This is a genomic window from Paenibacillus cineris (assembly GCF_018333335.1).
Classification (GTDB): domain Bacteria; phylum Bacillota; class Bacilli; order Paenibacillales; family Paenibacillaceae; genus Paenibacillus_AQ; species Paenibacillus_AQ favisporus.
In genome coordinates this window covers 1610364-1668034 of sequence record NZ_BORU01000001.1, presented here as the reverse complement: position 1 = coordinate 1668034, position 57671 = coordinate 1610364, and the positions used below count along the sequence as shown (strand labels likewise).

The following is a 57671-nucleotide window of genomic DNA, read 5'->3' as shown; positions in this document are numbered from 1 at the left end:
CCTTTTGGCAATTCGTTTGCTTCCGCTTTTGTCATCACGCCTTCAGTGTAGAGAACGGCCGTTTTCCCGGCAATGACACTTTCTTGGCGGGCCCGATGCGGCAGCATTGCACGTTTTCACCCGGCTTGCACATTCTTGCAGGAGGGCGGGCAACCGGGGGAATGCATCCTGAAATAGTGTGCTTGGCGGGGTTCCGCGAACTGGCAGCAGCATAAAAAGCCGGCAGCGGTTTCCTGTTGAACCGCTGCCGGCTTCTTCCCGTACTGCATCGCTGATGCCTATTCCGCCCGGCTCAGCTCACGGTAGCGGGTTGGCGTCATCCCTTCTAGCTTTTTAAAGATCCGATTAAAATAGCTGTGCTGGTAGCCGACCTGCTCGGCGACGGTGTTGATCTTCAGCTCCGATTCCCGCAGCAGCTCCTTCGCTTTTTCCAGGCGCAGCTCGGTCAAATAATCGATAAAGTTTTTGCCGGTAACCCGCTTAAACGACTTGCTCAGAAAAAAAGGATTCGTGCCGATATGGTCGGCGCAGTTATCGAGCGAAATATCGAGCATGTAGTTCTGCTGCATGTAGATCATCGCCTGCTCCATCAGCTGTTTGACCTGGCAGTCCGACCGGTTCGTCAGCTCCTGCATGAACGGAGCGATGACCTTCGCCTCGAACCAGTCCCGGAAGGCGGCCGGCTCTTTCATCTGCGAGAGCTGCTCATACAAGTTGGCGCCTTTGAACAGCCGGTTCGGCTGGATGCCGGATACAAGGATCGCGTGCTGTACGGATCCAAGCAGATGGAGCATTCCCTGCTGGACATCGATCGCCTTCGCTCCTTGTACGGACAGCGCATCCTGAAAATCGGCGAGCAGAGCCCGTGCATCCGCTTCCTGTCCGGTGCGAAGCGCCTGCAGGAACTCCCGCTCCAGCGTAAACGGATACGGAGGCTCGGCCCCGTCTTCGTAGTTCAGCTGTTCCATCTCGATGATCTGATTGTCATGCTCGAAGTTGCGGAAGCTTGCGGCATGCTTCACCCCTTCAAAGGCGAGCGGGATGTCGCTGATGCGGTTCATGGTCCGGCTGACGGCGATGGTGACGCGCATGTTGAGCAGCCGGTTGACCGCTTGCGTCAGTTCCTCGCTGAACACCTTGATCGGCTCTGTACACGGCTCGCCTTCCGGCAGGATCAGCAGCACGCCCGATCCGAGATCGTGGAAATTGATCGTACTGCTCTGCTCGAAATGCGCGGCTGCCAGCTCTTCAATCATGTTGACTGACGCAAAAGTGACCAGTCCCTCGTCCCCGAACTTGAATTTCCCCTCCATGGCAGCAATGCCCGTCAAATGAACGTACAGCACGACGAACTGCTTGCCGTGCACCTGCCATCTGTATCGTTCCATACGCGAGCGCAGATCCTCCTCCGAGTAGGCGTACAAATACCCCTGCAGCAGCTGATGGAGAAAGCTTTCCTTCACGTGGGACAGCTGCTCCAGCAGCTTGGCGTTCAGCTCCCGGCTCTCCCGGCTTAAGTGCTGCCACTGCCGCTCGATGATGGCAAATTCGTCGACGCCGCCCATTCCCGCTAAGGAAGCGTGCGGCTGCAAATTCGCCATCAGCCGTTTGACCGGCGAATACATCCGCTTCGAGGCGAGCCACGCCAGCAGCACCGCCAACAGGAGAGCACTTGCGCTGACGGCCAGAATGACTTTGGATATCAGCACGACCGGGGCCGTAATGTTCGTAATCGGCGAGGCCGACACATACAGCCAGTTGTCCATGATGCGTGCGAAATAACCGTACGTGACCGCATAGGTTTTGCCGTTCCATTCAAAGAGAAAGGACCCTCGGGCCTTCCCCTCGGATTCCACTTCACCGCGGACCGCCTTGACAAAAGGCGAATCCATCCGGTTGCCGTTAGCGGAAACGTAGAGGCCGCCGCCCGCTTCCATCAGAAAGTTCTCCCCGTCAGCATAAGGAGTCAACGTCCTCAGCACCTCCGCCACTTGATCGTTGTCCAGCCTGACGATCAAAGCCCCGAGCGGATTTGAGCTGCCCCCCGGGATGAGATGCACAAACGTCAATTCCCGCTTTTCCTGCTGATCAGGGTCAAGCGCCTGCTGTGTCCAATACGTCGTCTTTCCTGCGTCCATCAGACGTTCGTACCGGGAGATGAGCTTCCGGTCATTCAAGGCGGAGTATTCCGGATAAAACAATATCGGCTGGTCTCCGCGCAAATAAAGGCTGACGTTATGGATCATCGTATTGGAGCCCTGCATCACCAGCAGCGTGTTCGTGATGTCCCGCGTTTTTTCAAAGTCTCGCACGAAGTCGTGGCCCCTCAGCGATTCATCAAAGCGCGAGTCGAACGCCCAGTGCGCCAGCATCATTTCCAGGTTGGACAGCTGCTTATCCATGTTCAGCGACCGCTGTTCGATCTGGTCATTATGGAGCTTCAGCAGTTCCTTCTCCAGCCTTCCGCCAGCCATGGAGTACACAAGAATCCCGGTGATGATCCCGGGGATGCCAGCCACAACCAAGAACATAATCAGGCTCCTTCTGTAAAAGCTGCCCGATCCGCCGCCAGATAAGCGGGCCATTAGCGACTTCCATCCAATCATCGTCAGCTCACCAACCATATCCAAAATTTGTCGTCCCCGCCTTTATGGCGAGCCTTATGCCCTTCAAATATGTAAGCGTATACAATTAACCATACATAAAAACCCTTTAGAAAACAGTACCCTCTGCACCACGGGTATGTCCAGCATGAAATCCGAGAAATTCGTTCAAATAACCGGGGATACGGAAATAACCCCACGACGTGGGGCTTTCTGCTTGTTGCTGTGAAATCAGCCTCCGCCGACCACTGCTCGACCTATGTATCCCAGGCGGCCGTCTCTTGGGACAGCCGCACTGGTCTCTTACGCTGGGGCCGGTCAGGACTTCGAGGCGGCGTACAGCTCGTTGATTTCCTTCACATAATCGTCGCCGCCCGATTTTTTCCACAGCTCGATCGCATCGCGCCAGCCCTTCTCGTCGATCTGGCCGACGATAAATTTGATCCGGGCATCGTTAATGATGTTGCCAAGCTGCTGCCCTTTTTGCGCGTACACTTCGGAAATGAACGGCTCCGCCGGATTGGCGACGATCGTGTCCCGGTTTTTCAATTGAACCTCCGTCTGCTTTAAGCGAAGCGGCGTTTGGGCCACCTGGAGCCCTTTGCCTTCCGGAATGTACGGCACCATCTGATTCAGCCCTTCGACTTCCGACTCGAGCAGCACCGAGTCCGAGCTTCTCTCCAGCGTCTTGTCGTCGATCTTCTTGTAATGTTTGCCTTCAAGCCCGAAGCTGGTCAGCGTCTGCAGGTCCGGTTCGTTCAGCTGGTCGAGAAACTTCAGGATGCGGTCGACCTCTTCTTCGCTCTTAACGCTCGATTTCGGGATGGCCAGCAGGCCGGCAAAACCGGAAGTCGGCAGCGTATGAATTTGTCCGTCCGGACCGGTGACGGCCCCGAACACATCCACGTACTGCTCCCTGGAATCCTCTTTGCCCGCGTCTTTAAGCGTGGCATGAATCTTGTCGTCGGCGCGGGCCGCTCCGTCCACGACGTCGATAATGGCGCCGGCTTGGCCATTCACCAGCGGATCCGTCCACTTGGCCGAATCCATCACGGCGAAATCCTGATTGACGAGCTTCTCGTCATACAGCTTCTTCATAAACTTGAGCGCTTCGAAATATTCGTCGTATTCGAATTCCGGCACCAGCTTGCCGTCCTTTTCGCCCCACACGTTCGGCGCGCCGAACCACAGCTTGATCTGGTCGAAACCGGCTCCCCAGCCTGCCGTCCATTTGACCATCACCAGACCGTACGTGTCGTCCTTACCGTTGCCGTCCGGATCTTTCTCCTTAAACGCCTTCAGCATGTTATAGAAATCGTCGATCGTTTTCGGCTGCTGCAGGCCCACCTTCTCCAGCCAATCCTGGCGGTAATATACGCCGTTGCGGCCAAGCTCGCGCCCGCGGTAAATACCGTACGTTTTGCCGTTAATCGAGGAGTTGTTCAGAATGACTTCATTGGCCTGACTGAGGTTTGGATAATTTTTCAGCTTGTCGGTCAGGTCCCAAAAAGCCCCTGATTTTACGGCGCTCACGAAGCTCGGACCCTTCGAATCGGGCACGTAAATGATTTTCGGCAGATTTCCGGAAGCAAGCGTAATGTTGAATTTATCGCCGTATGAAGCGTTCGGCACCCATTCAAAATGGATGTCCGTGTTCGTCAGCTTCTCGAGCTCAGCGGCGACGGGGCTGTCATCCTTCGGATAATTCGTTTTAAAAATCGGGAGCATAATGTTCAGCTTAAGCGGCTTCTCCGCCTCCGCGGAAGCGTTTGCAGAAGGAGCTGCGGACGAGCCGCCCGAGGCGCCTTCGCTGCTGCTGCCGCTGCCGGATGAGCAGCCTGCGAGCGCTGCGGCGCAAACCGTGCTTAAAATGAGAAATGTGGACACGCGTTTCGTTTGCTTTTTCTTTTTCTTCACGAAAATAGCCTCCCTTTAACGTTAGATCATATTGCAAAACCGCCCGGGCTCCAAGCGAAAAATCAGTGCTGATGTGTATAAATTCCGGAGCATTTCGGCGGGATCACACGGTGGACAGCCTGACTTTTACCTTCAACCTTTGACCGAGCCCAACAGAACCCCTTTGGCGAAGTGCTTTTGCAGGAACGGATACACGCACAGAATCGGAATCGTGCCAACAACGATGACGGCCATTTTGATCGATTGGTCCGGCGGTTTCACAAAATTCGGGTCCATCGAGTTCAAATCGCCCGCAGCCGCCTGTGACAGCAGGACGATCTGGCGCAGCATGACCTGCAGCGGCCATTTTTCCGGATCGTTAATATACAGCAGCGCTGCAAAGAAATCGTTCCAATGCCCCACGGCGTAAAAGAGGGTGAAGGTGGCGAGAACGGGCATCGAAAGCGGCAGTACGATCCGCCATAACAGGCCCAGCTCGGAGCAGCCGTCGATGCGGCCCGCTTCCTCAATTTCCTTCGGAATTTCCTGAAAAAAGTTTTTGACGATGATCAGGTTAAACGCGCTGATTGCACCAGGCAGCATGAGCGCCCACAGCGAATCGAGCAGGTGCAGCTCCTTGACGACCAGGTACGTCGGAATCATCCCTCCGCCGAACAGCATGGAGAAGATGACGAGATTCAGCACCAGATTGCGGCCGTAAAGTCCTCTCTTGGCCAAGGAATAGGCCATCGTGACCGTAAAAAACAGATTGACGAGCGTACCGATGACGGTGACGTAAATGGAAACGCCGATGCTTTTGACGATCGTGCCCGTCGAAAAGATAAACTCATACGCCGCTAAGGTGAAGGTTTTCGGGATAAAAAACACCGCCCTCTGCGTCAGCTCCGCGTCCGAGGCGAAGGAACCCGCGATGACATAAACGAAAGGAAGCACGGCGGCCAGCCCGAACAGCGTCAGGACGATATAGTTAGCCACGTCGAACGTGACGCCGGCCGCGGTCCTGTATTGCTTGGCCATGGATGGATTTCCCCTTTCTGAATGGTTAGTACAGCCCGGACTCGCCGAATTTTTTTGCCAGCCAGTTCGTGCCGAGTACGAGCGTGACGCCGACGATCGATTTAAACAGCCCGACGGCCGTACTGTAGCTGAACGCGCCCTGCGTAATGCCCATCGCGTACACGTAAGTGTCGAACACTTCGCCCACCGTGCGGTTGAGCGGATTCAGCATCAAATAGATTTGCTCAAAGCCGTTATCCAGCACGCTGCCCATCCGCAGGATCAACAGGATCACGATCGTGCTGCGGATCGCCGGCAGCGTAACATGCCAAATTTGCCGCCAGCGGTTCGCTCCGTCGATCGTCGCGGCCTCATACTGCTCCACGTCGACGGCCGCCAGCGCCGCCAGGAAAATAATCGTTCCCCAGCCGCATTCCTTCCAGATCGTTTGCAGGATGATCATCGGCCTGAACCATGACGGATCGGACAGAAACTGGATTTTGTTGCCCGTATATTGGAAGAGCAGCTCATTGACGGTGCCGCCCTCCGTCGTCAGAAACACGTAAGTCAAGCTCGCCACGATAACCATCGAAATAAAATGCGGAACGTAGATCATCGTTTGAATGGTCCGCTTGAAGAACGCAAGCCTGACTTCGTTCAGCAGGAGCGCCAATATGATCGGAGCCGGGAAGAAGAAAACCAGATTGTAAAACGACAGCAGCAGTGTATTGCGCAGCAGCATAAAAAACTCGGGGTTTTCAAAGAAAAGGCGGAAATGCTCGAAGCCCACCCATTCGCTTTTCCAGAACCCGGTGAATGGCTGATAGTTTTGAAAGGCCAGCAGCACGCCCCACATGGGCACATATTTGAAAATCAAAAAATAAAGCAAGCCGGGGAGCATTAACAGGTATAACCATTTGTCCCTGCGCAGCCTGGCCGCGATGCTCGTGCGGTAAACCGCCGGCTTGGACGCTTGCGGAAGATTCCCTTGGGCCGTCGCCTGCTCCATCGCTTTCCACCTCCATAAGTGTTCATCGCCTCGCGAGCGTTGTGGCCTAATTATGAGTCGGCACTTTCTTTTCCGGCAATGAGACATTTTTGAAGACTCCCGGAGCGCGGGTTTACGGCATGTTTTAAAAAAGTGCAAAGCCGGCAAAAGAGTGTTATACCGCCATATTCGCGCATGCAAAAATATCCGATTGCCTTCACCGCGGCCCCCTTCTATGTGGAGCTCCGTATATGCGCCGGCGGAGGCGAAAAGCGTCGGCACGCTCATCGGCGGTCCATCGCCGGGCTTGTCCTTCCTGACGGAAATGAAGCGGGGGCAAGGCAGAATCGTGCTGCTCGGCACGCTGCCTGCAGGAGACGAAGGCAGCGAGATGCTGGAGCGGATGCTGATCCATTACGGGAAAGAAGCGGAATAATGCGGATGGCGGAAGTGACGACCGGCACGATGTGGCACCGCGCGAATCGGAGACGGGGGAGTTATGGGTCATCGTCAACATGAACGGAGAAGGCGGGAGCGTGACGCTGCCTCGCGAAGGATTCGATAAGCTGAGCGGCGAGCGTGTCACCGCAGGCCGGATGGAAGTGGGCTGCTATGAATACCGCATGATCGCCTTCCCCTCCGGCTCCTCCAAGAAGTGACGTGAATGGCCCCATGCATTGTAGCCTGCAATAAAAAAAGCCGCATTCGCTTGGTTTAGCGGATGCGGCCGGTTCAGCATCATTATGAAGTGGCGGAAGTGTTATGTTCCCGCTCCGCTTCATATACATATTCAATGTCATCGTAAGCTGCCAAATAATTGACGACCAGATCGTATCCTTGCAGATACCAGGTGTCCTGTTCCTCTATAAAAAAGGCGACGCCCTCAAGCTCTTCCTTCAGCACCGGATTCTCCGGGTTCTCCACGGAAATGCCGAGCGAAAATCCGGGATGCAGTCCGCCGCCCGAGCTGTAGCGGGGAAAAAAGCGAAGCGAAGCGCCCTCTGCCAAATTCAATTCTCGTTTGTACCAGCGTGCAGCGTCTGGGCTGATCCGCAGTTCCATCTGGTTTCACTCCCTCTCTCTAATCTGTAAGTTCATAAGTACATCATAACATTTTTTTGCGGATTCCTGAAAATATAAATTGACAGCTCTCTTGACGCGATGATAAAATTTTCTGCATACGAGATCCGTTTTCAATTTATTCCCAAATGAACCCGGCAAGGTCGTGTCCTTGATACGCAAGTGCTCCCTGTTCGGGCTCAAGACCAACATCAACAAGAAAGGGTGAGTTCTGTGTTCAATATGATAAATTTTCATCCACGCAACCATCATCAAGATCTTTATCAATTGAATACTGGAGCAGCCCTGCTGGTGAGGCCTTCTTAAGGAGCGCGATGAAGTCGTGCCTCTTGGAGCCATTGAATATTAACCTTCCGCGGTACGGCTGCTCACACTCAACCGTACGCATGATAAATGTAGGATTGCAAGGCATATCGTCCGTTTACGGATGGTATGCCTTTTTTAATTTTCCATGAACTCCGCAAGCAAGAACTGCCGGCATTTTAGACATGAGAGGAAGTGAAAGTTTTGTTTTCCGTACTTAAAAACCTGGGCTGGTTTTTCCGCCAGGAAAAGAAGCGTTACCTGATCGGTTTGATCATGCTGATCCTCTGCGGAATCGGCGAGCTGTTTCCCCCGCGTTTTCTCGGAAACGCCATCGACGAAATCGTCCGCGGCTCGATTACCTGGACTTCGCTGACACGGTATATTGTGCTGATTCTCGGTACGCTCACCGTGATTTACATCATCACCTACATATGGATGCACAAGCTGTTCGGCGGCGCTAACCTCGTGGAGCGCATCCTGCGTTCCCGTTACATGAACCAGCTGCTGCGCATGGTCCCTCCGTTCTTCGAACGGAACCGGACGGGTGATTTGATGGCCAGAGCCACCAACGACCTTCGTTCCGTCGCCAACACGGCGGGCTTCGGCATGCTTGTGATGACAGACTCGACGGTGTACCTTAGCGTCGTGCTGCTGGCGATGGGCTTTCTCATCAGCTGGAAGCTGACGCTCGCCGCCATCCTGCCGCTGCCGTTTATCGCCTTGGCCATGAAAATTTACGGCAAGGTCATCCACGAGCGGTATACGGCCGCTCAAGACGCATTCGGCGATATGAATGACCAGGTGCTGGAGTCGGTCGCCGGAGTGCGTGTCATCCGGGCGTACGTTCAGGAGCGTGAGGACCAGCGCCGATTCAAGGAAATTACGGACGATGTGTACCGCAAAAATATGCGGGTCGCCAAGCTGGACGCCCTGTTCGAGCCGACCATCCGCTTATGCGTAGGCGCAAGCTACGTGATCGGCCTGGCTTTCGGCATTTATCTCGTTTTTAAAAATCAAATTACCCTGGGGGATCTCGTATCGTTCAATATGTACCTTGGGATGATGATCTGGCCGATGTTTGCGATCGGTGAGCTGATCAATGTCATGCAGCGGGGCAGCGCCTCCCTCGACCGGGTCAATGAGACGTTATCGGTCGTGCCGGATGTTCAGGATGCGCCCGATCCGGTACGGGTAGAGCGTCCCGACACGATTGAGCTGCGGGATGTCACGTTCCGGTATCCGACCTCATCGGTCGACAATCTGAAGCACATTAACCTGACCTTGCATAAAGGTCAGACGCTCGGCGTCGTGGGACGCACCGGCAGCGGTAAGTCGACGCTCTTGAAGCAGCTGCTGCACGAGTATCCGACGGGAACAGGCGATATTCTGATCTCGGAGGTTCCGATCGAGCGCATTACCCAAAACCAGCTTCACAGCTGGATCGGCTATGTTCCGCAGGAACAAATTCTGTTCTCTAAATCGGTCCGGCAAAATATCCAGTTCGGCAAATTCCAGGCCGAAGACGACATCATTATGGAAGCAATCGCGACAGCTGCGTTTGACAACGACCTGCACACGCTTGCAGCCGGACTTGACACCCTCGTCGGCGAGAAAGGCGTATCCCTTTCCGGCGGCCAGAAGCAGCGCGTATCGCTGGCCCGAGCGTTCATCTCCGATCCGGAGATCCTGATTCTCGATGACGCCCTCTCCGCGGTCGACGCCCGGACCGAGGCGCGGATCATCGAAAATATCCGCAAGCAGCGCTCCGGCAAAACGACGCTGATCTCCACGCACCGCCTGTCCGCCATCGAACATGCGGACTGGATCGTGGTGCTGGATGAAGGAGCCATCGTCGAACAAGGAACCCACGCGCAGCTGCTCTCCAAAGGCGGCTGGTACCGCGAGCAGTTTGAACGGCAGCAGGTCGAAAACAATTTGTCCACTTAAAAATGAGGTGTAAACCTATGAATTCCAAAGCTAGCGTAGGCAAGCGGCTGTTCCAGTACGCCCTATGCGCCAAAGGCATCTTTATCGCGGCCATCATCGCTCTTGCGATCGGCGTCGGCGCCGAGCTTGCCGGCCCATTCATCGCCAAGACGATGATCGACGATCATATGCTGGGTATTGAAAAGCCATATTTTGAAACGACATCATCTGAAAACGCCGTATCCTACAACGGCCATTATTACAAGCGCGGCGATCGGTTCGGGGAAGGAGAGGCCAAAGGCCAGGAAGTCCGGCTGCTGCAAACCGGACGGGACTTTTATTTTGTCAACCAGCCCGTAGCCAATCCGGACGGAGAGCGCAAATTCGAGAACGGACAGCTGACGATCAGCCGCGGCGGCGCTGTGGAAACCTATCCGGCCGCCAAGCTGTCCGCGAGTGAGCTGTATTCCTTCTACAAGCTGGAAATTCCGGGTATTTTGAAGCTCGTCGGACTGTACTGCATTTTCCTGGTGATCAGCATCTTTACGGAATTCGGCAAAACGTACTGGCTGCAGTCTTCCGCCAACAAAGTCATCCAGAAGCTGCGGACCGACGTCTATGCGCACATGCAGCGGCTTCCGGTGTATTTCTTCGATACACTGCCGGCCGGCAAGGTAGTCTCCCGCATCACCAATGACACCGAAGCGGTCAAGGACCTGTTTGTGGCGGTGCTGTCGAACTTCAGCTCGGGGATCATCTACATTACCGGGGTGTATATCGCCTTGTTCCTGCTGGACGTCCGGCTCGGCCTCGTCTGCTTGTTCGTCGTCCCGCTGCTGATCGTATGGATCGTGCTCTACCGGAAATTCGCGACCAAGTACAACACGATCATCCGATCGCGCTTAAGCGAAATTAACGCCATCATCAATGAGTCCATTCAAGGGATGTCCATTATCCGCGTATTCCGCCGGCAAAAGCAGACGTCCGAAGAGTTTGAAGCCTTGAACGATGACTATATGAAGCATCAGAACAAAATGCTCAATTTGAACGCATTAACGACACACAATCTGGTCAACGTGCTGCGCAGCTTTTCCTTTGCCGTGATCCTCTGGTACTTCGGCTTTGGCACGCTGACCGGGGGCAGCGCCGTGTCGCTCGGCGTGCTGTACGCCTTCGTCGACGTGCTGGGGCGCCTGTTCCAGCCAATCACCGGGATGGTCAATCAGCTCGCCGCCCTGGACTCTTCCATGGTCTCGGCCGGCCGCGTATTTACGCTGATGGATGAGCCGGGCGAAGACGTGACAGACGGAAGTATGCCGCGGTACAAAGGCAACGTCGAGTTCAAAAACGTCTCCTTTGCCTACAAGGAAGACCATTACGTCTTGAAAAACATCAATTTTGAAGCGAAGCAGGGGCAGACGGTCGCTTTGGTCGGCCATACCGGTTCCGGCAAAAGCTCGATTATCAACCTGCTGTTCCGGTTCTATGATCCGCAAAAAGGGACGATCACCATCGACGGCCAGGATGTGACCGCACTGCCGAAGCAGTGGCTGCGCCATCATATGGGCATCGTCCTCCAGGATCCGTACCTCTTCACAGGTACGATCGCCTCAAACGTCAGCCTGGGCGACGCCAAAATTTCGCGCGAGCAAATTGAAAAGGCGCTGCGCGACGTCGGCGCCGAGCGGATCCTTGCGCATCTGCCGCAGGGCTTCGATGAGCCTGTCGTCGAGAAGGGCAGCACGCTCTCGGCGGGGCAGCGCCAGCTGATCTCGTTTGCGCGCGCGCTCGCCTTCGATCCGGCGATCCTCATCCTCGATGAGGCCACGGCCAACATCGATACCGAGACGGAGAGCCTGATCCAATCCGCGCTGGAGGTGCTGAAGAAGGGCCGTACGACGTTCATCATCGCGCACCGTCTCTCGACCATCCGCAGCGCCGATCAGATTCTGGTGCTGCACCGGGGCGAGATTGTCGAGAAGGGCAGCCATGACGAGCTGATGAAGCTCGGCGGCAGATACTATCAAATGTATCAGCTCCAGCAGGGCTCGGGTGCAGCCGCACCTGGCCCGGACAGCGGAATCCAGGCACAGCCGGCGGTTCAGGCGCCTTCACCGGTGTAATTCGCCGGGGGATGCCACACAGACTGCATTCTCATTCTGCGATTCTCGACCGTGGTCATCCTGCCGCCATGTGACCAGCATGGGGTTGCCGTGAAAAGAACGTAAACGAAAAACACTAAAAGGGAGCGAATCCGTGATCGGATCGCTCCCTTTTTAATGCCATGAGCCTACACCAAGTAACCAGTCTATTACGACTTCCTGTTCGGCGGATTACGGACGCATATGATGCGGTCGTTTCGACGCTGCGCTTATCCGGCTCCGCCATCATCCCCATAGGGCTTACGGCTGCTCTGCAAGACTATTACAGCTTCGGCTTCCTCAGCTGCATCTCCCGTTTCTCTCCTGCTCATCCAGTCCTCCCGATGTGGTCATGACCGTTCTGCCGTTGTTCTCCCCGGCTTCGCGGCTTCACCGGAATCCGGATCGTCACGCAGGTTCCGATCCCCGGCCGGCTGTACAGGGAGACGCCGTAATCGCTGCCGAAATACAGCTTGATCCGGTCGTTTACGTTCCGGATGCCGTAACCTTTGCGCTGCTGCGAGGTGCCTGACCCTGCCGCGGCTGCACCCGGGCCTGACCCTGAGCCGGACAGCTCCTCCACCCGCTCCCTTGTCATCCCGCTGCCGTCGTCGATGATCTGGAAAACAATCGAGCCGGTCCCGGCGTCCATCCGCCCGACAACCCGGATATAAATCCGGTCCCCGCGCCAGGCATGCTGCAGCGCGTTCTCGATGAACGGCTGAAGAATCAGCTTTACCGTCATAAACTTGACGATCTGCGGATCGATGTCAAAATGAACCTCCATCCGCTCACCGTACTTGACCTGCTGGATATCGATGTATGCCTGCGCCTGCTCGATTTCGTGATAAATCGAAATGACGGTCTGCCCTTCATTCAGCGACAGCCGGTAAAACTTCGCCAGATTCATCACCATCTGGTGCTGCTTATCCACTTGCCCGAACTTGGCCAGCCGGCTGATCGATGAGAGCGTATTGTACAGGAAGTGCGGGTTGATCTGGGCCTGCAGCGTCTCAAGCTCCGCTTCCTTTTTCTTTAAATTCGTGACGTACACTTCCTGGATCAAATGCTCCGTCTGCTCGCCCAGCTTGTTCAGCGAGCCGGCGATGATCGTAAACTCGTCGTTCCCCCGGTAATGGATCCGCTTGTGGAAATCGCCCTGCTGAAACCGCTGCAGCACCGATACGACCTTGGACACCCGCCTGGAAAAGAAGCGGGACACCCCGTAGGCGACGATCGAGATCAGACCGACGCTGAGCAGACAGATAATTAGCGTCAGTAGATTCACCTTGCGCGTGTCCTTCTCTATCACGCTGTTCGGTACGTAGGCAGCCAAGTTCCAGCCGAGCTCCGGCAGCGTTTCCTCCAGCATCGTATAGCGGCCTATTTCGAATTCCGCCTTGCTCCCGGGTTCGGAAGCCAGCAGCAGACCGCTCTCGCCGGAAGCGAACATTCGCCGGCCGCCCTCCCCGCTGACCGACAGCATGCTGCCGCTGCCGATTTTGCCCGCATCGACACTCCGGAAAATTTCGGACAAATAAACGCTGATCCGGATAAACCCGATCGTCTCCAGCTTCATTGGATCGCGGGTATCGACCAGCCGCCGCAGCAGCGAGATCCGCCCAAACATGCCGTCGTCTTCCACCTGACGCCATACGACGGTTTTGCCGTATTCCTCCGGAGGAAAGTCAGCGTACCACGGTTTGTTCTGAATCCGGTTCAAGTGGTACAAATCCCAATGATTCCCCCTGGTCAATGGGTCCGTCCCCTGCGGGTCGGCGTTATAGATTTCGGGCAGCGTTTCGTTTTTTAAATAAATGCTCATCCAGATCCGCAGGTTGCTCGAATCCGTGACCTGGCGGAACTTTGGAATCAGGAGCTTTTTTGTCGTCTGGTAGCTGACCCAGCCCTCCTCGTATCGCATCAGCTCCAAGGGCAGGCTTTCGTCAAAGTACAGCAAGTCCGACAGCCGCTGCGTGTCCTCCATTTTATAGGCGATGTTGTCGCGGATCTGCTTCAGCGTCCCGGTCAAATTCGTGTTCATTTGCTCGCGGTAGGAGTTGACGAGGATTGTATTGGCGATATAACCGAACATAAAAATCGGCACGATGATCAGCACCAAATAGGAGATAAACAGTTTGACGCCAAAAGGCAGGAACAGCTTCCCGCCTGGCGGCCTCATTGCCGCGCGCCTCATTATACGTTTCTCCGGAACTGGCCCGGCGTCATGCCGAACACTTCTTTAAATTGCCGGCTGAAATAGGGCATATACCGGTACCCGACCCGGTCGGCCACTTCGTAGACCTTCACTCTGGGATCCCTGAGGAGCTCGCCCGCTTTCTCCATCCGCAGGTGAATGACGTATTCACTGAAATTCGTGCCCATCACTTCCTTGAAGAGCGTTCCCAAATAGTTTGGGGAAAAGCACAGGTGATCGGCGACCTCCTTCAGCGTCACATTTTCGTGCAGCTGCTCTTTTACGTACCGGATCATTTCGTCAACGAGCTTCGAGCTTTTCTTCTGCTTACGGCGCTGAATAACCTCTGCGGCGGCAAAGAGCCGTTTTCGCAGCCAGGAACGGATATCGTCGATCGTCTCGAGCTGGAGCATCACATCCGGACTGCCTCCCGTTTCCTCTTGAAGGGCGTTCGCAAGGCTCTCGTTGATCGCCCGGAGGTGATGCTCGAGCCCAAGCAGGATGTGCATGACGAAATATTGGATTTTCAGCTTCGACCTCATCCCGACCGCAGCGGCAAACAGCCGATCGATTTCGTCGCTGACCGTGACGAGATCGAAGTTCACTACAGCGGTATACAGCGGTTCCAGCGGCAGAGCGGTTTGGGAAGGCTGCTCAAGGGCATCGTCCCATTTCAGTTCCCCATGGCGGATGACCCGGCCCTTGCCGGCAATCAGCTTGCACGACAGCGCCTCCAGAGCCTCACCGTAAGAACGGCGCAGCCCGGTCAGATTTACCGCTTCTTCTCCTACACCAACCGTGACGGAGAAGGGATGCAGCTCTTGAATCCGATCCGCCAGAGCCGACAGCGCTTGTAAATCCACCCCGTCCTCGATCAGCACGAAAATCCGCCGTCGCGAAGTTTTGCACACATGCCGGATCCCGGCCTCGGTGAGCAGCGGAACCAGCGAATCGTAAAATCGGTTGAACCATTCCTGCTGGCGGTGTTCCGGCATCGGGTCGAGCTTCCAGCTGAGGTCGTCCAGCTCGACGGCGGCCGCACGCACAGGCCATCCTAAACGGTCAAACCCGTAGCTTTCCTGCAGCACCCCGGCAGCCTCTTCGGCTTCCGCGCCTTCGAGAAGCTTCAATAGATAGTCGTTTTTGGCGATTTCCCGGTAAGCCTGTTCGTTCTGCTGCCGCCGTTTCTCCTGATCAAGCTGCTGCACGACGGTGCGCAGCGCATCGGTCAGCTCCTTATCGTCCATCGGCTTCAGCACGTAGCTGAACGCATTCAGGGCAATCGCCTCTTTAACATAGTGAAAATCCTGGTAACCGCTCACGAAAATAACCCGAAGCCGGCCCGCGAACTCCCGTGCCTTTCTGGCCAGCTCCAGGCCTGTCATGCTAGGCATATGTACGTCTGTTACTAAAATATCGACCGGCTGGCGTTCCAGCAGTGCCAAGGCGTCAAACCCATTGTTCACCGCGCCTGTCACTTCCAGCCCCAGTTCTGCCCAAGGAATAAAAGAGCGCATACCCTCCAGATCAAGAATCTCGTCATCCACGATCAACACCTTGTACATGAGCTCATCTCCTGATCATTAAAATGAATACTTTGGTCAGATCCCGGCTTCAGACAAACAGCCGTTCATCCGTCCCACACGATCATGCCGTCTACCCTGAATACGCCCCGGACGCTGGAGAAGCGAGCAGCCGCCCCGGGTCGGGACGGCATCCTCGCGAATAGAAGAATTAGTATCATTATACTAGAACATGCTAGATTTGGATTATTGACCGCCGATTTTTTTCAGGTTCTCCTGCCATTTCTGCGTCTTGTATTCGAGCAGTTTGTCGTATCCGACCGCCACTGCGTCCTTCTGCGCCTGGTCCAGAATCGCCAGCACCTCGTCGTCGCTCTTCGCGTACAAAGCCTTGGCGCGGGATTCGGAGAAGATTTCGTCCACGCTCTGCTGAATGATACCTTCCTCGGTATCCGGCATCGGGCTCAGGTTGACGAAGGCGGTGGCGTTATACTGCGTTTTCCACGTAATTTCGGATTGGTAGCGGCTCTCCCAATTCTGTTTTTCCGGCGGGAGCGTCTTCTCGAATTTCATCTTCGACTTGTCGATATAGACGGTATTGCCGTTCCACTGGAGATTCACCGTCGCATCCATAATATCGCTGCGCTTTTGGATGTCGTTAGTGTATGTGTCGGTAAAGACCGGATATCCTTCTTCATCCGTGCCCTGCCACAGCGTTCCCTCAGGTCCCCACATGATGACCCGGCTTCCTTCCTCACCAGTCAGCCAGTCAAGGAACGCAAAGATCTTCTCAGGATCCTTGGCGGACTTCGTAATGACGGCCACGTTCCAGCCCAGCTGATTGTAAGTTCCCGTCCATATCTTGTTTTTGTCCAGCCCTTCCTTATGCACAGGCCAGATCATTTCGTAGCCGGAGGCCGGGTCCTTTTTCTTGAGCTCCACGTCGCCCTTGCTGCCGTATTCCGTCGGGCTCGCTCCTGCTGCGATGGCAAAACGGCCGTTGTACGCTTTTTCAAGAATCTGGTCTTTCGTTTGGGTTAATGCGTCCTGGGCCATCAGCTTTTCGCGGAACAGCTTGGAAGCAAACTGCATGGACTCGCGGTAGACTGGATCCTGGAAAATGGACGTCAGCTTATTGTCCACCGGTACGGCTCTCTCTTTCAAATACACCGGCGGATGGTCTTCCCCGAACGCCCCGTACAGAATATCAAGCCCCTGCCCGTCCTTGGCCAAATCCGGCTCGAACGGCACCATGTTCGGATACTTGGCCTTCACACTCTTCAGGTAGTTATACAGATCGTCAGTTGTCTCCAGCTTTGGCGAGCCAAGCTCTTTGTACACCTTGCTGTTCATCAGGTATCCGGCATTGCCCGCAGGCTGCGAGGTATACCAGTTCGGGAATTGGTACAGCTTGCCGTCACTTGAGCGGAGCATGTTGAGCGTCGAGTCACCGGCCCATTTTTTCAAATTCGGATATTTGTCCAGATAGTCGTCATAAGGCACCAGCATGCCTGCCGCGCGCAGCCGCTCCACATCGGCGCCGCGCTCCATCCAGATCACGTCAGGCAGCTCTTTGGACGCGATCATCGTATTGAGCTTTTGGGCCGCATTGCCGCCGGAGTTGATGGCCGTGACATTGACCTTTTTGTTATCCTGAATCCATTTGCTCGCAACGTCCCCGCCCCAAGTCGGCATCGTATACCAGTCATAGTGGCCGTAGAACGTAAAGTCAACGGGCGCGCTGCCGAGCTGGAAGGGCTCCGAGGCGCTTCCGCTTCCTTCTTTCGTTTCGGTTTTGTTCTCCGCCTTCGGTGCAGCGCTGTCGGCCGTTTTCTCTCCGCCGCCGCCTGAACAGCCCGCCAGTGCCGTGGCTGTCGTGCACAGGAACACCAAGGCCACGAGCAGCGATCTTCTCCAACTTTTCATGCGTGATAACCCCTTTTCGCTATTGTCAAATTTATGTTCAAAGCAGCAATCGCTCCAAACCCTACTCCTTCAGCGATCCCACCATGACGCCCTTCACGAAATACTTCTGCACAAACGGGTACACGGCAATAATCGGCAGCGTCGCCACCATCATCGTCGCCATTGAAAGCGACTTGGTCGTCACGCTTTTCATCGTTTCGAGCCTGCTCTGGGCAGCCGAGTCCAGCTTGGACATCTGCTCGGTCATAATATTCGTGCTCAAGATCTGCTGAAGCATGGATTGGATCGGCAGCAGCTTCTCGTTGGTGATGTAAATGCTGGGCAGAAACCACTCATTCCAATGAGCGACCGCGGTGAACAGCCCGAGCGTGGCGATGACCGGACCCGACAGCGGCAGGATAATCCGGAAAAAAGTAGCCCAGTTGCCGCAGCCGTCGATTTTGGCCGATTCCTCCAGTCCTCCGGGAAGCCCCATGAAAAACGTCCGGAAGATGATCATGTTCCATACGCTGATCAGACCCGGGATGATAAACACCCAGAACGAATTCATCAAGCCCAGACCGCGGACGACGAGAAACGTCGGAATGAGCCCGCCGCCGAAATACATCGTCACGACGCACATCAGCATGTAAAACTTGCGGCCGATCAGCTCCTTCTTCGTCATGCCGTAGGCGAAGATGGCGGTGCACAGCACCGACAGAATGGTGCCGACGACCGTCCGGAGCACGCTGATCAAAAACGCGTTGGCAATCCGGTCATCCTGAAAGACGACCCGGTAATTTTCCAGCGACCATACCCGCGGCCAGAACGTGATTCCGCCGAGTGCCGTGTCCATGCCGTTGTTCAGCGAAATGACCAGTCCGTTCCAGAACGGGTAGAATGTGCTGAATCCCAGTAAAATAAGCAGCAAATAAATGAAGAACATCATGATCCGGTCACCGGTACTTGTATATTTCACAATACTGCAGCCTCCCTGTTTCCTGCGGTGTCTCCGCGCTTACCACAAGCTGTTTCCCGACCTGCGGGCAAAGTAGTTGGCAAAGGTCAGCAGGCCGACGCTGATCACAGCCTTGAACAAGCCAACCGCCGTGGCGTACGAGTAGCGCTGGTTCGTGATGCCCACCCGGTACACATAGGTATCGATGACGCTGGCCACATCCCGCAGCACCGGATTTGCCCCGAGCAGGAGAATGTCTTCAAAGCCGGCGCTCAGCAGATTGCCAATCGCCAGGATCATAAAGATGACGACCACCGGCATGATGGACGGGATTGTGATCATAAACACCTGCTTGACCCTTCCCGCTCCGTCGATGGACGCCGCCTCATACAGGCTGGGGTTGATCCCTGCGATCGCCGCCAGATACACGATCGAATTGAATCCGATCTCCTTCCAAACGCTGGTCGAGACGATAATGCCCCAGAAATATTCCGCCCGTCCCAAAAAGCCGATCGGCTCCTTAATCAAATGCAGCTTCTGCAGCAGGATGTTCAGGCTGCCGTTATCCGTGGACAGGATCGACATGGCAAACCCGGCTACGATCACCCAGGACAGAAAGTGCGGCAGGTAGCTGATCGTCTGAACCACCCTTTTGAAGAACATTTGCCTGACTTCGTTCAGCATCAGGGCCAGAATGATCGGCGCGGGAAACCCGATACCAAATTTCAGCAGGCTGATGATGATCGTATTGCGCAGAATCGTCCAAAACTCGGGTGCGTGAAAAAACATGCTGAAATGCTTGAATCCCACCCACGGACTGTTCCAAAACCCGTTAAAAATGTTATAGTCCTGAAAAGCCATCAGTACGCCGTACATCGGTATGTATGAAAAAATAAAAATCAAAATGAGCGCCGGTATGACCATCAGCTGAATATCCCACTGCCTGAGCATCCGGTAAGCCAATCCCCGCTTTTTCCTCCTCTCGGTGATGGGCACGCTGTTCGCAAGCTGCGACATTCTCTTCCCCCCTTGCCAACATTGTAAACGGGATGGGTGCCGCGATACTATTTGCCTCGTCAACGAAAAATGATACTTTTAACCGGAATATTCCTGTTCTTGATTCAGCCGCAAAAAAATCCCCCTGTCTCCGGTAGTCCGGAAAGCAGGGGGATCCAGCGTATCACCGCGATGTGCGGATGATACGATTCGTTGTTTATTGGGTAACGGAAGGCATCTCTTCGAGCGATCCCTTCAGGGAAATGCCTGTACCGAGGCCGCCGCCGGTTTGTTTGACGCTGACCTGAATTTTGCTGTCCATGTAAAAGGAAGCCTTGGCCGTGGAAATGACCTGCGGATACATCATGCCGGGGGCGGGTTTCGTGACGGTGTAATAGGCGACCGCCTTTCCTTCCGAGACGAATTCGATCCGGTCGATCTTGAGGCCGTATCCCGGATTCGGCATGTCCTCTTTGGTAAGGACGATCCGGTTCACCTGGTCGTTCACCTTCTCTACACTGACAGCGACCTGGTCATCGTTCTCCGGCTGATTTACCGGCTGATGCGAAGCAACGAAATTCATGGCGTGATAGACCATCTCCGCCGCCTCCATCCGGGTGATGTTGTCCCTTGGATGGAATTTCTGCTGCGCATCTAGTTCGGCTATGTGGGTAAGGAGCAGAAACTGGACGGCTTCCCGCGATCCGGAAGCCATGTCGTTCTCGTCCTGGACCGTGACGTACATTTTGATCAGCGGGTAGTCACCAGTAGCGGTGACGGCTTTGTAGAGCATCTGCGCAAACTCTTCCTTTGTGACCTTGTCGTTCCAGCTGCCGATGGTCGATGCCACAAGCCCGTGATCCAGCGCCGTTTCGGCTGCTTGAGCATACCAGGCTGTGGATGGAACCGTCAGCGTCCCGGCGTTCGCTGCACCTGCATCCGGCTGAAGCTTCATCGCTTTCACCAGCATCTGCACGCTTTGGGCTGCCGTCAACGGTTCGGCCGGACCGAACCGGTCCGCGGAAATGCCGTGAATGACCCCTTTCGTTTGCAGCGCTTCGGCGATACCCTCCTGCTGCTTATTCGGCAGATCCGAGAACGCATACGCGGAAGACGCCGACACCAGACAGCCTGCCGCCACCATGAACGCAGCCCATTTCTTTGTGATTTTCATCCAAATCACACCTCCTCAGCCTCTCTGACGGGGAACCTCCCGCAAATGTTTCAATATGCCCGTAGGCCGGAATGCCTATTTTATGACGTGTCAGTGCGGATTGGAAACCCCCGGCTGATCATTCTCCAGCCCCAGCTTGACGTATAATTCATTCGTATACCCCTGCAGCTTCTGCTCGAGCTCCTGGGCTTGATCCCGAAAAGCGGTCAGCTCGCGGATCATCCGTGCGCGCCCGTTCGGCGTGAACGTCTCCTTGATCCGTTCCTTGAAATAATCGTGAACGATATAATTCCGCTGCTTCCATACCTCTTTTAATAGAAGCGTCTCTTCTTCCGTAAAAGGAAAGTGATGCCGGATTTCGTTGACGAGCTGGCCCAGGGAACTGCTGAGCTTGCGGCGGTACAGCTCGGTCAGTTCCTCTTCGGAGGGAACCTCCCCCTTCGACAGCTTCATCAGCATCAGCAGATTGGTCAGCTGCTGCTCCAATGCCTGCGAATAGTATACGGCCAAGCCGAAATACGCGAACAGTTCCTTCGATTGCTGCTCGATACCTTGTAGACCGACTGATTTCATGCTTTTCCTCCTGACTCCTGCTGCCGAGGTTCAACCTCTTATGTAAAAATTCCTGATCGGACAGACCTATCTCCATGTTACCGTGCTTACGGTCCAATCACAACCCGGGGGTAGAAGGAAATCAACAGTTCCAATGTTCTGAGAAAAGCCCATTGTATCAGTCTAGGTTCTAGCATCACGGTATGCAGAGAATATCCAATAGGCTGCGGCCAGAGCAAAAGCATACAGGTACGTATACCCGATTACTCCCCAGACGCCTGTAAGAAGAGCGGTATCACTTCGCATCAGGGTGTCGATCATTTCAGCCACCGGAGGGAAGGCCCAGCGGATCCAGGATAACCCTTCGGGCAGCTTAGCCGCAATCTGCCTCGCCCCAATCGATAAAATGACGATGATCAGCAGAATCGCCGTCGCGCGGCTGATATTGCGGATGTAAGCGGCTTGAAAGAAATAGCTGACGCCTGCGCCCAGCATGCCCAATGCCAAATGCCCGGAAGAAGCGATAAGCCACTGCCGTGCGCTGACCGTTTCGGCGAACATGTTCATCACCACAGGATACAGCAGGAAAAAGGCGCTTAAAAAGACGATGACGGCGAGCAGAGCCAGCATTTGGCTTGCGGCATATTTTCGCATGCTCCCTGCGTGAATCACGCTGAGCTGTTCCAATACGGCGCCCGCATGATTCAGGAAGCTGAACGACAACCATGCCCCGCCGACAAAAAGAAATGCGGAAGTGACCGCATAGCTGTCCATCACCGGGTTCGGCTTGTAGGAGTACAAAAGCATCATCGCAATCAGCATGCTCCCCACAGGAGCAAAGTATCGGTAAGACCGGATGTAACTGGCAAGTAAAAAAGTAGCGAGACGGATCATAGCGCTCCTCCTTCTGAGGCAGCCGCCGAAGTTTTGAGCAGCTCGCCTAGATCCACTTCGGACGGTTCGTGCTGCGAAACAGATACGATATGACCGCCGCCGTTAAGGATCCGCTGCAGCACATGATCGCTTAAGTCCGTTCTTACATGAATCACGGATTCCGCCCCCTCTTTTACCCAAGCCACTTCCCTATCGCCGATCCCCTCTAAAGACTGGCGGACGCGCAGCGGATCACCATGAAAAAGAATCGTCGCATACCGGACCGTTTCTATGCGGAACCCGCGTTCCTCCTTCACGATCTTTCCGTTCTCAAGCAGTACGATGCGATCGGCTATTTGGTTGATCAGCTCCGGCTCATGGACGGACATGACCATCGCGGTCCCCATCCCCTTGATGTCCATCAGCAGGCGGACCACCTCTTTCTGCGAGGGGGTGTCGATCCCGGACAAAGGCTCATCCAGCAGCAGAAACCTTGGCTTCCCCATCACCGCCTGAACCAGATTGATCTTCTGCAGCATGCCTTTCGAAAAATGGCTCATTCGAACATCCCTGTACGAATCCATCCCCAGTCTCTTGAGCCATTCGGATATTTCCGACTGGACGGTCCGCTTGTCCATCCCTCGCGTAATGCCCATGCTCATCAAAAACTCGCCCGGCGTAAACGGCAGCGCCGGAAACTTCTCGGCGACAAGTCCAATCGTGGGGCTTCGGACGTCCTCCACCCGCCGTCTTCCCTCGGTAGGACGGGATAATCCGGCCAGCAAGCGCAGCAGCGTGCTTTTGCCCGAGCCGTTTTTCCCGACCAGCGCCGTGCACTCCCCTTTGGCGATCTCGAGTGTCATATGCTCAATCACTACCCGGCGGTCGTAGCGTTTGCTGACATCCTCCAGCCGGAGGATGATCTCCGCCGGCGTGTTCCGCCGGCCGGTTCCTTGCTGATGTACAGCCAACCAACTCTCCTCCCGTTCAACAAATGGCGTCACATCCGCTGCGGCGTTTTTAATCCGAGCAGATGCATCGTTCTCGCTAATGAAGCGCCCGTCAGCTCCGTCAGCTTCAGTCTCGCTTCCCTCAGGCTGCTGTCCTCGGTGACAATTCGTTCCTTGTTGTAAAAATGGTTGAACGCTTGAGCTACATCCAGCGCATACCGCGCCATCACCGACGGCTCGTTGTTCTGGATCCCGCGCTTCAGCTGGTCCGGGAAGCGGGTCAGCAGCTTCAGCAGCTCCCATCCGGAATCTCCGAGCTGGCCGTTTACCGCTTGGTCAGGCCCGGCCGTGCCACTCTCCGGTTCCCCGGCCGCGCGTCCTTTGGACAGCACGCTTTGGGTACGCGCATACGTGTACTGAAGATACGGCCCTGTCTCCCCGTCGAAATTCAGCGCTTCCTCCAGGGAAAAATCCACTTCGTTCAGGCGGTTGTTTTTCAAATCCCCGAAAATAATCGCCCCGATGCCGACCGCCTCCGCGACCTCCTCCTTATGTTCGAGGCTGCTGTTTTTCTCTTCGATGATTTGCAATGCCCGGGCAACCGCCTCATCCAGCACTTCCTCAAGATAAACGATCTTGCCGCGGCGGGTCGACATTTTCTTTCCTTCAAAGCGCATCAGGCCAAATGGCACATGCTCACATTGATCCACCCAGTCTGCTCCCATGCGGCGCAGCACGGCAAATACCTGCTGGAAGTGCAGCCTCTGCTCGCCGCCCACGACATACAGCAGCTTGTCGCCTTTCAAGACATCGTGCCGGTAAAGGGCGGTTGCCAGGTCACGCGTCGGGTAGATGGTCGTTCCGTCCGTTTTGATGATCAGGCAAGGCGGCATCCCCTCTTCATCCAGGCGCACGACCAGCGCGCCCTCGCTCTCTTCGAGCAGATGCTGGTCGCGCAGCTGATCCACGACGGCATCCATCTTGTCGTTGTAAAAGCTTTCCCCGAGCGTATAGTCGAAGCTGACGCCCAAGCGGTCATACATCCGCTGAAACTCCTTCAAGCTGACGTCCACGAAATATTTCCAGAGCCGGTAAGCTTCCTCATCCCCGGACTCCAACTTCCGGAACCAGTCCCTGGCCTCCGGCTCCAGCGTCTCATCATGGGGTGCTTCCTCATGAAACTGAACGTAGAGCTTCAGCGATTCTTTGATCGGATTGGCCGCAATGGCTTCATCGTTCCCCCAGCGTTTGTATGCGGCGATTTGCTTGCCGAACTGCGTGCCCCAGTCTCCCAGATGGTTGATGCTGGCCACGTCGTACCCCGCCAGTTTGTACATGTTGTACAGGGCGGCACCGATCATGGTGGAGCGCAGATGCCCGATGCCCATCGGCTTCGCGATGTTCGGCGAGGACATGTCGATGAGCACTTTTTCTCCTTTTCCCAGGTTCGGTCTCTGATCCGACACTGTTAACTCGTCCATGATTTGCTGCTCGTAGCGCTTACGGTCCAGCCTGAAGTTGACATAAGGGCCGGCGGCCTCCGCCTGTATTCCGTCTCGCCCGTCAAATTGGGCAGCCAGCTCTTTGGCGATGTCCGCAGGCGATTTTTTAAACGTTTTGGCCAGCGTAAAGCATGGGAAAGCGACATCCCCCATCTGCGGCTGCGGCGGGATTTCCAGCAGGTCTACCATTTGCTGCTTCGTCCACGGCACGTGCGGCACGAGCGCCGACGCGATCCATTCCTGTAACATAACAATCATCCTTTCCATATCGTAACGACTATCAAAAATTAAAAAGCCCCCGTCTCTAATATAGAGACGAGAGCTGAATTCCCGCGGTACCACTCTAAGTAAACGGTTCATGCGCCAGCACGGCATCCGTTTCCCTTGAAGCCTATAACGGCGGCTAACCGGACCTCTCTACTCCGCACCCATCTTGCGGTTATCGTTCAAAAGGCCGTCTCCCGGGTGCGCTTCATGAAGGCGCGGCATACCGGCTTCCACCATCCCCGGCTCGCTTGATGCCCTGACGCTTCACTACTCTCCCGTTCCATGACGTTCAATTTTCAATAGTATACACGGGGGACAGCAAAGAAAGCAACACCCCAATTTCCTTCTGCAGGATTGCCTGTTCATGTTACCTCTTATGCATCCTGTGCCCGTTGGCAGGAATCACCGGGACGGCATACGGCCAAATCGTTCATTTCCAGCAGCTCGATAAACTTGGCCAGCCTTGGCAGCAGCGGCTCCGCCTGCTCGCCGAACCGGGCATGGAGCTTGCCTGCGATATCCGCCACCGAGTGGGAACCGTCGCAGCAGGCGGCCACTTCACTGCCCAGCGCATCCAGCCGGATTTGGACGACCGCCGGCTGTTTCAGCCATTTGACTGACTGGCGGGCCAGCCACCCCTCCCGCGGCACGAACAACGTCACGATCCCTTCGTTCTTTTCCGCCTTCACCTTCGAATGCAGCACCGGAACTAAGTCCAGCAAGTTGATCGGTATTTCCGCGGCATCCTTCCGCTTTTTCCGGTAGCCCAGCATGTTGCTACACCTCCCGCTTCGTCACGACGGACTCTTTCTTTTGCCGGAGAGAGATCCAGGCCAGCATCACGACGACAAGCAGGAAAACGACCAGCGGAAGCACATTGCTGGAGACCAGAACGTCTTCCGGAATCGGAACGCCGAGCCAGATCAGGATCGCAATGATCACCCCGATCAGCGATTCGCCGGCGATCAGGCCCGAAGCCAGCAGCGTCCCCGTTTCCACCCTGGCTTTGAGCAATCCGGCGTCCTTCCGTGATCGCCATTCCACAAACCAGCGAACGATACCGCCGACCATGATCGGGGTGCTGACATGAATCGGCAGGTAGATGCCGACCGCTACGGTCAGCGAGTTGAGACCTAAGAACTCGAACACAATCGCCGAAGCCGCACCGATAAAAATCAGCTCCCACGGCAAATTGTTCGACATGATCCCCTCCACGATCAGCCGCATCAAAACGGCCTTTGGCGCTGGGAGCTGCTCCGATCCGAGTCCGTAGCTTTCGTTCAGTACGGATAGAATGAAGCCGATCACCAGGCCGGATACGAGTACCCCGATCATCATGGCCACCTGCTGCTTCCAAGGCGTCCCGCCCACCAGGTAACCTGTTTTCAAATCCTGGGAAATGTCCCCGGCCACAGCCAACGCGACGCAGACGATCGCTCCAACCGTCAGTGCGGCGATCATTCCGCCCATGCCTGATAACCCGGTCATTTTAAAAATAAACGTTACGATGAGCAGTGTCGCAATCGTCATGCCGGACACGGGTGATGAGGAGCTCCCCACCAGGCCAACAATCCGGGAAGCGACCGTAACGAACAAAAAGCCGAAAATGGCGATGGCGATCGCGCCAATGATCCCCACGTCGGTCAGCGGGGCAAACGCGATGATAATGACGAGAAGCGCAATCATGATCGTCACCCAAAAGCCGGGAATATCAAACTGGGTGCGGTCAAGCGTCACCTTCTGCTCGTTTCGTTTGCTCAAGCCGGACAAAGTCGCCGCCAGCGAGCTGAACAGCATGGGCAGGGTTTTGACCAGGGTAATCAATCCCCCTGCCGCCACTGCGCCCGCGCCAATGTAGCGGATGTAGCCTTCCCAGATGCCCCAGGCGTCCAGCTGCGGGATCGGCGCTTCGGCCGGTGACAGCACAGCCTGTGCGCCTCCGCCGAAAAAGCCGATCATCGGAATCATCACGAGCCAGGCCATGATCCCGCCGGCAAGCATCTGCCCCGAAATCGCCGGACCGATAATGTAGCCTACGCCAAGCAGCGCAGGGTATGTATCCATGCCGATGACCGCGTTTTTAAACCGATAAATGCCGGTTTCGATCTCGGTCTTGAACCACTTGAAGCCATCACCCAGCGCTTTCACCAGCCCGCCGGCGATAAATCCGTACAGCACCATTTTTGCGCTCTTGCCGCCGGTTTCTCCCGATATGAGCACTTCGGCACAGGCGGTGCCTTCCGGGTAAGGCAGCGTCTGATGCTCGTTGACGATCAGCAGCCGACGCAGCGGGATCATCATCGCAACGCCCAAAAATCCCCCGACGAGCACGATGAAGCTGACGGTTCCGATGCCCGGGACTTGATTCCACATGTAAAGGGCGGGCAGGGTAAAGATCGCCCCGGCTGCCACCGCCTCGCCCGCTGTCGTCATCGTTTGCACGATATTGTTTTCCAGAATCGATTTTCGTTTAAACAATCCTCGCAGGACACCGAGCGATATGACGGCGGCTGGAATGGATGCGCTGACCGTCAGCCCGATTTTAAGTCCCAGGTAGGCGTTGGCAGCCGCAAATACAACCGCCAGGATGATGCCCAGAATGACGGCCAGCACCGTAAGTTCCGGCAGTGTTCTGGATGCAGGTATGTAGGGGATGAAACTTGAAGATTCCTTAGTCTTTTGCTTGTCCATGTTGTTCTCCCTTCTGCCGATACAGGTTGTAGTAACCATCCATATGTTACCCGGATCCATGGAAAAACAATCGCATAGACGGATGTGGAACCCTGAAACGAAAAAAGCCTGACCGCCGGGTCATCCCCCGGCAATCAGGCAGTCGTTCAATGCTGTATAATGATCGGTCAGGCCGCGACGAGCATTTGCCGGCAGGCTTCGGCGCAGCGGCGGCAGGCCTCGGCGCATGCTTGGCAGTGATCGTGCTCGTGCTTGCTGCATTCTTCGGCGCACGCTTCGCAGGCCGTGATGCACAGCTCGCAGATCTGCGTCACAAACGGGCTATGGCGAAGCATCGATTGCGCCGCCAAATCGCAAATATCCGCGCATTCCCGGTCCAGACGGATGCATTCACGCAGCATGGCGAGCTCATATTCCTTCAGACTGGACACATAACACACATTACAGGCATTCATGCACTGCAAACAGGCTTCGATACAATCCTTGTACTGTTGTTCCTGATTCATCATGATCGATCTACCTCCCGTGATTGATTGCTCTGCACATCTATTAACCGTTTGGGAGGCGGTTTAACCAGGAAAATTCAGTCTGTCTCCCGCAGCCCGCCTTGTTCGAGGCTGAGCAGAGCCTGTTCGAGCTCACTCCGCGAAAAGTGCTCACCGATGAAAACCGCAACATCCGGAACATTTCCCTGCGGGGTGATTTTCATAAAATCGGACTCCCGGAAGGCATATTGGAATAGGAAGCGGCTGGCCGTATCGCTGAAGGTCAGCACACCTTTGGCCCGGTACACGTCCCGCGGAAGATTGGCGATCAACCGTTCAAAGGCCATGCTCTCAACGGGACCTTTAAAATAATGGGTGTAAACCATAACATGATCATGCGATTCATGGGCATGTGATTCATGGTGGTGCGATTTATGGGCATGACGCGGGTGGTGCAAAGGTTGCGATTCCCCGCCATGATCCGAAGCCGATTCACCGTGCGGTTCGGCGTTCTGCTCCCGGCCATTTTGCGGGAAGAGCTCTTCCGAAGCCTGCTTGCTCTCATTGTCCGCCGCGCGAGTCCAGTCTGCCTTGACTCCTCCCAGAGTATCAAGCAGCGCCGGGATGTCCACCCGGCACCGAACCGCCTTCCACACCCCAGCGTATCCGTTCCACCGTTCAACAATGCTCTGCAGCAGGCCTTCCTCCTCTTCTGTGACCCTGTCCATTTTGTTTAGGATCAATGCCGATGCACAGCGGATCTGTTCCTGCATGAGCCGGTAGGTTTTGCCCTTCTGAACGTTGTAAAGCTCCAGCAAGTGAGCGGAGTCCACGACCGTCATGATGCCCCTCAGGTCAATCGGCAAATAGAGAGCTGCCTCGGACACCCCCTCCAAAATTTCCATCGGATTGGCGATGCCCGTCGCTTCGACCACGATGACATCCGGTGCCTCGCGCTGGATCAGACCCGCGATTTCCCCGCTTAAGTCACCGCGGATCGAGCAGCAGATGCAGCCGCTCAGCATTTCCGTCATCGGGACCTGCTCCTGCACCTGCAGCCCGTCGAGGTTCACGTCACCGACCTCGTTCATGATGACGGCCGGCAGCAATCCCTCGCCTTGCCAATGGTCTATCAGCTGCTGCAGTAATGTCGTTTTTCCGCTACCGAGAAATCCGGACAATATGTAAATTGGCGTCGTTTGGCTCATATGATATCTCCTCCGTTATCCTTCCTTGCATGACTAGCACAGTGTACTACAGCACCCAGCACTGCTGCAAGGCACTCCGTTTCCCCCTCCCCTGCAGCTTACCACTGCTCAGTCACTGCCGTTGTCACCTTCAGCTTGCAAGGCATTCTGGAAAAGACTATCCTAGTGAAATAGCGAGAAAAGATCGTAGGAGTTGATAACGTATGAACATGAAGTCAGTGGACGAGCATCGAAGCCAGGCACCCGCGACCGTGTCCTGCATGGTCGTGACCGTCTCGGATACCCGTACCAAAGAAACCGATACCGGCGGGCAGCTGATGATCTCCCTGCTGGAGAAAGCGGGCTACCGGATTGCCGATTATACTATCGTGGCCGACGATTACGAGGGAATCCGCGAGCTGGTGCACGCAGCGTCAGCGCGGCCGGATGTCGAGGCTCTGCTGCTCACCGGGGGAACCGGCATTTCGCCGAGAGACACGACGTACGAGGCGGTCTCTTCCCTGCTGGACAAGGAAATGCCCGGCTTTGGAGAAATATTCCGGTACCTGAGTTATACGGAGGATATCGGGGCGGCAGCGATTCTGAGCCGGGCCATCGCCGGTACGGTCGGTAAGACCGCCGTCTTTTCCATGCCGGGGTCCAGAGGGGCCGTCAAGCTGGCGTTGGAAAAGATCATCGTGCCGGAGCTCCGGCATGTCATGCGGGAAATTTACAAGAAGGAATAGACTGCGGGTAAACGAAACGCAAACACAAAAATGCCGGACTCATCGCGGATGAGCCGGCATTTCGTTTTTTTCCCTGAATTATTTCATCCGCTCGATCAAGGAATTAAACACCTTTTTCACTTCCGGGTCGTATTTGCCCTTCTCTTTGCCGGAGGACGTGTAAATCAGCGAAGCGGTAGAATAGTTATAGATGACCGTCCGGGACCGCGGCGTATCGATCAATTTTTGGTCACCGTACCAGTTATGAATCCGCTCGATCCGCTCCGCTTCGTTTGAAAAGACATGCAGCGTAATATACTGCAGCGGATTGCCGGCGATCATGTACATATAACTGATATTGCCTCTTCCGTCCTCCGCGTACATCTCATGGGTCAGAGGGACCCCTTCATGCCCGAACTGAATTTGCATCTCCTTCAGAAACTTGCCGTTCAGCCCTTTGCCTTGGGATTGCGCCCGAAGGTTTCCCTCCGAATAAGACTGCATATTATATAGTTTGGTCTCTTTTTTGACGACTTCATGCGAATCGCATCCGGCCATGGCGGCTGTAACCAGCACACCGGCCAGAACTCCCGCTACCCGTTTCTTCATGATGGTTCATCCCTTCCAGATTCCTGTTGCCGATTGTAGCGGCACTAAGCTGATATAGGGTTAGAATGCCATCAAAGCATACGGTTTATGCAGCACGGTTCACTCGGACAAAGATTCCAAGCGGAGCAGCGTCCGCCCCACAGCTTTCCCGCGCAGAATAGCCTCCAGGACGTCCGGAAGGTCGCGCAATCCGCATTCGGTTAATCCCTGGGACAAAGCCGTCTCCGGCTTCCACGCCGATCCGAGCAGCTTCCAGACCCGGCTCCGGGTTTCCATCGGACAGAAGACGGAATCGATCCCGAACAGGTTGATACCGCGCAGGATAAAAGGATGAACCGTACTGTCGAACGCCGTTCCTCCGGTCAATCCGGAAAGGGCGATGCCGCCGCCGTATTTCACGCTTTTCAGCAGCGTCCCCAGCTGTGGACCCCCGACAGGGTCGACCACGCCGGCCCAGCGGCTCTTGGACAGCACGCCTTGAACCGGGGCGGAAATCTCTTCCCTCCCGACTACAGCGCTCGCTCCGAGCCCGGTGAGCCATTCCTTCTGGGCTTCCAGCTTGCCTGTGCTGGCAGTCACTTGATATCCGAGCCGCGACAATATGCTGACGGCAAAGCTGCCGACACCGCCCGTCGCTCCGGTCACCAGCACCTCCCCGCTGTCCGGCGTGAGGCCGCTCCGGATCAACGCGTCCACCGATAAGGCGGCGGTAAACCCGGCCGTCCCGATTCCCATAACCTCACGCATGCTGAGTCCCTCCGGAAGGTGTACGAGCCAATCACCTTTAAGACGGGCGTATTCGCTGAATCCTCCAAAGTGGTCGGTCCCTACACCGTACCCCGTGCACAGCACCTGGTCCCCAGGCTTAAACGCCGGGTGCTCCGAATGCGTGACTTCGCCAGCCAGATCAATCCCCGGCACCATCGGATACCTGGAAACGACCTTCCCATCAGGCAAGTTTGCCAATCCGTCCTTGTAATTCACCCCCGAATAATGAACACGGATCGTTACATCCCCCGGCGGCAGCTGGCCCTCGGTCAGCGTTTCGATCCCGCTCCGGAATCCGCCATTCTCGTCTTTTCGGACCATAAAAGCCTGAAACTTTTCCATATGCGTCGTCCCTCCTTAAGATCGTCCATATTATACCTCTCAGCAGAGCCCCTTTCAAAATACAAGGACGCAACCCGATGCTCTGTCCTCCCAGTATCAAATAGTTCATGGCATGAAATGTTGGGAGCTTGGCATGGTCAAGCCAGTCATCAACCTATCGCGTGATTGACAACTGTCGAATAATCGGGAAGTGCATCGGAGTATGCCTGATTGTGCGCTTTCCCGAGAAATAATGCCCTGCTTCCCACCTTAAATTTCCGCACGAGAAGAACCCGTCTCGATATTATTATTGGTTAAGCGGTAAGACTGACGGTCTCCAGATACTAATACAGTCTAATATATAAAAAAAGGGGCGACCCTTGGTCCCCCCTCATCGGCTCGTTCCGCAGCTACTCATCCTGCTGCATATATTCGGCCACCATCTTTTGCTTCAAGTCCCATACTTTCTCGCTGATATTGATGCGGTAAATTTCCGGGTTCAGCTTGCGTAAGTATTCCGGCCAAAATAAATCCATCTGCTCCCGGTGGTATTCCCGGATTTCATCCAGCGATGGCAGTTTGTACACCAGCAGGCCGTTCTCGAAAACCGGTGTGAGCATTTCAATGGCATCATAGTTTTTTACGTATTTCTGCAAGTACGGATGCTGCGGATTAAACAGCTTCAGACGGAGGCCGTCATGCGGCTTCTCCTCGCCAGGGAAGGCGATGTAATCCGCCGTTGCTTTCCCGCTGACCCGGTCCACGATCCGGTAGACGTCCTTTTTGCCCGGCGTCGATACTTTTTCGGGATTGCCCGATATTTTGATCGTCGGAACCATCTCGCCTTTAATCTCGCGCTCCACCAGCTTATATACACCGCCCAACGCCGGTTGGTCGGCTGCCGTGATCAGCTGGGTGCCTACGCCCCACGTATCGATCCGCGCCCCCTGCGCCTTCAGGTTAAAAATGGTGTTCTCGTCGAGGTCATTGGAGGCCACGATCTTCACATAGTTCAATCCAGCCAGATCGAGCATCTCGCGCGCTTTGATCGACAGGTACGCCAAGTCACCGCTGTCCAGGCGGATGGCGTTCATCTTCTTGCCCATTGCCTCCAGCTTCTTGGCCGTTTCGATCGCATGCGGCACACCGCTCTTGAGCGTGTCGTACGTGTCCACGAGGAGCGTCACTTGATCCGGCATAACCTTGGCATAGACGTCGAACGCTGCCTGTTCGCTTTCGAAGGTCTGCACCCATGAATGGGCGTGCGTTCCTTTTGTCGGGATGCCGAACTTCTCTCCAGCGAGCATATTGGAGGTTGCGTGAAAACCGGCCACATAAGCGGCCCGTGCCCCCCATACCGCCGCATCGGCTTCCTGCGCACGGCGCGTGCCGAATTCGAGCAAAATATCGTCGCCGGCGACCTGCTTAATCCGTGACGCCTTCGTGGCAATCAGCGTCTGGAAGTTCATGAAATTGAGCAGCGCCGTTTCCACCAGCTGGGCTTCCATAATGGTGCCTTCCACGCGGACCAACGGTTCGTTCGGAAAGACGAGCGCGCCTTCCTTCATCGAGTGCAGTGTGCCGCAAAACCGGAACTGCTTTAATTCCTCCAAAAACGCCGAATCGTAATTCTCTTCCTGCTCGGATAAATACTTAATATCCTCATCGGTAAACCGGAGATTGGCTATGTAATGCACGATACGCTCCAGGCCGGCAAAAACCGCATACCCGTTTCCGAAGGGAAGCTTGCGGAAGTACGCCTCGAACACCGCTTTTTGCCGATGCGAGCCATTCACCCAATGCGCGTACATCATGTTGATTTGGTATTTATCCGTGTGTAAGGCCAGACCCATCGTCTGCATCCCGAGTTCCTCCTTGCTGATACGCCTGTCATATCAGGCAGGCCCGGTGTCCCGGGCCATCGTCTTTACTGCTCTGCTCCTTTGACAACCTGCGCACCCAAACTGTTTTTAAAATGCTGCAATGCCCACGTATGCCCATCCGGGTTGAAGCTGGCTACAGCGTCTTCGTACACCGTAATGCCGAAGCCCTTATTGTACGCCTCTACAGCGGTGTGCAGCACGCAAATATCGGTACATACCCCGATCAGATGCACTTCGGTGATGCCGCGCTCCCTCAATTTGAGTTCGAGATCCGTTCCGCAAAAAGCGCTGTACCGCGTTTTGTCCATCCAGTAAATCGCATCGCGATGGTCGTTGTATACCTTCTCCAGCGGGCCGTACAGTTCTCTTCCCCGCGTGCCGCGAAGGTTGTGGGGAGGAAACAGCTTCGTCTCCGGATGATGAGGATCGTCCTTCTCATGCAGATCCACAGCCATGACGACCCAGTCGCCGCGATCGATGAAGTCTTTAGTGATGGCGGCTACCGCCGGCGCGATATCTACCGCAGGCTGGCCTACTGGCAGGCTTCCGTCGACAAAATCATTCGTAAAATCGATAACGATCAGTGCTTTCATCTACCTTCACTCCCTTAGGTATAAATGGACAGCAGCGGCACGTAATCGGTGAACCGGTACAGCTGTGCCGGTCGCTGGGAATACTGGTTGGAGCTCAGCGGCTTTCCGTTCTCGTCGCGTACTTCTTCGAGGATCCCCTGCCGGCTGCGCGTAGACGTAATTTTACGGATAAAATTCGGCTCGCTGAATTCCGGAACGACGGTCTGGATGACCTGGTACAGCTCGCTTAACGTAAACTGCTCGGGCAAAAATTGGCGCGCAATCGTGGAATGCAGCATCTGCTGCTGAATCCGGTGGTACGCATCCTGGATGATTTCCCGGTGGTCAAAGGCCAGCTCCAGCTCGTTCAGCACCTCATCGATGCCGAACAGGCCAACCTCGCCGGCATCGTCCGCCGCCTGTCTGCTCTCCAGCATCCATTCTTCCACCAGGGCGAAGAAAGCGTTGCTGATAATCCAGCCGCGCGGGTCTCTTCCCGGCTTGCTGTATACGCCTAAATACTCGAGGTGTCCGCCGTCGACGCCGGTTTCTTCCTTGAGCTCACGCTTCGCCGCGTCGTAAATCGATTCGCTTTCCTGGCAGAATCCTCCGGGCAGCGCCCACATCCCTGCGAACGGCCACGACTTCCGGCGGATCAGCATGACCTTGAGCTCCCGGATCGGCAGCGTTTTGGTCACGGTCTTGCGCTCGCGCTTGGTCAGCGTAAACATCACAATGTCCGCGGGAACACCGTCAGGCGTGCGGTACTTCTTCGGGGAGTACCCCATCTCCTCGGCGGTCTTCTCTTTCGGTCTGCCGCTTGCTTTCTCATTATCTGTCATCTTATCACCACATAACATCTTTTTGATACTTTCATTATGAACTATAGATAAAAAAAGTCAAGTCATTCTGTCTATGTTGTGTAAGCCGCGTTCTGTTTGTTTGGTCCTGCACAAGAAAGCAAGGATCCCCCTTAAATCGCTACTAGCGGTTTACTACCCGAAACGTAGCCGTCGCCATACAAGCCAAAGTGCCTTCACTGTCGTTAATTTTTGCTTCGGTGACGAGAGACCGGCCCGCTTCGTGAAGCACCTTGGCCGTGACCGTCAGCCTTCCGGGAACCATCGCATTCATAAAGTGTACGTTAATGTCGGTGGTAACGCAGCTGTCGATATTTTTAGCCGCCGTTGCTACCATCCCCATCGCCTGGTCCATCAAGGATGTCAGCACGCCCCCATGGATGATGCCCATGGAATTGGTGTGGTGCTGCTTGGCATCGAGCGCAATGACCACTTCTTCCTTACTTGCGGATACCAGCTCGCAGCCGAGATACGCCCAGAAGGAATCCTGTCCCCGGGCCACCATTTGTTCCAATGCGTTCATTGTCGTCTCCCCCATGCTGTCATTTTCGCGTACTTCCCCCAGCATCCTTTGCCGGAGGAGCCTTCGTTTCTATGTTTTCAGCGATAACTGTTTACGTTCATGTTTAACCAAATTCGTCTGCTCTATCCCACAAGTCGGCTGGATAGCCTACCGACTGGCTTGATTCCCCTCGTTTCCCGATGACGAAAAATAACCCCACAGCGGCGTGGGGCCTTCGCTCCGATGTTATTCTGGTACTCAGCGAAACCACGAAAGCCATGCGATCTGCATTTGAAAAAAAGGCGCGGACGTCTCGTCCGCAGCCTTGTAAAGGTTAGCCGCAGCTGGAAGGAGGCGCTTCCGTTCCCGCTTCCACGTTGACCTTTTCCGATACCGTATCATGGATGACGGAAATGACCAGCTGCAGCAAATAGTTAATATCGCTTTGGCTTTGCTGAAATTCGTTCACGAGAGGAATCGCATCGATCTCATCCTGCAGCGCTTCGATTTCTTTCTCGATTTTGGCAACCATTTCCTGATTTTGGAAGGATTCGAAGGCCACGATCTCTTTCTGCTTCTTCTTGATTGTGGCAATAAGGCTTTGTACGCGCTCATGATTGCGGATTTTCTCCTCCGCCTTCTGGAATTGCTGCACTTCTTCACTTCCGGAAATCAGTTCGGCCAATTCCTTGGCCTTGGACATAATATCGTCGCGGATCACAAGATCCTTCGTATCATAGGACATCATGCCGTATTTATTGATATGACCCTTCTCCATCTCGGTTCAATACCCCTATTCTGTTATGGAATTTACTGAGTTATCGCTGCTTCGGCCTGTGGTACATCCACGACTTCGCCTTTGATGTACCAAGTCATCGCATCCGTAATTTTGACGTTTACGAAGCTGCCGATCAATTCCTTGCTGCCTTCAAAATGGACAAGCTTGCTGGTGCGCGTTCTTCCTGCCAGGATGGAGGCGTTGTTTTTGCTCTCGCCTTCCACCAGCACCTCGACGATCTGCCCGCGAAGATTTTCGTGGCTCTTGCGGCTGTACTCCTCAATCGTCCGGTTCAGGCGCTGCAGCCGCTCGCTCTTCACTTCCATGGACACATTGTCTTCCATGACGGCCGCCGGCGTACCTTCCCGAGGGGAATAAATAAAGGTGTACGCCGAGTCAAAGCCGACTTCGCGCACCAGGCTCAGCGTATCCTCAAACTGCTCTTCGGTTTCGCCCGGGAAGCCGACGATGATGTCGGTCGTCAGCACCAATCCTGGCACGGTTTCCTTCAGCTTGCGAACCAGCTCCAGGTAAATTTCGCGGGTGTACTTCCGGCCCATGATTTTGAGAATTTCGTTGTTGCCCGACTGCACCGGCAAATGGATATGCTCAACGAGGTTGCCCCCTTTGCCGAGGACCTCCACCAGATGATCGTCGAAGTCGCGCGGATGCGATGTTGTAAACCGGACGCGCGGGATATCGATTTTGCGGATATCGTCCATCAGGTCGGCAAACGTGTACCGGATATCGTCAAAATCCTTTCCGTAAGCGTTCACGTTCTGGCCGAGAAGGGTAACCTCCTTGAAGCCCTGGCGCGCCAAATCACGAACCTCGGCGATCACGTCTTCCGGCCGGCGGGAGCGCTCTTTCCCCCGGGTAAACGGAACGATGCAGTATGTACAGAACTTGTCGCAGCCGTACATAATGTTGACCCACGCCCGCAGTCCTTCACGCTTCTTCGGCAGGTTCTCAATGATGTCGCCTTCCTTGGACCACACTTCCACGACCATCTCTTTGCTGAACAGCGCTTCCTTGATGAGCATCGGCAGCCGGTGAATATTGTGCGTACCGAAGATCATGTCCACGAAGCCATGCTTCTGCATAATCCGGTTGACGACGCCTTCTTCCTGAGACATACAGCCGCAAACGCCAAGCAGCATATCGGGCTTCCCCGTCTTCAGGTGCTTGAGATGGCCGAGCTCGCCGAACACTTTGTCCTCTGCATTCTCACGGATGGCGCATGTGTTCAGCAGAATGATGTCAGCTTCCTTGCGGTCTTCGGTAGCGGTGTAGCCCATCATCTCCAGCATGCCCTTGATCGTCTCGGAGTCATGCTCGTTCATCTGGCAGCCGAACGTGTATACGATATAATGCTTGCCTGCTCCAATCCCTTGAAGCTCTTCCGGCACCGCGTTCTCATACAGCACTTGAACGTCTTCCTTGCGCCGTTTCTTGCTTTGTCTATGGTTAGGCTCCGAAATAATATGAATCTCACGGCCCTTGATCCGGATCTTCTTTCCGAATTCGTCCTCTGACAGAACTTTGGCATCGGAGAAATCAAAATATTTGGAGTAATCCTTCGTTTCCTTCGCCATGCTGTTGACCACTCCTTTAATCCAGGGATCCCCTGTTAAACGACATTCTAATAAATTATAGCATGAACCTAATGGCATATCTACTGATTGCCGGGACTTCCATCTATGTATAAGCATAGCCGAATCGTTGCATCGAAAGACATCTTACGTGCATCACACCACTGATTGAACAACAAAAAAACGGAGGATCGCTCCCCCGTTCTACAGGCCTGCCGGCCTGGTCAGTCGTTGTTAGTCAATGATTTCAGCCGTATCTCCGGTTTTGGCGCCAGCTGCGTTGGCCTCGTCCGTGTCGATATGCATGTCGAGCGCAAACGAATCGGATACGCGCGCAATGACGTTTTCAAACACCAGTCCGCGCTCGCCGCCGATGCGCACTTTCAGATGCTGCTTATCGGCAATGCCCCAGCCTTCCGCGTCGCTCGTGTGAAAATGGATATGACGAGCAGCAACGATCACGCCCTTCTCCAGTTCGATCTCACCTTGCGGACCTTTTACCTTGATGCCTGGGGTTCCTTCAATATTTCCGGACTCACGGACAGGAGCTTTTACGCCGATGGCGAAAGAATCCGTACGGGAAATTTCCAGCTGGCTTGCCGAACGGGCAGGCCCTAAAATTCTAACCTTATCAAATTGACCCTTCGGACCGATAACGGCCACCGTTTCATTGGCGGCGAATTGTCCGGGTTGGGATAGCGGTTTAAATTCGGTCAGCTGATAGCCTTGACCAAACAAAGCTTCAATATGTTCTTGGGTAAGATGGATATGTCGTGCGGACACGCCTACAGGTACAGTTTTACTCACGTGGATCACTCCTTAAATTTTCTCTATGTTCTGTACAGGCCAGACTCATTATACATCCTTTTACCCAAAAAAGAAAAAGACGTGACCGCTTTCATTCCAACTTTCATGCATTTCCTGCCATTCTGCTACAAGATTGTCAAAATGTCTGCTCCGTATTGCCAAAACATGGTTTAATTCCACCCGAATCAAACCGGTTTAGCCGGAAGATGCCTGCTCAGAAAAGAGAGCGCATTGCCCGACATCCATCCTTTGACCAGATCCTCCGGATAGCGGGCAAGCAGCAGATCGATAAACGCCGGATAGCGTCCGGGATGCTCCAGATCCTGAATCCATGTTTCGATCCCGTCAAAATCGGAGCCGAACATGAGCATGTTCCCCGCTCCCTGCTCGCACATCCGCTCAATATGGGGAAGAACATCTGCAGGAACGACCGGCCCTGGACCTTCTTTTACAAAATACGGCACAAACGTAATTCCAATGCGCCCGTCCATCGCGGCGATCGCCCGAATCTGCTCATCGTTCAAATTACGGGGATGCGGGCACACCATCTTTGCATTGGAGTGGGAAGCGATAAACGGCCGTTTCGATCGTTCGGCCAGCTCCCAAAACCCGGCCTCCGATAAATGGGATACGTCCAGCAGCAAACCGGTTTCGTTGCACAGCTCAATGAGCTGTTTCCCTTTTTCGGTAAAGCCTCCCTTGCGCTTCTCCATCACGCCGTCGGCGGCCCAGTTCGCATGGTTCCACGTAATCCCAAGGAACCTCACGCCCAGATCATAGCACACTTTGACATAAAACAAGTTTCCCTCGAATCCGTCGACGCCCTCCACGGACAGAAGCCCCCACGGCTGAAGGGCGTGGCTTTGAGGCGGGTGCTGCTCCGCCGCCTTTACGGCATGCTCCAGCGAGGCTGCGTCTTCTCTCCATTTCATCCACCGGACGCCTTCCTGCACGGGAACGACACGGGAGGTAAACACGTCAATCTGATCCAATATATGCTCAAAGCGGGGAATCCCCCGTTCCTCGGACAAAAAGATAGCGAAGGTTTGCAGCGCCACTCCTCCTTCCTGCAGACGCTTGTAAGTCACATCCAGCATCGGATCGTCCGCAAAGGAGATGCTTTTATCCTTCACCATTTTACTTAATACATCACAATGATAATCCACCACCGGAATTGTCATGCTTATGCCTCTCCTTTCCGCGGTACGCAAGCAAAAAAACCTGTCTATCCCATATAAACTGAATCAAAGTCCGGGTACTCACCGAGCACCTCTAATCCGGCTTCATTCAGCTTATATCAATAAACAGGTTTCATCAAATGATGGCATATCCTGCCATTTCCCTTATCTGGGCTCTACGATCAGCTTGATCGCCGTTCGGTCTTCCCCGTCAATAACGATATCCGTAAAGGCTGGAATACAAATCAAGTCTACTCCGCTGGGTGCTACAAATCCCCGGGCAATGGCTACCGCTTTAATCGCTTGATTGAGTGCGCCTGCTCCGATGGCTTGCAGTTCAGCCGCCCCGCGTTCACGAAGCACGCCTGCCAGAGCACCGGCAACAGAATTTGGATTGGACTTTGCTGAAACTTTTAATACTTCCATGGTAAGTACCTCCCCTGGGAATGATGATAAGCTTCCACATACTAGATGTTATTCGGGAGTCCGGAAATAATTCCTTCTTTCTGACAATTTTTCAGCCATAAATCCGCCAATAGTCTCAGAGGAAAACTCGGTCAATCCATGATCCAATCGTCCTCGAGAATCCGAATTTTTTCCATTTTCAGCGCCTTGCCGGTTGCATCGTCCAGCTGGACAAATACGCCGTGGAAGTGCCATTTTCCGTTGTCGACCTGGAACCGGACCGGCAGCTGTGTTTTGAATTTGCGGAGTACCGCATCGCGTTCCATGCCTAAAATGCCTTCTCTAGGACCGACCATGCCGGCATCCGTGAGATAGGCCGTTCCGTTCGGTAAAATAGTATCATCATTGCTCTGCACGTGGGTATGTGTTCCTACGACGATCGAAGCACGGCCGTCCAGATGCCAGCCCATGGCGATTTTCTCGGATGTGGCTTCGGCATGAAAATCAACAAGAATATGCTTGTGCTTCTTACGGAGCTGGTCGATAATCTCATCGCTGGCCCGAAACGGGCAGTCAATGGCCGGCAGAAACGTACGTCCCTGCAAATTCACGATGGCCAGTTCTTTGCCGTTGGCTTTAATGATCGTATGTCCCAATCCCGGCGTCCCCGGCGGAAAATTAGCCGGTCTTACCATACGCGGCTCGTCGTCGATAAAGTCAAAAATCTCCTTGTTATCCCACGTATGGTTGCCCAGCGTAATCCCATGGACACCCCAATCGAAAAAGTCTTTGGCAATCGACTGCGTGATCCCTCTGCCGGAAGCGGCATTTTCGCCGTTCGCAATGATGATATGAGGGTTATACTTCGTTTTTAACGACGGCAGTGTCGCTTTAAGCGCCTTTCTGCCTACACTGCCCACGATATCTCCAATAAATAATACGTTAATGTTGGTCTCCTCCTTAAGATGAACAAATATGAAAAGTGGCCCCCAAAGCGGCCACTTTTCATCATTTACATTATTTGGCGTATTCAACCGCGCGAGTCTCGCGGATGACCGTCACTTTGATATGCCCCGGATAGTCCAGTTCATTCTCAATCGTCTTCGTAATATCCCGAGCCAGGCGGAATGCTTCGGCATCATCGATCTTCTCAGGCTGTACCATGACGCGGACCTCGCGTCCTGCCTGAATCGCGAACGATTTCTCGACGCCTTCGAACGATTCGGAGATTTCCTCCAGCTTCTCCAAACGCTTGATATACGTTTCGAGTGTTTCGCGGCGCGCTCCCGGTCTTGCAGCTGACAAAGCGTCGGCTGCGCCAACCAGCATCGCGATGACCGAAGTTGCCTCTACATCGCCATGGTGGGATGCGATACTGTTGATAACCACCGGATGTTCTTTGTATTTCTTGGCCAGCTCCACGCCGATTTCAACATGTGAGCCTTCCACTTCATGATCCAGCGCTTTACCGATGTCGTGCAGCAAGCCTGCACGCTTGGCCAATACGATATCCTCGCCGAGCTCTCCGGCCATCAGACCGGACAGATAAGCCACTTCCATGGAATGCTTCAGCACGTTCTGACCATAACTGGTGCGGAATTTGAGCCGTCCCAAAATTTTGATCAGATCCGGATGCAAACCATGTACACCCACTTCGAATGTCGCTTGTTCGCCATACTCGCGAATCCGCTCATCAACCTCTTTACGGGATTTCTCCACCATCTCTTCAATCCGAGCGGGATGAATGCGTCCGTCTGCTACCAATTTCTCCAAAGCGGTCCGGGCAATTTCCCGGCGGATCGGATCAAATCCCGACAAAATTACAGCTTCAGGCGTATCATCAATAATGAGGTCAATACCGGTCAGAGTTTCCAGTGCACGGATGTTCCGGCCTTCACGCCCGATAATCCGTCCCTTCATCTCCTCATTCGGCAGCGTCACCACAGATACGGTGGTCTCCGCCACATGATCTGCAGCGCAGCGCTGGATGGCGAGCGTTACGATTTCACGGGATTTCTTGTCAGCTTCTTCTTTCGCCTGCTGCTCAATATCTTTAATCATTTGAGCGGTTTCATGGCGAACTTCCTGCTCTACATTGCTCAAAATAATGCTTCGTGCGTCTTCCATGGTCAAACTGGAAATGCGTTCCAGCTCCGTGACCTGGCTTTTGTAAATCAAATCGATCTGCTGTTGAGTTTCTTCGATGCGTTTCTCCTTGTTGGCCACTTGCTCTTCTTTACGTTCAAGCGATTCAATTTTTTTATCCAGCGACTCTTCTTTTTGCAACAATCGTCTTTCCTGCCGTTGAATTTCATTTCGACGCTCACGAGTGTCTTTTTCAGCTTCGGTCCGGATTCTGTGTACTTCGTCTTTAGCCTCCAGTACCGTTTCCTTCTTCAGTGCTTCTGCTTCCTTACGCGCGTTTTCCACGATCTGTACAGCAGCTTCTTCAGCACTAGAAATTTTAGCCTCTGCAAGAGATTTGCGAATAAAATATCCAATCACGAACCCCAAGAACAATGCGGCAACAACGAGAACGACCCATAGCCATATAGGCATTCAGTTCACCTCCTCGTTGGTTCCTCCAAGGTATTCCTTGGGATCTTCTACAGTTGTCCATTCATTTCAATTCATCATACGTACTTCAATCATTTTCCATCTGCACAACTTCCCCATGGGAAGGTTGTACAAAACCCGTGCTACCCTAGAGGCGGGATAAGGCGGGGGTAGTTCATATGAATTGGAGAGAAATTAGAATCTTTCATTAAAAAACCTTTTTTTGGAAGGAAAAAAGATCTTTTTACAGGAATAGATTCATCTTCATTTTAGTATTTGTGAAAAGATATTGTCAAGAGAGGGCATTTCATATTGTGTCAACTTCTTCCTCAGTCGAATGAAAAATATTCCTCTTCATCCTCGGGATAAGCGTCCTCCTTGAGCAGCTGATTTATGACCTTTCGGACCAGCTCTCCGGAGTATCCCCGCCTCATCAAATAAGCCCCCGTTTTGCGCTTGCGATCGGCGGCTTCGCCCTTCGTCTGGTTCCATTTCTTTCGGCCGGCTGCCAGGGCTGCCTCAAATTCCTGATCGGAACTGACTTCAGCCAGCGCCTCGGATATAATCGACTTATCGACGCCTTTCTGCTGAAGCTCCTGCCTGATCCAGGCCTTGCCTTTGCGGTGGTTCCTGATTCGCTGCTGCGCCCACTGCCTGGCATAGCTTTCGTCGTCCACCAGCCTTTCTTCCACCAGCCGGTTCAGCGCATACTCAATCGATCCCGTTTCGATGCCTTTCTGCCGCAGTTTCATTTCAATTTCCTTGCGTGTCCGCGGCTTCCGCTCCAGCGCCTTTAAGCCTTCGACATAAGCCTGCTGCCGCTCGTCCGCTACGACGATTTCCTCCAGCTCCTGCTTCGTAAAGGCGTTCCCCTTGACCATCCGGTACTTCACGAGGACGTCTTCGTGGACGGAAAGGGTGTAGGGTCCGAACGATATTAAATAACGCCCTCTCGGCTTGGCCAGACGCTCTACTTCCGTGATCCAAAGGGTTTCATCGTCCGGGAACCCAGCCAGTCCTTCATGAATTCCCTGCTCTTCATGAATCCCTTGCCCTTCCTGATGTTCATGGCTATTTCCTTTTCGCATCTCTCTCACATCCCATCACGTGTTCAATGTAAGTCGTATAACTGAACCGCATTCTTAACGTACTCTATATGAGAAAAGACGCCCAGTGACAGGTTATCACCGAGCGTCCTCATTATAGTCTCAATTCATTCACGGAATACGATTTCAAACGATAACCCTATTCCAGCTCTAACAATTCCTGTTCTTCGCGTTCCTCGGCCGCTGCTTCCTCTGCGGTCGGCGCGCTCACCGTCGTCGTCAAATTGCTTGCCTCACGGATCTTGTTCTCGATCGCTTCCGAAATAGGCTGATTTTCTTTCAGGAACTGCTTCGCATTCTCGCGGCCCTGACCCAGGCGCTCGCCTTCATAGGAGTACCAGGCACCGCTCTTATTGACGATATCCAATTCCGTACCGATATCGATAATGCTGCCTTCCTTGGAAATGCCTTCGCCGTACATGATGTCGATCTCCGCCTGCTTGAACGGAGGAGCCACCTTGTTCTTGACGACCTTAATCCGCGTCCGGTTACCCACGACATCATTGCCCATCTTGATGCTCTCAATACGGCGTACATCCAGACGAACGGAAGAATAGAACTTCAGGGCACGGCCACCCGGAGTCGTCTCCGGATTCCCGAACATGACGCCGACTTTCTCACGAAGCTGGTTGATAAAGATCGCGATCGTCTTCGACTTCGCAATCGCACCGGACAGCTTACGCAGTGCCTGGGACATCAGACGAGCCTGCAGACCTACGTGGGAATCACCCATTTCGCCTTCGATTTCCGCTTTCGGTACGAGCGCGGCAACCGAGTCCACGACGATAATATCAACGGCGCCGCTGCGTACGAGGGCTTCCGCAATTTCCAACGCCTGCTCACCGGTGTCCGGCTGAGACAGCAGCAGCTCGTCAATGTTGACGCCAAGCTTGTTGGCATACGACGGATCAAGCGCATGCTCCGCATCGATGAAAGCAGCTTGTCCACCGACTTTCTGTACTTCAGCGATGGCATGTAGGGCCACCGTCGTCTTACCGGAAGATTCCGGTCCGTATACTTCAACCACGCGGCCTCTTGGAAGTCCGCCAATACCAAGTGCTATATCTAGAGCCAGGGAGCCGCTGGGAACAACTTCCACCTGCATATGTGTCGACTCACCGAGTTTCATGATCGAACCTTTACCGAATTGTTTCTCTATTTGACGAAGCGCCATTTCAAGCGCAGCACGACGATCTGACAATAAACTCACATCCTTCACCGTTTATACTATTATGATACCTTGTTTTGGAACGTTTGCCAAGCATTTTTTCGAACATACATTCGTTTTTTTGCCGGGCATTCTCCTCTCATCATCATGCCGCCGTACCTTAAACCAACCGCCGCAAGGAAAACCCGCCAAATATGGGGGCGCTCCTGTGAGCGCTTGTTCTTCTATGATGATCGGATGCTAGAGTCCGAACTGGAACAGGCTTCCACCCCTACTCCAACCATAAGAAAAAGAACCGCGGCAAACTTATTTTTGCACGGTTCTTCCGTATGGTTATATTATAGCGCCTGGCTGGCGGCTGCACAACTTCAAACCTGATCCTTGGACTCCCCGGTGGCCGGATCGGCAGATACCAGTCTTTGCCACAACCGGTACAGCAGCGTTTTGACCGAGCGGACCCGGATCGTTTCGCGGTTGCCGTTCAGCTTCAGCTCAAACACTTCAGTCTTCTGCCCGCGCTGGGCGATCCCGACGTACACGAGGCCGACCGGTTTGCGTTCGGAATACCCCGGCCCCGCGACACCCGTGACGGATAAGCCGAAGTCGCTGTCCGTGATCATCCGCACGTTCTCGGCAAGCACCTCAGCCACTTCGGCGCTCACTGCTCCCGGTGCGTCGTCTCCCTCCAGCAGCGCATGCGGGACATGCAGCAGCTTCTCCTTCATCTCGTTGGAGTAGCAGACGATCCCTCCCACGAACATTGTGGCGCTGCCCGGAATGGACGTGATGCTCTCCATCAGCATGCCTCCTGTGCAGCTCTCAGCGGCGCTCAGCGTAATCCCGCGGTCCGCCATCATGTCAACGATGATCCGTTCGATCGGCACGTCCATGCTGGCGTACATATGGTCTGCGAGCCGGCTTTGAATTTGTCCCTGCATCGCATTCAGTTTCTCCATCGCTTCCTGCTCTGTAGGCGCTTTGGTGGAGATGCGTACGGTCACTTCACCCTCCTTCGCATAAGGAGCGATCGTCGGATCGGTCTGTCCGTCGATCAGGTCCAGAAGCCGATCCTCCAGCAGCGATTCGCCGATGCCGGCAAACTTGAGCATTTTGGAGTAAATCGGCATTTCGTCGGTCAGGGCATGCTGAAGGAGCCACGGCTTCGCCTGCTGGTCGAACATCGGCTTCATCTCTTTTGGAGGACCCGGCAGAACGATGTAGAAGTTATCCTCCTGGGCAAGCGCGAGGCCGACGGCCAATCCTGTTTCATTCGGCAGCGGCGTGCTGCCGTCGATGACGAGCGCTTGACGGCGGTTGTTCTCCGTCATGTTGATCCCCCGCCCTGCGAAGAATCTTTCGATTTGATCCATCGCCAGCCGGTCAATGTGCAGGGAGCGGCCGACATGCGCGGCCAGGGCATCCTTGGTCAGGTCGTCCTGGGTCGGGCCGATGCCTCCGGTCAGGATCAGGATATCCGCGCGCTGCGAAGCAAGCTCAATGGCGCCCTGAAGCCGCGAGGCGTTATCGCCGACGACCGTCTGGTAATAGACGTCTATTCCCATTGCCGCAAGCTCCTGCGACAAGTACTGCGCGTTGGTATTCACGATTTGTCCAAGCAGCAGCTCCGTACCGACTGCAATGATTTCTGCTTTCATCCTTGATTGGCCTCCCTGTTATCGTAAAGTAGAATGGATATACCTATATTGAACACTTTACACGTTTTTAGCCTATCCGTATCACAGCGTTTGGTGGAAAGAAAAAGCAATAGGATATCCCTATTGCCTTACACATTGGAAAGCTGAAGCAGTTTTTTATTTTTGACAAAATAATCGATCCCCGAGTATATCGTGATCAAAGCCGCTGCCCAGATGGCAATATCGTCGAACGGCAGGCCGATCATCTCGAACGGGAAGTTGTTGATCAGAATCGCCACGATGGCGACAATCTGAATGACTGTTTTCACTTTTCCCCACTTGCTGGCCGCCACGACAGCCCCGTCAAGCAGCGCAATCTGGCGCAGGCCGGTAACGGCAAACTCGCGGCTGATAATAACGACAGCGATCCAGGAGTCGCACTTCCCCATTTCGACGAGCGAAACCAGCACCGCTGTAATAAGCAGCTTGTCGGCCAGCGGGTCCAGCAGTTTTCCGAGATTTGTAACCAAGTTGTTTTTGCGCGCCAAATAACCGTCTATACCGTCTGTGCTTGCTGCCAGAATAAAAATAATTACAGCGATCAGCTGATTGTACGGCAGCTCGAATGAATTCCAGGTAATCGGTTCCGGATAGAACTTGAAGTCGACCAGAAGAAACACCATCATGACCGGAATCAAACAGATTCTTGAAATGGTAATACGGTTGGGCAGATTCACTGTAAACCCTCCCCGGATAAATCAAACTAAGAAACGACATTCACATGCACGGCAGGCCGAAAATGAATAATAATGCACCCAGACCATCCATTATGTATGAATCCTCTACTTGGGGGCAGCAGGCACAGCTTGCGCCAGGCCGGCAACCCCGCCAAGACAGCGGGACAAGTTACAGTATAATATATCAATTTATACACTGTCAAAAGAGAAGTAAGCTCCTCTTCCCGCCCGTTTGCCGTGCGGTATACGCCCGCATTACTTCAGATTGGTAAACTGCAGGTCCAACGGCAGATCCGCCTTGCGGAGCAGCTGCATGACCGCCTGCAGATCATTTTTGCTCTTCCCGGTCACCCGGATCTGATCGCCTTGGATTTGGCTTTTAACCTTCAGCTTGGAGTCCCGGATCAGCACGTTGATTTTCTTGGCGTTGTCCTGATCGATTCCCTGCTTCAGGGTGATCCGCTGGCGGACGGTTCCCATCGAAGCTGGCTCGACCTTGCCGTAGTCCACGTTTTTGAGCGACAAACCGCGCTTGATCATTTTGGACTGCAAAATGTCAATCACCGCATTGAGCTTATACTCGTCATCGGAGGTAATGACCAGCGTCTCCTTCTCCAGCTTCAGGCTGCTCTTGCTCCCTTTAAAATCAAAACGGGTTTCGATTTCACGCTCCGTTTGATTGATCGCGTTGATCATTTCCTGGAAGTCCAATTTGGAAACAATGTCAAACGAATTTTCCGAACTCATCATTACACGCCCTTTCAGTTCCTTTTCATGTCATATTATATGAAATTAACCGGGACAAGTCTAATCCTAAACAGCGTTCCTACCGTTCACAGATATTATCTCACGGCGTTCGGTACTGCTTAGGCAGGGCTTAGGCAGAAGACAGGACGCGATTAGCGGAAGCTTACAAGCAATGAACACGGACTTCAAAAAAAAGACATTCGCCGGCTCATGGGTCCCCGGGAATGCCTTGTTCTTATTTTACGATCGGCTGCGGTCACGGGTTGGCTGGCGGAACATATCCAAAATGCCCAATACGATCCATGCCAGTCCAAATCCAAGAATACCGTACCCCCAAGCGCTGGGAGTGAGGTAATAACCGAGCAGGCTGACGATAATCCCCACAATCGTGGTGATCCAGCTGACAGTCATAACCATACACCTCATTTCTATCCGGAATAAGAAGGACTTAAAGCTAGAACTATTGTCCCCTGGAGTGTATGGCATTATTCAGCCGAGCCTGTCCCGCCGTTTAGCCGTTGCTGTTATCCGATTGATCGGAGGAATCCCCGGTCGACGAATCATTACCGGTTGTCGTACCGCCCGTACCGGAATCGTCCAGCTTCAGCAGAATGCGCGAAGTCGATTTGCCGTCCTCCACCGTCTGCCCTGCTACCGTAATCGTCGTTGCAGGAGAATATCCCGATTTAATGTACATGCCGGAAGAATCGAGCGTAAACGTCAGGGTATCCCCCTCCTTCGTTTTACCGAAAGAAAGCTTCTCGCCGGACGAATTTTCGCCTTTGTACACTTCAAGCCAGCTCTCGCCCGTCGCTTTGATTTCCACCTGAACCGGTGTTCCCTGGGCTGCTGCAACCTTGAAGATCGTCGTTTTGCCCCTCTTGCCGTCCGGAGCTACGGTTACGCCTTGATTGCCTTGGTTCGTCGTATCCGTCGAGTCCGTACCGGTTCCCGAAGGATCTGTTCCGGTGCCTGAAGGGTCCGTGCCATTTTGATCCGGCGGTGTGGTTGTGTCCTTGCCCCCGGTATTTCCGCTGTCCGTGTTTGTGTTATCCGTCGTTGTGGTGTCCGAATTTCCGGAATTGTCCTTGCTGCCGTCATCCCCCGGATTGGTGGCATTGTCCGGCGGCGTAGTTGTTGTTGCGGGCGGATCCTGATTTTGCGCCGTTGCCGGATCCTGCTGCTCCGTAACCTTGGACGAATCGATGCTGTTGTCTTTCTTTGGCGAACTTGCGTTGTTCGCATACAAATAAATAACGACAATGATCAGAATCGGGAACGTCCACATCAGCACGGTCGACAGCCACTTCACGTTTCGTTCAGGCGACGAGGAGCGGCTGCTGGACCGCTTCTGAATGACCGGCTCCATCGTCGCTTCCGGCTCCGGAGGAGCTTCCTTCTTGTGGCCTTCGAGCAGAACGTCCGGATCGAGTCCCACGGTTTCGGCATATGTTTTAATAAAAGCCCTCACATAAAAACTGCCGGGGAGCACCTTGTAGTCCCCTGCTTCGATGGCTTCCAAGTATCTTTTGCGGATTTTTGTCATTTCCTGCACGTCGTCCAGGCTCATGCCCTTCTGCAGTCTGGCTTCTCTTAACTGTTGACCCAGTTCAGACAACACCATCACCTCCTCATCAAATTACTTACAGATCGTCGTTGTATGTGCTTGTGAAAGTGTCATAAATAATTTCTTCATTCGGATTGTTGCGCAGCTCGATAATAATATCGAAATGATCGTACGTATACTCGGACTCCTGCACGAATACATCGGGATGCTCGATCACTTTCGTGCTCGGCATGTTCATGATATCCTGCAGCAGGTTGTAGTGGCGTTCGTTGGAACGGATCGTGCTGACGATTCCGTCGATAATAAACACGTTGTTCCGGTTCATTTCGTCTTCAGAGAGCTGGCTTCGGACCGTCTGCCGCAGCAGTGTCGAGGATACGAACGTCCAGCGCTTCATGGCGCACACGCTCCCCGCGATGATGGACTCGGTTTTGCCTACGCGGGGCATCCCGCGAAGGCCGATCACCTGATTTCCTTCCTTCTTAAATATTTCACCCAAAAAGTCAACCAGTAACCCAAGTTCGTCACGCGTAAAACGGAAAGTTTTCCGGTCATCGGAATCGCGGTCGATGTACCGGCCGTGGCGCACAGCCAAAATATCGACAAGCTTCGGCGTCCGCAGCGCGGAGACCGTTATGCTGTCGACCTTTTTCAGCATGGCACCCATCAATTGGATCTTCTCGTCATCATTGGTTTCCAGCAGCATTCCCCGCGTTTTGCCTTCAACCCCGTTAATTGTCAATATGTTAACCTCCAGCATACCGAGCAGGGATGCAATATCCCCGAGCAGACCCGGACGGTTCTTATGTATCTTATACTCCATGTACCATTGTTTCGCTTCCACTTCGACACCCCATCTGACCTTTTCCCATGTTTTCCAATAAAATAAACCTGCAGCCCTTTCGGGTGAGGCTTCCAAAAAATCGCCTTTATTTCATGGGTCACGTTAATGATATATAAAATACATATGAAAAACAAGGTCAACTCTGTAAACATTAGAGAAAAGCCCCCAAATGGGGGCTTTTTCCTAATGTTAAGCGTTTTTCTTGGCTAATTTAACCATCAGCCGGGCAATCGTCTGGCGCTCTTCACGGTTGCCCACTTCCCACAGCTCCTTCAGCGCACGGTTGGAAGCGTTGGCCGGATCGACTTTCTCATCGAGAAAATCACCGATCTCGTAAGCCAGCTTGGCGATGGTGTCTTCGCTCATCCCCATTTTTTCGGCTTGTGCGACGCGTTCCCCAAGAAACTTTTTCCAGGCATCAAAGTTCTTTACTACTGTTGACATATTGATAAGTCCTCCCTTTGCTGTGGCGCATGAGATTTGAAATCAACAGTTGTAATATAACCTGTTTGGGGCGCGCCTATGCAGGGAAGACCGTCCTGGCGGCTCAGGTAATCCATCCACCGTTGGGGCTTATTACCTGACCGTTGATGTAGCCGGATTCGGGCAGCGCGAGAAAATAAACGAGGGACGAAATTTCGTCGGGTCTGGCCAGCCGTCCGGCCGGAATTTCATCCTCGAGCATCCGTTTTTCCTCGTCGTCCAAATGGTTCAGCATTTCGGTATCCACCGCGCCCGGAGCTACCGCGTTCACCGTGACGCCAGAAGGGCCAAGTTCTTTGGCAAGCGCTTTGGTAAAAGCGTTAATACCGCCTTTGGTGGTCGAATACAGCACTTCGCAGGAAGCGCCCGAAATCCCCCAGACGGAGGATATGTTGATAATGCGGCCGCTCCGCTGGGAAATCATGTAGGGCATAAAAGCTTGTGTACACAGAAACATGCCTTTTAAATTAACGGACATCACTTCGTCCCATTCTTCCTCGGTCACGTCCGAAAGAAGGCCGTAGTGAGAGACGCCCGCATTGTTCACCAAAATGTCCGGCAGCAAACCGTGGGTATCCAGCTTGTCGCGCATGCGCAAAATCTGGTCTTTATCCCGCAAATCGGCGGAGACCGTCATGACCCTGGCTCCGGACTGCATGCAGCGCCGGGCCACGTCATTGGCGGCTTCGTGCGATGACCCGTAGTGGATTACCACGTTCATCCCTACCGCTGCAAAACGCTCGGCGATGGCGGCACCGATGCCGCGGCTCGCCCCGGTGACGAGCACCGTCGTCTCTCCGATCGGCTTGTGCAGGCTCTCCTCTCCCCTATGCTGCATTAAGGATTCACCACGACCGATACCGCCAGCTGTTCCCAATCCACATGCTCTTTCAGGCGGTTGTTCACATCGCTGAGCGTAATGGACTCATACAGCTGAATCACGCTGAAGAAGTCGCCGCCGCGGAACTGGTAGCGGGTGAATTCATGCGCGATATTTTCCGGAGAATTCAGCATGCGCAGGTATCCGCCGATTTTTTTCTTGCGGGCGCGCTCGAAATCTTCTTCCTTGAAGCCGGATGCCAGAATGCCGTCGACCTCTTCGCGGATCCGGGCAAGAAGCTGGTCGGGATCACGAGTGTCTCCGCCCGCGGCCGAAAAGGCATACTGCGGAGAACTGCTGTATTCATGCGAGAAGCTGTCGGAGATCAGGTCCTCGTCGTACAGCTTTTGGTACAGCTCCGTACTTGACCCGAACAGCAAATCAAGCATGAGCTTTGTTGTCAGGTCGCGCTTCAGCAGCTCCTTGCCGGTCAGCCCCACTTCTTTTTCCTTAAACCCGAACAGGCATTTCGGCATGGACACCTGCAGCTTGTTAACCCGGCGTTTTTCCGCAACACCGACCGTCTCCGGCTCAAAGATACGCTCGATTTTGCCTTGAGGCGGATAATCTTTCTTCGCCTGGTTGGCGCGGACGAGGTCGAACACTTCTTCCGGCTTTACTCCGCCGACGACGAACAGCAGCATGTTGCTCGGATGATAAAAGGCGTTATAGCAGGTGTACAGCGTCTCCTTCGTAATCGTGCTGATGGATTCCACCGTACCGGCAATATCGATGTGCACCGGATGGATTTTATACATCGCTTCGATCAGGCCAAAATAGACGCGCCAGTCGGCGTTATCCTGGTACATGTTGATTTCCTGCCCGATAATCCCCTTTTCCTTGTCGACGTTCTGGTCGGTGAAATAAGGATTTTGCACAAAGTTCACGAGCGTCTCCAGATTCTCGGGAATGTGCTCGGTTGCTGAAAACAGGTACACGGTCTGGTCGAAGCTCGTAAATGCGTTGGCGGATGCGCCGTGGGAGGCGAATGTGGCGAAAATGTCGCCTTCCGGCTCCTCGAACATTTTATGCTCCAGGAAATGGGCGATCCCGTCCGGAACCGAAATTTCGTCCTGCCCCTCCACCCGGAAGTGGTTGTCGACAGAACCGTATTTAGTGGCAAACGTCGCATAAGTTTTCTGGAAACCCGGCTTCGGAAGCACGTAGACGTGAAGGCCGTTATCCATCACTTCATAATAGAGAGTCTCCTGCAAATTGTCGTACTGAAGTTTTTCCACCGGCTATTCCTCCTTCTGACCCTTCAGAAAATAAATCGTATCCAAATCAAAAGTCGACGCGGCCGCCTGAACATCCGCGACTTGAATATCTTCCACCTGCTGCAGCAGCTCTTCTCTTGACCGGTCTTTGCCGGAGAATTGACGGTTGAAGTCGTAAGCGATCATTTCAAAAGCCGAATCCTCAATTTCAAGAAGCAGATTCCGGATCATCGCCTTCGTCTGCGACATCTCCAGATCGGTAATGCGCCCGGAGCGCATTTCCTCGAGCTGGCCCTTGATAATATCGAGCGCTTTTTCGTAGTTCTGCACTTCAATGCCGGACTGGATCGTTCCAATTCCCTTGTGCCCGTCATAGCGGGAAGAGCAGTAGTAGGCGAGGCTCGCTTTTTCCCTTACGTTCATGAACAGCTTGGAATGCGGGTATCCGCCCAAAATGCCGTTGTACATTAACGCTGCCGCATAATGATCATCCCCATAAGTGATGGAGGTGCGCAGCCCCAGATTCAGCTTGCCCTGGCTCACTTCCATTTTCTCCACTACGGTACGAGGCTCGCCCGACTGGCGCACCGGCGTTTCGGTCTTGTACGTAATACCCGGTTCAGAACCGAGATCAAAGTGCGCGTTGACGAGCTTCTCCACTTCCTCGAGCGTCGTGTCCCCGACCACATACAGGTCCATGCTGGCTTCGCTCAGCCATTTGCGGTACCCGTCGTGCAGGCTCTCCGGCGTAATTTTCTCCAGGTCCTGACGCTGTCCGAGCGCGTGAAGACGGTAAGGCTCGTTGCGGCACATCTCTTCGATGCAGCGCTCGGAGGCGTAGCGGATCTTATCGTTGACGATGGATTCCAGCTTCTTGCGGACGTTCTCCTTCTCCGCCTGAACGTAAGAACTGCGGAAACGGCCTCCCTCCAAAACGGGACGCGTCACCACTTCGCCGAGAAAAGCAAATGAGGATGCGAGCAGGCTCTCCTGGCTCTTTACGAACGAATCGTTAATTGTGTCCATCCGGAAGTGCACCATCTGGTAGTTGCCTCTTTTATACACATCAAAACCGAAGCCGGCCCCGTACATTTGCTCCAGCTGCTCGCGGAACTGGCGGGTCTCCGGATATGTAACGGTACCCCGGCGGAGTACAAAAGGAGTCAAGGCCGTAGGCGTTACGGTGTCCTCTGCAAGCGGGATGCCTGCGTAGAGCGATATTGCAAACGTCTTAAAGCGTTTCGTCGGCAGAACGTGAATCCGGATCCGCTTGGCGTTTCCATGTTGAAAAGCAGTTGTATTCAAGGTCCAAAACTCCTTTAGCCATGAATTTATAAAGCGTCACGCTTTTGATTAAGTTCCATTCTATACCATTGGAAAGTGAAGAAGCAACCGAAGACAAACCCTCCGGTTGCTGTTTTCCCTCATGCGCAATCTGCTTCGGGGAACGAACGAAGTTACGGTGCCAAACTTACGTTCAATCCTTTTACATGCAGAAAATATGCTGCCCGATCGTCAAGACTTGAGGCCGGGACCAGATCCACTTCGAAGTGGCTGTTTTCGGGTTAAAGTAGTACAGGCATCCGCCGGTCGGATCCCAGCCGTTTAACGCCTGCTGCACCGCTTTGCGGGCCGTTTCGTTCGGCGTGAGATAAATTTGTCCGTCGGCTACCGCCGTGAATGCGCCCGGCTGAAATATAACGCCATGGGGCGTATTCGGAAAGCTTGGCGATTTGACACGGTTCAGAATGACCGCTGCCACGGCAACCTGTCCTTCAAACGGTTCACCGCGGGATTCGCCGTACACCGCATTAGCCATAATTTTCAGATCGTTTTCAGACAGGCCCATCGTGTTGGCCGAGGCCATCGGTTCGCTTGTGTTTTTCTGATTGCCGCTTGTGCTCGGTTGTTTGCCGGCGGCGTTTCCGGACTCGGATGCGGATGGCTGCCAATTTTTGGTGGCATTGTACAGCTTCAGCTTGGTTTTGGCTCCGACCGTTCCGTCCACCTTCATCCCGAATTCGGACTGGAACCATTTGACGGATTTCAACGTGCTCCATCCGTATTGTCCGTCAATCTTTCCGTTATAAAAGCCCAAAAATTTCAGGCGCCCCTGCAGTTCATACACATCCTGGCCTGAGGATCCATACTTCAAAACCGTTGATCCGAATGTAGGTATGGTTTGTTCCGCAGGCTCCACCGCCGCTTTGGACGAAGCTTTGGAATCCGTATGGGGTCTTACACCTGCATAGACCGCCGCAGACAATAGAAACACCAAACCGATGATGATCCATAATTTTGCGTTTTTCATGGGTTAGCTCTACCTTTCTCTTGTGGGTTTGACAGGATGGCTACGGTTATTATGACAACAGGCCCCATTTCCTATACACCCTGCCCAAGAGAAAGAATGTGTACCGCCGATAGAAGCTTTCAAGCGTATTCCCATGTAAATCACCGCCAAAAAGGCCCCTCATGAACGATCATGAGTGGCCTCCAAGGAAGATATAGCACATCCGGCAATAATTACCGGACTATGAGCTGATGCGGTTCTGCTGCTGATACTGCTCCAGGGAGACGAGCACCTCACGCGGTTTACTTCCCTCGTAAGGCCCGATAATCCCCCGCGCTTCCATCGAATCGATCAAGCGGGCCGCACGGGTATACCCCACCCGCATCCGGCGCTGCAGCAGCGACACGGATGCCTGTTTGGATTCCAGCACGATCTGAACAGCCTGATCGTACAGCTCGTCCAGCTGGTCGTCGGCATCCTGCGACGTTTCCTCCACTTCGGGAACGAGACTTTCATCGTATTTGGCTTCCCCTTGGTCGCGGACATAGTTAACGATGATCTCGACTTCCTGATCGGTCATAAACGCCCCCTGCACGCGGATCGGCTTGGACGCTCCCATCGGCATGAAGAGCATATCCCCGCGGCCCAGCAGCTTCTCGGCGCCCGCCATGTCGAGAATCGTACGGGAGTCGACTTGGGACGATACCCCGAAAGCGATCCGCGACGGGATATTCGCCTTAATGACACCCGTAATGACGTCGACGGACGGCCGCTGGGTGGCGATGATCAGGTGAATGCCCGCGGCCCGCGCCATTTGGGCGAGGCGGGTGATCGCTTCCTCGACGTCATGCGCGGCGACCATCATCAGGTCGGCCAGCTCGTCGACGATGACCACGATATAGGGCAGCACCGCTGCCGGATTGTCCTTCATCAGGTTGTTATAGCCTTCAATATTGCGCGTGCCGGATTTGGAAAACAGCTCATAGCGCTTTTCCATCTCGACCACGATCTTCTTCAGCGCCAGGGAAGCACGCTTCGGATCGGTCACGACAGGCGCCATCAAATGCGGAATGCCGTTATACACGTTCAGCTCGACCATCTTCGGATCGACCATCAGAAATTTCACTTCATCCGGCTTCGCCTTATACAGGATGCTCGTAATGATGCCGTTAATGCAGACCGATTTACCGGAACCGGTGGCACCGGCGACGAGCAAATGGGGCATTTTTGCCAGATTGCCGACGATCGTCTGTCCCGAAATGTCCCGGCCGAAAGCGATCGACAGCTTCGACGAGGCGTCTTGAAAGACCGGCGTTTCCATAACCTCGCGCATCGTCACGAGCGAAACCTCATTGTTCGGCACCTCGATGCCGATGGCCGATTTGCCCGGGATCGGCGCCTCCATCCGGATATCTTTCGCGGCCAAAGCCAGCGCGATATCGTCCGTCAGTCCGACAATCCGGCTGACCTTCACGCCGATATCCGGCTGGATTTCGTACCGCGTCACCGCTGGCCCGCGAACGACCTCAAGCACTTTCGCCCGTACGCCGAAGCTCTCCATCGTCGCCTCCAGCTTGCGGGCGGTTTGCTTATAATCGTTCTGATCGCCTGCCTTGCCGCCATTCTGGGGCTTGGAGAGCAGCCTGAAGGGCGGGAGCTTGTACGGCTTCGGCGGAGGCGCAGGCGGGGTCATCGCAAGCTCCAGCGCCTCTGCAGGCTCAGCCGGACTTCCCGCGGATTCTCCTTGGAGATCCGCGGCGGTTACCGGCGCCCCGCCGTCCGGCGTCCCAGCGGTATCCTCATGGAATTCCGCGCTGATGCCTTCAGGCGGAAAAGCGGCCCCGGCAGCTCCGGCGTATGCTTCGTCCAATTCCTCCGGATCGACGTTGCCTTCGGATTTCACATGCTCGAAAAAGTCGCGGATGATCGGCGAAGATTCGTTCCGCTTCGGTTCCGCCCACAGCGGCTCCTCATGCAGGTCGAATGCATCGTTCTCCTCCGGCTCCACCGCCTCGCTGAACCGCTCGCCTGCAGCGGAACGGCTGTCCCTGACCGGTTCAAGAATATCGCTGCCGTCCAGCTCATCATCAGCAAGCGGAGGCTGTGCTTCGTTCTTGGCAAACCTGCTGCCGAACAGCTGGAAGAACACCGGGGCGCTCCGCTTCGGCTTCGGTGGCACGAAGTCCTCGTCCAATTCATCCTCATCGTCGTCAGCCGGGAGCGGC

At 54.3% G+C, this 57671-nt stretch carries 51 protein-coding genes and 1 other annotated feature (1 of these 52 only partly in view); of the genes, 5 read left to right on the top strand and 46 right to left on the bottom strand.

Going from position 1 to position 57671, the window contains the following annotated elements:
* Positions 1 to 278 precede the first annotated feature (278 nt).
* The 4 genes from KI379_RS08075 to KI379_RS08060 form a co-directional block, all read right to left on the bottom strand.
* The gene (locus KI379_RS08075; protein ID WP_244879358.1) at positions 279 to 2624 is read right to left on the bottom strand and encodes a helix-turn-helix domain-containing protein; all 2346 of its coding nucleotides are present in this window, start codon (positions 2622 to 2624) and stop codon (positions 279 to 281) included.
* 297 nt (positions 2625 to 2921) lie between these two features.
* Complete coding sequence (locus KI379_RS08070) at positions 2922 to 4520, bottom strand: extracellular solute-binding protein (RefSeq protein WP_212983250.1); 1599 nt, start codon at positions 4518 to 4520, stop codon at positions 2922 to 2924.
* Between the two features lie 132 nt (positions 4521 to 4652).
* Positions 4653 to 5537, bottom strand: a complete 885-nt coding sequence (locus KI379_RS08065; protein ID WP_076167901.1) for a carbohydrate ABC transporter permease — start codon at positions 5535 to 5537, stop codon at positions 4653 to 4655.
* A 25-nt stretch (positions 5538 to 5562) separates the two neighbouring features.
* Positions 5563 to 6525: an ABC transporter permease gene (locus KI379_RS08060; RefSeq protein ID WP_076167903.1), complete on the bottom strand. Its 963-nt coding sequence runs from the start codon at positions 6523 to 6525 to the stop codon at positions 5563 to 5565.
* 214 nt (positions 6526 to 6739) lie between these two features.
* On the opposite strand from KI379_RS08060, the gene KI379_RS08055 reads away from it, so the two are divergent.
* Together KI379_RS08055 and KI379_RS08050 are read left to right on the top strand one after the other, a co-directional pair.
* Positions 6740 to 6940 carry a hypothetical protein gene (locus tag KI379_RS08055; RefSeq protein WP_212983249.1) on the top strand — a complete coding sequence of 67 codons (201 nt, stop codon included), beginning with the start codon at positions 6740 to 6742 and terminating at the stop codon, positions 6938 to 6940.
* 31 nt (positions 6941 to 6971) lie between these two features.
* On the top strand, positions 6972 to 7163 hold the full coding sequence (locus KI379_RS08050; protein WP_212983248.1) for a Beta-galactosidase C-terminal domain: 192 nt from the start codon (positions 6972 to 6974) through the stop codon (positions 7161 to 7163).
* An 82-nt stretch (positions 7164 to 7245) separates the two neighbouring features.
* Here the strand turns inward: KI379_RS08050 and KI379_RS08045 are convergent, their stop codons facing one another.
* On the bottom strand, positions 7246 to 7566 hold the full coding sequence (locus tag KI379_RS08045) for a HesB/YadR/YfhF family protein (protein WP_212983247.1): 321 nt from the start codon (positions 7564 to 7566) through the stop codon (positions 7246 to 7248).
* 525 nt (positions 7567 to 8091) lie between these two features.
* Here KI379_RS08045 and KI379_RS08040 point away from each other — a divergent pair.
* Positions 8092 to 9837 carry an ABC transporter ATP-binding protein gene (locus KI379_RS08040; protein WP_145023153.1) on the top strand — a complete coding sequence of 582 codons (1746 nt, stop codon included), beginning with the start codon at positions 8092 to 8094 and terminating at the stop codon, positions 9835 to 9837.
* A 17-nt stretch (positions 9838 to 9854) separates the two neighbouring features.
* Positions 9855 to 11939 (top strand): ABC transporter ATP-binding protein, encoded by a 2085-nt coding sequence (locus KI379_RS08035; RefSeq protein WP_212983246.1) that lies wholly within the window; start codon positions 9855 to 9857, stop codon positions 11937 to 11939.
* 346 nt (positions 11940 to 12285) lie between these two features.
* On the opposite strand, the gene KI379_RS08030 is transcribed toward KI379_RS08035, so the two are convergent.
* From KI379_RS08030 to KI379_RS07965, 14 genes are all read right to left on the bottom strand, one after another.
* Entirely contained in the window at positions 12286 to 14139 is a 1854-nt protein-coding gene (locus KI379_RS08030; protein ID WP_212983245.1) for a sensor histidine kinase, read from the bottom strand.
* 14 nt (positions 14140 to 14153) lie between these two features.
* On the bottom strand, positions 14154 to 15719 hold the full coding sequence (locus KI379_RS08025; protein ID WP_212983244.1) for a response regulator: 1566 nt from the start codon (positions 15717 to 15719) through the stop codon (positions 14154 to 14156).
* Positions 15720 to 15923: 204 nt separating this feature from the next.
* Complete coding sequence (locus tag KI379_RS08020) at positions 15924 to 17603, bottom strand: extracellular solute-binding protein (protein ID WP_212983243.1); 1680 nt, start codon at positions 17601 to 17603, stop codon at positions 15924 to 15926.
* A 61-nt stretch (positions 17604 to 17664) separates the two neighbouring features.
* Entirely contained in the window at positions 17665 to 18531 is an 867-nt protein-coding gene (locus KI379_RS08015) for a carbohydrate ABC transporter permease (RefSeq protein WP_212984639.1), read from the bottom strand.
* Between the two features lie 69 nt (positions 18532 to 18600).
* Positions 18601 to 19491, bottom strand: a complete 891-nt coding sequence (locus tag KI379_RS08010) for an ABC transporter permease (protein WP_244169236.1) — start codon at positions 19489 to 19491, stop codon at positions 18601 to 18603.
* A gap of 262 nt (positions 19492 to 19753) precedes the next feature.
* The gene (locus tag KI379_RS08005) at positions 19754 to 20710 is read right to left on the bottom strand and encodes a protease complex subunit PrcB family protein (RefSeq protein WP_212983242.1); all 957 of its coding nucleotides are present in this window, start codon (positions 20708 to 20710) and stop codon (positions 19754 to 19756) included.
* Positions 20711 to 20800: 90 nt separating this feature from the next.
* Complete coding sequence (locus KI379_RS08000) at positions 20801 to 21283, bottom strand: hypothetical protein (protein WP_076167933.1); 483 nt, start codon at positions 21281 to 21283, stop codon at positions 20801 to 20803.
* A 162-nt stretch (positions 21284 to 21445) separates the two neighbouring features.
* The gene (locus KI379_RS07995) at positions 21446 to 22156 is read right to left on the bottom strand and encodes a hypothetical protein (RefSeq protein ID WP_212983241.1); all 711 of its coding nucleotides are present in this window, start codon (positions 22154 to 22156) and stop codon (positions 21446 to 21448) included.
* Positions 22153 to 23106: an ABC transporter ATP-binding protein gene (locus KI379_RS07990; RefSeq protein WP_212983240.1), complete on the bottom strand. Its 954-nt coding sequence runs from the start codon at positions 23104 to 23106 to the stop codon at positions 22153 to 22155. The genes KI379_RS07995 and KI379_RS07990 overlap by 4 nt, the downstream gene beginning before the upstream one ends.
* Positions 23107 to 23135: 29 nt before the next feature.
* Entirely contained in the window at positions 23136 to 24836 is a 1701-nt protein-coding gene (gene argS, locus KI379_RS07985) for an arginine--tRNA ligase (protein WP_212983239.1), read from the bottom strand.
* A gap of 59 nt (positions 24837 to 24895) precedes the next feature.
* Positions 24896 to 25146: a binding site (T-box leader), on the bottom strand.
* Between the two features lie 82 nt (positions 25147 to 25228).
* Complete coding sequence (locus tag KI379_RS07980) at positions 25229 to 25627, bottom strand: PqqD family protein (protein WP_212983238.1); 399 nt, start codon at positions 25625 to 25627, stop codon at positions 25229 to 25231.
* Between the two features lie 4 nt (positions 25628 to 25631).
* Positions 25632 to 27545 (bottom strand): OPT family oligopeptide transporter, encoded by a 1914-nt coding sequence (locus KI379_RS07975; RefSeq protein ID WP_212983237.1) that lies wholly within the window; start codon positions 27543 to 27545, stop codon positions 25632 to 25634.
* A gap of 167 nt (positions 27546 to 27712) precedes the next feature.
* Positions 27713 to 28051, bottom strand: coding sequence for a four-helix bundle copper-binding protein (locus KI379_RS07970; RefSeq protein WP_076169531.1), 339 nt, complete (start codon positions 28049 to 28051; stop codon positions 27713 to 27715).
* 77 nt (positions 28052 to 28128) lie between these two features.
* On the bottom strand, positions 28129 to 29238 hold the full coding sequence (locus tag KI379_RS07965; protein WP_212983236.1) for a CobW family GTP-binding protein: 1110 nt from the start codon (positions 29236 to 29238) through the stop codon (positions 28129 to 28131).
* A gap of 203 nt (positions 29239 to 29441) precedes the next feature.
* Between KI379_RS07965 and KI379_RS07960 the strand changes: the two genes are divergently transcribed.
* Positions 29442 to 29963: a MogA/MoaB family molybdenum cofactor biosynthesis protein gene (locus KI379_RS07960; protein WP_145156782.1), complete on the top strand. Its 522-nt coding sequence runs from the start codon at positions 29442 to 29444 to the stop codon at positions 29961 to 29963.
* Positions 29964 to 30041: 78 nt separating this feature from the next.
* Here KI379_RS07960 and KI379_RS07955 read toward each other — a convergent pair whose 3' ends face one another.
* The 27 genes from KI379_RS07955 to KI379_RS07825 all read right to left on the bottom strand — a co-directional run.
* Positions 30042 to 30551: a hypothetical protein gene (locus KI379_RS07955; protein ID WP_076167956.1), complete on the bottom strand. Its 510-nt coding sequence runs from the start codon at positions 30549 to 30551 to the stop codon at positions 30042 to 30044.
* A gap of 99 nt (positions 30552 to 30650) precedes the next feature.
* Positions 30651 to 31661, bottom strand: coding sequence for an acrylyl-CoA reductase family protein (locus tag KI379_RS07950; RefSeq protein WP_212983235.1), 1011 nt, complete (start codon positions 31659 to 31661; stop codon positions 30651 to 30653).
* Between the two features lie 389 nt (positions 31662 to 32050).
* A complete protein-coding gene (locus KI379_RS07945) occupies positions 32051 to 33502 on the bottom strand; it encodes a nicotinate phosphoribosyltransferase (protein ID WP_089546578.1) in 1452 nt (483 codons plus the stop codon).
* Positions 33503 to 33567: 65 nt separating this feature from the next.
* The gene (locus tag KI379_RS07940; protein WP_212983234.1) at positions 33568 to 34116 is read right to left on the bottom strand and encodes a cysteine hydrolase family protein; all 549 of its coding nucleotides are present in this window, start codon (positions 34114 to 34116) and stop codon (positions 33568 to 33570) included.
* 14 nt (positions 34117 to 34130) lie between these two features.
* Positions 34131 to 34883, bottom strand: a complete 753-nt coding sequence (locus tag KI379_RS07935; protein ID WP_076169533.1) for an NUDIX hydrolase — start codon at positions 34881 to 34883, stop codon at positions 34131 to 34133.
* Positions 34884 to 35079: 196 nt separating this feature from the next.
* Positions 35080 to 35478, bottom strand: a complete 399-nt coding sequence (locus KI379_RS07930; RefSeq protein ID WP_212983233.1) for a PaaI family thioesterase — start codon at positions 35476 to 35478, stop codon at positions 35080 to 35082.
* Positions 35479 to 35791: 313 nt separating this feature from the next.
* Complete coding sequence (locus tag KI379_RS07925) at positions 35792 to 36235, bottom strand: RicAFT regulatory complex protein RicA family protein (RefSeq protein WP_076167971.1); 444 nt, start codon at positions 36233 to 36235, stop codon at positions 35792 to 35794.
* 32 nt (positions 36236 to 36267) lie between these two features.
* The gene (miaB, locus tag KI379_RS07920; RefSeq protein WP_212983232.1) at positions 36268 to 37830 is read right to left on the bottom strand and encodes a tRNA (N6-isopentenyl adenosine(37)-C2)-methylthiotransferase MiaB; all 1563 of its coding nucleotides are present in this window, start codon (positions 37828 to 37830) and stop codon (positions 36268 to 36270) included.
* Positions 37831 to 38061: 231 nt separating this feature from the next.
* On the bottom strand, positions 38062 to 38634 hold the full coding sequence (gene pduL, locus KI379_RS07915) for a phosphate propanoyltransferase (protein WP_076167976.1): 573 nt from the start codon (positions 38632 to 38634) through the stop codon (positions 38062 to 38064).
* 185 nt (positions 38635 to 38819) lie between these two features.
* Positions 38820 to 39815 carry a dipeptidase gene (locus KI379_RS07910; RefSeq protein WP_212983231.1) on the bottom strand — a complete coding sequence of 332 codons (996 nt, stop codon included), beginning with the start codon at positions 39813 to 39815 and terminating at the stop codon, positions 38820 to 38822.
* Positions 39816 to 39977: 162 nt separating this feature from the next.
* Positions 39978 to 40238 (bottom strand): stage V sporulation protein S, encoded by a 261-nt coding sequence (locus tag KI379_RS07905; protein ID WP_006286829.1) that lies wholly within the window; start codon positions 40236 to 40238, stop codon positions 39978 to 39980.
* 131 nt (positions 40239 to 40369) lie between these two features.
* On the bottom strand, positions 40370 to 41164 hold the full coding sequence (locus KI379_RS07900) for a TIGR00282 family metallophosphoesterase (protein WP_212984638.1): 795 nt from the start codon (positions 41162 to 41164) through the stop codon (positions 40370 to 40372).
* A 70-nt stretch (positions 41165 to 41234) separates the two neighbouring features.
* Complete coding sequence (gene rny, locus KI379_RS07895; protein WP_076167981.1) at positions 41235 to 42776, bottom strand: ribonuclease Y; 1542 nt, start codon at positions 42774 to 42776, stop codon at positions 41235 to 41237.
* Between the two features lie 326 nt (positions 42777 to 43102).
* Positions 43103 to 43861 (bottom strand): regulatory protein RecX, encoded by a 759-nt coding sequence (locus tag KI379_RS07890; RefSeq protein ID WP_212983230.1) that lies wholly within the window; start codon positions 43859 to 43861, stop codon positions 43103 to 43105.
* 157 nt (positions 43862 to 44018) lie between these two features.
* The gene (gene recA / locus KI379_RS07885; RefSeq protein ID WP_145021827.1) at positions 44019 to 45080 is read right to left on the bottom strand and encodes a recombinase RecA; all 1062 of its coding nucleotides are present in this window, start codon (positions 45078 to 45080) and stop codon (positions 44019 to 44021) included.
* Positions 45081 to 45415: 335 nt separating this feature from the next.
* On the bottom strand, positions 45416 to 46702 hold the full coding sequence (locus KI379_RS07880) for a competence/damage-inducible protein A (RefSeq protein ID WP_212983229.1): 1287 nt from the start codon (positions 46700 to 46702) through the stop codon (positions 45416 to 45418).
* Between the two features lie 128 nt (positions 46703 to 46830).
* Positions 46831 to 47418, bottom strand: coding sequence for a CDP-diacylglycerol--glycerol-3-phosphate 3-phosphatidyltransferase (pgsA, locus tag KI379_RS07875; protein WP_076167990.1), 588 nt, complete (start codon positions 47416 to 47418; stop codon positions 46831 to 46833).
* A gap of 255 nt (positions 47419 to 47673) precedes the next feature.
* Positions 47674 to 48165, bottom strand: a complete 492-nt coding sequence (locus KI379_RS07870) for a YajQ family cyclic di-GMP-binding protein (protein ID WP_076169539.1) — start codon at positions 48163 to 48165, stop codon at positions 47674 to 47676.
* A gap of 240 nt (positions 48166 to 48405) precedes the next feature.
* Positions 48406 to 48576, bottom strand: coding sequence for a hypothetical protein (locus tag KI379_RS07865; protein ID WP_163872676.1), 171 nt, complete (start codon positions 48574 to 48576; stop codon positions 48406 to 48408).
* Positions 48577 to 48676: 100 nt separating this feature from the next.
* Entirely contained in the window at positions 48677 to 49783 is a 1107-nt protein-coding gene (locus tag KI379_RS07860) for a RodZ domain-containing protein (protein WP_076167993.1), read from the bottom strand.
* Positions 49784 to 49808: 25 nt separating this feature from the next.
* The gene (locus tag KI379_RS07855; protein ID WP_076169541.1) at positions 49809 to 50576 is read right to left on the bottom strand and encodes a DUF3388 domain-containing protein; all 768 of its coding nucleotides are present in this window, start codon (positions 50574 to 50576) and stop codon (positions 49809 to 49811) included.
* A gap of 189 nt (positions 50577 to 50765) precedes the next feature.
* Positions 50766 to 51020, bottom strand: a complete 255-nt coding sequence (locus KI379_RS07850; RefSeq protein ID WP_076167995.1) for a DUF3243 domain-containing protein — start codon at positions 51018 to 51020, stop codon at positions 50766 to 50768.
* Positions 51021 to 51123: 103 nt separating this feature from the next.
* A complete protein-coding gene (gene ymfI / locus KI379_RS07845) occupies positions 51124 to 51897 on the bottom strand; it encodes an elongation factor P 5-aminopentanone reductase (RefSeq protein ID WP_076167998.1) in 774 nt (257 codons plus the stop codon).
* Positions 51897 to 53177: an EF-P 5-aminopentanol modification-associated protein YfmH gene (yfmH, locus tag KI379_RS07840; protein WP_076168001.1), complete on the bottom strand. Its 1281-nt coding sequence runs from the start codon at positions 53175 to 53177 to the stop codon at positions 51897 to 51899. The genes ymfI and yfmH overlap by 1 nt, the downstream gene beginning before the upstream one ends.
* Positions 53178 to 53180: 3 nt before the next feature.
* Positions 53181 to 54461, bottom strand: coding sequence for an EF-P 5-aminopentanol modification-associated protein YfmF (gene yfmF / locus KI379_RS07835; protein WP_076168004.1), 1281 nt, complete (start codon positions 54459 to 54461; stop codon positions 53181 to 53183).
* A 181-nt stretch (positions 54462 to 54642) separates the two neighbouring features.
* Positions 54643 to 55467: a spore cortex-lytic enzyme gene (gene sleB / locus KI379_RS07830; RefSeq protein WP_212983228.1), complete on the bottom strand. Its 825-nt coding sequence runs from the start codon at positions 55465 to 55467 to the stop codon at positions 54643 to 54645.
* Between the two features lie 220 nt (positions 55468 to 55687).
* On the bottom strand, positions 55688 to 57671 hold the 3' portion of the coding sequence (locus tag KI379_RS07825; protein WP_373309537.1) for an FtsK/SpoIIIE family DNA translocase. 695 nt of this gene lie beyond the right edge of the window; the window shows 1984 of its 2679 coding nt (coding positions 696–2679); the start codon falls outside the window, past its right edge; it ends in the stop codon at positions 55688 to 55690.

Excerpts from the sequence above, each read along its gene's own strand:
- KI379_RS08075 (WP_244879358.1), bottom strand. The coding sequence starts at position 2,624 with ATGGTTGGTGAGCTGACGATGATTGGATGGAAGTCGCTAATGGCCCGC.
- KI379_RS08065 (WP_076167901.1), bottom strand. The coding sequence starts at position 5,537 with ATGGCCAAGCAATACAGGACCGCGGCCGGCGTCACGTTCGACGTGGCT.
- KI379_RS08060 (WP_076167903.1), bottom strand. The coding sequence starts at position 6,525 with ATGGAGCAGGCGACGGCCCAAGGGAATCTTCCGCAAGCGTCCAAGCCG.
- KI379_RS08055 (WP_212983249.1), top strand. The coding sequence starts at position 6,740 with ATGTGGAGCTCCGTATATGCGCCGGCGGAGGCGAAAAGCGTCGGCACG.
- KI379_RS08045 (WP_212983247.1), bottom strand. The coding sequence starts at position 7,566 with ATGGAACTGCGGATCAGCCCAGACGCTGCACGCTGGTACAAACGAGAA.
- KI379_RS08035 (WP_212983246.1), top strand. The coding sequence starts at position 9,855 with ATGAATTCCAAAGCTAGCGTAGGCAAGCGGCTGTTCCAGTACGCCCTA.
- KI379_RS08030 (WP_212983245.1), bottom strand. The coding sequence starts at position 14,139 with ATGAGGCCGCCAGGCGGGAAGCTGTTCCTGCCTTTTGGCGTCAAACTG.
- KI379_RS08025 (WP_212983244.1), bottom strand. The coding sequence starts at position 15,719 with ATGTACAAGGTGTTGATCGTGGATGACGAGATTCTTGATCTGGAGGGT.
- KI379_RS08020 (WP_212983243.1), bottom strand. The coding sequence starts at position 17,603 with ATGAAAAGTTGGAGAAGATCGCTGCTCGTGGCCTTGGTGTTCCTGTGC.
- KI379_RS08015 (WP_212984639.1), bottom strand. The coding sequence starts at position 18,531 with ATGATGTTCTTCATTTATTTGCTGCTTATTTTACTGGGATTCAGCACA.
- KI379_RS08010 (WP_244169236.1), bottom strand. The coding sequence starts at position 19,491 with ATGCTCAGGCAGTGGGATATTCAGCTGATGGTCATACCGGCGCTCATT.
- KI379_RS08005 (WP_212983242.1), bottom strand. The coding sequence starts at position 20,710 with ATGAAAATCACAAAGAAATGGGCTGCGTTCATGGTGGCGGCAGGCTGT.
- KI379_RS08000 (WP_076167933.1), bottom strand. The coding sequence starts at position 21,283 with ATGAAATCAGTCGGTCTACAAGGTATCGAGCAGCAATCGAAGGAACTG.
- KI379_RS07995 (WP_212983241.1), bottom strand. The coding sequence starts at position 22,156 with ATGATCCGTCTCGCTACTTTTTTACTTGCCAGTTACATCCGGTCTTAC.
- argS (WP_212983239.1), bottom strand. The coding sequence starts at position 24,836 with ATGTTACAGGAATGGATCGCGTCGGCGCTCGTGCCGCACGTGCCGTGG.
- KI379_RS07980 (WP_212983238.1), bottom strand. The coding sequence starts at position 25,627 with ATGCTGGGCTACCGGAAAAAGCGGAAGGATGCCGCGGAAATACCGATC.
- KI379_RS07975 (WP_212983237.1), bottom strand. The coding sequence starts at position 27,545 with ATGGACAAGCAAAAGACTAAGGAATCTTCAAGTTTCATCCCCTACATA.
- KI379_RS07970 (WP_076169531.1), bottom strand. The coding sequence starts at position 28,051 with ATGAATCAGGAACAACAGTACAAGGATTGTATCGAAGCCTGTTTGCAG.
- KI379_RS07965 (WP_212983236.1), bottom strand. The coding sequence starts at position 29,238 with ATGAGCCAAACGACGCCAATTTACATATTGTCCGGATTTCTCGGTAGC.
- KI379_RS07960 (WP_145156782.1), top strand. The coding sequence starts at position 29,442 with ATGAACATGAAGTCAGTGGACGAGCATCGAAGCCAGGCACCCGCGACC.
- KI379_RS07955 (WP_076167956.1), bottom strand. The coding sequence starts at position 30,551 with ATGAAGAAACGGGTAGCGGGAGTTCTGGCCGGTGTGCTGGTTACAGCC.
- KI379_RS07950 (WP_212983235.1), bottom strand. The coding sequence starts at position 31,661 with ATGGAAAAGTTTCAGGCTTTTATGGTCCGAAAAGACGAGAATGGCGGA.
- KI379_RS07945 (WP_089546578.1), bottom strand. The coding sequence starts at position 33,502 with ATGCAGACGATGGGTCTGGCCTTACACACGGATAAATACCAAATCAAC.
- KI379_RS07940 (WP_212983234.1), bottom strand. The coding sequence starts at position 34,116 with ATGAAAGCACTGATCGTTATCGATTTTACGAATGATTTTGTCGACGGA.
- KI379_RS07935 (WP_076169533.1), bottom strand. The coding sequence starts at position 34,883 with ATGGGGTACTCCCCGAAGAAGTACCGCACGCCTGACGGTGTTCCCGCG.
- KI379_RS07930 (WP_212983233.1), bottom strand. The coding sequence starts at position 35,478 with ATGAACGCATTGGAACAAATGGTGGCCCGGGGACAGGATTCCTTCTGG.
- KI379_RS07925 (WP_076167971.1), bottom strand. The coding sequence starts at position 36,235 with ATGGAGAAGGGTCATATCAATAAATACGGCATGATGTCCTATGATACG.
- miaB (WP_212983232.1), bottom strand. The coding sequence starts at position 37,830 with ATGGCGAAGGAAACGAAGGATTACTCCAAATATTTTGATTTCTCCGAT.
- KI379_RS07910 (WP_212983231.1), bottom strand. The coding sequence starts at position 39,815 with ATGACAATTCCGGTGGTGGATTATCATTGTGATGTATTAAGTAAAATG.
- KI379_RS07905 (WP_006286829.1), bottom strand. The coding sequence starts at position 40,238 with ATGGAAGTATTAAAAGTTTCAGCAAAGTCCAATCCAAATTCTGTTGCC.
- rny (WP_076167981.1), bottom strand. The coding sequence starts at position 42,776 with ATGCCTATATGGCTATGGGTCGTTCTCGTTGTTGCCGCATTGTTCTTG.
- KI379_RS07890 (WP_212983230.1), bottom strand. The coding sequence starts at position 43,861 with ATGCGAAAAGGAAATAGCCATGAACATCAGGAAGGGCAAGGGATTCAT.
- KI379_RS07880 (WP_212983229.1), bottom strand. The coding sequence starts at position 46,702 with ATGAAAGCAGAAATCATTGCAGTCGGTACGGAGCTGCTGCTTGGACAA.
- KI379_RS07870 (WP_076169539.1), bottom strand. The coding sequence starts at position 48,165 with ATGAGTTCGGAAAATTCGTTTGACATTGTTTCCAAATTGGACTTCCAG.
- KI379_RS07865 (WP_163872676.1), bottom strand. The coding sequence starts at position 48,576 with ATGACTGTCAGCTGGATCACCACGATTGTGGGGATTATCGTCAGCCTG.
- KI379_RS07850 (WP_076167995.1), bottom strand. The coding sequence starts at position 51,020 with ATGTCAACAGTAGTAAAGAACTTTGATGCCTGGAAAAAGTTTCTTGGG.
- ymfI (WP_076167998.1), bottom strand. The coding sequence starts at position 51,897 with ATGCAGCATAGGGGAGAGGAGAGCCTGCACAAGCCGATCGGAGAGACG.
- sleB (WP_212983228.1), bottom strand. The coding sequence starts at position 55,467 with ATGAAAAACGCAAAATTATGGATCATCATCGGTTTGGTGTTTCTATTG.